This is a genomic window from Candidatus Zixiibacteriota bacterium (assembly GCA_034003725.1).
Classification (GTDB): domain Bacteria; phylum Zixibacteria; class MSB-5A5; order GN15; family FEB-12; genus WJMS01.
In genome coordinates this window covers 1-55,807 of the sequence record JAVEYB010000002.1, presented here as the reverse complement: position 1 = coordinate 55,807, position 55,807 = coordinate 1, and the positions used below count along the sequence as shown (strand labels likewise).

Below are 55,807 nucleotides of genomic sequence, written 5' to 3'. Positions count from 1 at the left end.
CACTTTGAAACAGGATGAAGCCTCGACCGGCGGGCACCAAGTTGCTTATCGAGACAGAGATTCGGCGCGGCGGGACAGGCGCTCGGCAGCAACAGTGTCAATGACTTCGAGCAGTCGACGGGCGCTGACCTCCCAGGAGAAACCGGCCGCCCGCATGAGTCCGCGTTGGCGGCAGTCCGAGCGAAGGAGCGGATCATTCAGCAGCCGGGTCATGCCCTGAGCGATGCTATCAGTGCTGGCCGGATCGCAATAGATGGCAGCGTCACCGCACACTTCGGGTAAGGAGGCCGCGTTTGAGACAAGGCACGGACATCCACAGGCCATAGCCTCCAAAGGCGGCAGTCCGAACCCCTCGTAGAGCGACGGATATACAAACAGTGAGGCGTTGCGGTATAGATCCACCAGTTGCTCCTCAGCAACATGACCAAGAAACGTCACGTCAGACATTTCGCGCCCACGGACGGAGGTGTGGGCGAACACACTCCCCCCTGTCCCGACTACTCTTAATGTCACACCACGCAGACCTGCCATCTCAAACGCATCAAGCAACCGTTGAAGATTCTTGTGAGGAGCGAGTGAGGAGACTGCCAGAATATAGGGTTTTTCGGGGGGGGCCGCGCGGTCCGGTCTGAACTGAGATCCTACGCCGCACGGAACCACAAAAACGGCATCGCTATCGCATCCGAATTCCGATACAAGTTCATCACGGGAAAAAGCGCTGTCGGTCACAATCGCCCGGCAGGTGCGGACCAGCCGCGGCAAGATAGTTCGATAGAGCAGACCGAATTTTCTGGAGTAGGACTCGGGGTGACGGAATACGGACAGGTCGTGGATCACGGCTATCTGGTTGTCGTATCGCACCGGCCCGGTATTACCCAGACTCAACAGGAGTTCACCGTCCGCGTATTTCTTCAGGAACCGGGGCAGCGCGACCTGTTCCCACACATGCCCGGTCGCGGTGCCAACCTTTTCAACGTTCAGTTCACCGGCTATACCTGAATGTAACACGTTCCGGGGAGACACGAAGCGTGTGTCCGGCCGAAGCGCCTTGATCAGACGGGACAGTTCCTGTCCGTACCGCTGGACCCCGGTCGTTGGCTGCGTGAGAAAGCGCGCATTGACGATCATCGCTACATCCTATGTTCGGGGCGGCCGTTGTGGCGCGCCGCTTATACGTCCGTGTTATCGGTCCCCTGCCGCCTCCCCTTTAGCATATCCCGGATAATCACCGCTAACCGCGTGTGACCGCACGGTATTCCGGTATAGCCGGGTAAAGTGTGTGACCGGTGGTGACGATACTATGTGGAGGACGACACGCGGCTTCGGGCTGCGACAAAATGGGAATTGTGTCGACATGAAGATTCTGATCTTTAATTCACTCTATACGCCATTTGAGGTCGGCGGAGCGGAGCGCTCCGTTCAACTGCTGGCCGAGGAACTGGTAAACCGCCGGCACTCGGTGACGGTCGCGTGCACCGGTCCGACCGACGACCGCGCTGTCGTCAACGGTGTCGACGTTCGTTATCTTCGGACTCCCAATCTCTATTGGATGCGAACGTCGTCGTCCCGCCCCTCGCTCATCAAGCCTCTCTGGCACGCCATCGACATGGACAACCGGTGGGCCGAGCCCGCCTTCAGGAAGCTGATTGCCGAGACCAGTCCCGATCTGATCCACACGAACAACCTTGCCGGGTTATCGGTGGCGGTATGGCGGGCGGCAGAACGAGCGGGGGTACCGATTGTCCACACCATTCGCGACCACTACCTGCTGTGTGTCAGGAGCACGATGTTTGCCGACGGTCGTCGATGCAACCGCCAGTGTGTGACCTGCCGGATCGCATCAAATGGGAAAAAGCGTCAGGCGCCGCGCGTGCGGGCTGCGGTCGGCATCAGTGACTATATTCTCGACATCCATCTCGGTCATGGTTTTTTCACAAATGCGCTGTTAACCCGTACGATCTTCAATCCCGTACCATCGGCAAGGGCGTCCGGCCCGGCGTTTGCGAAGGATCCCTCACGGGTGCACCTCGGATTCGTGGGAAGCCTCGCACCGCACAAAGGGATCGAGCTGCTGCTGTCCAGCCTTCGAAGACTGAATTCAGCGAAGGTTGACGCCCACATATTCGGCCGTGCACACACCGAGACTTACGGCGCATATCTTACGCGAACGTACGGATCAGACCGCGTGACCTTTCACGGCCAGCAGCCGCCCGAGAAAATATATCAGACTCTCGATGCGCTGGTCGTCCCGTCGCTGTGGAACGAACCGTTTGGGCGTATTGTCGCCGAAGCGAATGCGTGCGGGGTGCCGGTTGTGTCGTCGAACCGGGGCGGCCTGCCGGAGCTGGTGCGCGACGGCGAAAACGGCTTTGTTTTTGATGCGGATCGCCCGGATTCCCTTACCGAAACACTGGCCGGCCTCCTCGCGGACGACTCGTGGCGGCACACACTTCCCGAACAGGCGAGGCGGTTGTCCCGGCGATTCTCACCCGCACGCATCGCCGAGCAGTACGAACAGCTCTACGGGGAGGCCGTGCGATGAAACGAGCGGCGATGTGGATGTTGGGCGTGTGGTCGTTCATGGTTATCACCGAGGGAGCGCTGCGCTACTTGTTCGCGTCGGCCGGACTGCCCCTGATGATTTACGCCAAGGACGGACTGCTGTTGCTCGTGATAGCCTGGTACGCACTCAGGATTGCCATCCATTTTCGCATCAATACGACAGTAGGTCTGGTGGTCGCAGTCCTTGTGTACGGTGTGTTGGTCGCCTTGTGGCACCGCCTGCCTGCGGCGCAGGTTGTTTTCGGCGCCAAGATTTTCGTCACGTTTCTGGTCGGTTACACTGCGACTGCGACGCGCCTTATCGACAGCACGGCCCTCCGGACCGCGTTCCGATTGGGAGTACCGCTCGTCGTGCTGGGATTGGCAGTCGAGATGTTTTTCGATGCGCCGTGGGCAGGGTTCCAGTACGAGGCTTTCGGAGAGACTCTGGAAGGCTCACGGGCGTGGGGGATGTCCGGCTTGCCTCGGCTCGCCGGTTTTGGGCGCGTGAACTTCGAAACGGCCAATATTCTTTTCTGCCTTGCGGCGCTGTACATCGCGGAGCGCGCGGCGCGGTCCGACCGCGATGCACGAATCATCCGGTTTTTCGATGCCACCCTGTTGACGCTCGGTTTCGCCGGAATCGTTGCCACAACCGCGAAGACCGCACTGTTGGCCTTCCTCGCTCTCACAGTCATTCTCGCCGGCATCGGCGTGCAGCGCCGCTTTCGGGGGACTTCACGACATGCCGCCCGAGCGGCCCTGCAGTTCGCTTTAGCTGCATTCGGCTTCTTTGCGTGCGTTCCGCCGATTCTGGCCGCGGTCTCCCCTGCCGCCGTCACAAGCCTTCTTCGCACAAACAATCTTATTATCAACATACTCGCATCGTCGTATGTCGCGCGGATGGAGCGGATGTGGCCGGAAGCACTCGCTCTCCTCAACCTCGACCACACCGTGTTGACGGGTCGGGGAATCGGCGGAATCGGAACGGCTCAGCTTTATTTCGAGTCATCGAAGTACAATGCTGCCGACAACATGTACGTCTACCTGACGGTAGCGTTTGGCATCACGATTGCCGCTCTTGCGCTCGCCTGGCTCCTGTGGCAGGCGCTGCGACATCGTTCCGAGCACAGGGCGGTCGGTTATCTCATGGTAGTGGTGGTGATCGGTCTTGTGTGCGGCGCGACAACGAATGTTATCGAATCGGCTGCGCTCATGATGACATCGGGAATCGCCCTCGCACTCTGGAACAAATCGGGCAATCCGTCGCGCGCTGCCGTGTGCCGGGATTTCCGGTCGACTGAGAAGTTTTTTCCGGCGAGTCGCGATGAGGATTTGAAAACAGGCGGCTAAGTTCTTGTGGAGTCAGTGGATGCGGGCAACCTCGACCGGCCTCTAACCCGGCATCGCGGTTGCTTATTAATTGAGTGATTTACCTGAAGGAATACAATGGACGGCAAACTGCACGTGAGAAGATCATTGGGCGAATCATCCGAAACGATTGGCGAGCCAACCGATAATATCGACCTTCTGCTGCTCCTGCAGGACGTCATTCGGCGTCGGCGCACGATCGTCGTTTTCGTATGTTCTATCGTCGCGCTGGCAGCCCTCTGGCTTTTCACTACTCCGAATCGATACACGTCATACGCCACGATCCTCCCCTCGGGTCAGACCGAAGGACTGGCTTCGCTGCGGTCGTTGGTTGGGCTGGGCGGCGGCATCATGCCGACCGGTGATAATTCTTCCTTTTTGTTTCCCAACATCCTCAGTTCCCAGCTTGTGCGCGACGCCGTGCTGGATCGATCGTACGAGGTGCCGGAGTGCGACAGCGATCCCTCACTCACACTGGCAACCTATTTCGGCGAGACGAACCCTGACCGTCTGCGCGAGAAACTGGCGGGAATCACGGAAGTATCGACAGATTCCCGGACCGGCCAAATCAGGGTCTCGGTAGAAACGATATACCCCACGCTTTCTCAGCAGATAGTCACGGCCTATGTCGACAATCTCGAACGGTACAATCGCGAGAAACGGGCGTCGGCGGCGCGTGAGAATGCCACGTATCTGGCCGGGCAGCTCTCGAGTACGCAGGCACTGCTGCAGGCCGCCGAGGATTCCCTGCGCGACTTCCGGAACGTCAATCGTGACTGGGCGGTGACCAGCAATCCCGACATCATGTACGAATTGTCCCGGCTGCAGCGTTCGGTCAACGCGCATCTGGCTGCCTATCAGATCCTGCAGGAAAACTACCAGATGGCGCAGTTTGAAGCGATGAAGGATGTGCCGATTGTGCGCGTTCTCGATGAACCGTCGCTCCCCACCGAGAAATCCGGCCCGCGTCGACTGTTGAGCCTGGTCGCAATCGCGCTGCTCTCGACGGTGCTCTCCACGATCGGCGTGGTCGCCTTCGCGGGGGCATCGCGAAAAACCGACCACCACGTGGTGTATCGTGAACTTCGCGATACGGTCGCGGAGGCCTTCCCGCGCTCAGTGCGGACCGTCAACCGGGTTCGCAAACTCGTCGATTCGGGATTCAGGGTGTTGTCATGATCACCTTTCACTTCCTGATTCAGGCGCGACTCGGGTCCACCCGGTTCCCGGGCAAAGTGATGGAGCTCGTGGACAACGAAACCTCGCTGATCGAACAGGTGATCCGGCGTGTGAGGCAGTCCGGAACCGGACGCAAATCCGAGCTGACTGTCCTCACGACATCGGCTGCGAGCGACGATGCGCTCGTCGCGTTCCTTCGCGAGCGCACCATTGCGGTGGCGCGCGGCTACGAGCACAACGTGTACGAGCGCTTTCGATCTTTCGCCGAAGGGCTGCAGCCGGGACCGGACTATGTCGTCCGGGTGTGCGCGGACAATCCGTTTCTGGAGCCGTTGTTTATCGATTCCCTGGCGGAGTATATCCAGTCGCTGGCCCGGACGGCGGCGCCGGACTATGTGTCATACAGAAGTCCGGACGGCCGACCGGCAGTACTCACGCACTGGGGATTCTTCGTGGAGTTCATTCGCACGCAGGCGCTGCTCGACGCGGTGACACACATTCACACGGCCGCCCAGCGCGAGCACGTCACGCCCGTCTTCTACACCGGCTCCGAGTTTCAGTCAGCTTACCTCAGGATGCCGTCCGATCTGCCGCACGAGGAGCTCCGGTTCACGGTCGACACGCCCGAGGACCTCGCCACGGTGAAAACGCTGCTGAACAGACTGGGAGATCCCCATTTCACGTATAGAGACGTTTGCGATCTCGCGCTCGCCGATGCGGCTATCGTGGGCACGATGGCCACCGGAATCGCAACCAACGCAAAGAGGATACGCACGTGACCCCACAGACTTATATAATCGGTGAAATCGGCCAGAATCACAACGGGAGTATCGATCTGGCCAAGAAGCTGATCGATATGATCGCCATGCCGATTTACGACGGATTCACGCATTGCATGCTCCCCGGCATTAATGCCGTCAAGTTCACCAAGCGGGACTTGAGCGAAGAGTTGAGCCGGGACGAGGCCGCCCGCCCCTACGACAGCCCACATTCGTTCGGAGCGACATACGGCGAACACCGCGCGAAACTTGAATTCGACTACGAGCAGTACCCCGAACTGGAACGGTACGCCCGGGACAAGGGACTGGACTTCGTCGTCACCCTCTGCTCACCCCGCACCCTGCGACTTCTCGACCATGTACGAATAGACCGGATAAAGGTCGCCTCGCGCGATCTGACCAATATCCCGCTGCTCGAACGTATCGCCGAGACCCTGATACCGGTGATTCTGTCGACCGGCATGTCCGGTCCGGATGAGATCGACGAAGCGATCGGGATTATCAGCCGTCACCATTCAAACATCGCTCTGCTCCACTGCATATCGGAATACCCGGCGCAGTACCGGAATATCGACCTGCGGACGATCGAGACCCTCAGGCAACGGTACGGCGACCGCTGCGAAATCGGCTATTCGGATCACTCGATCGGGATAATGGTCCCGGTCCTCGCCGTGGGACTTGGCGCGACAATTATAGAAAAGCACGTCACCCTCAGCCGGGCAATGAAAGGCTCCGACCACGCGGGATCACTCGAGATGGACGGTGTGTGGCGCATGGTGCGCGATATCCGCAACGCCGAACTGGCGCTGGGCAGCGGTGAAATCCGGGTCCATGAAGCGGTTCGCGGCACCATGACCAAGCTCCGCCGGTCGCTGGCGATCAAGCGAGGGCTCGAGATTGGAGATGTGCTCAGTTCGGACGATTTGACCATGCTCTCCCCCGGCACCGGTCTCGGCTGGCATCAGCGTTCCGCCCTGATCGGCCGACGGGCCCGCTGTCGTATTCCCGAGCAGTCGCTGTTGACCGTCGACATGTTCGAGTAGTGGTCATGATCCGCGCCGTCTTATACGACCTCGGCGACATCTTCTTCGAGGCCCACCACTGGAGACAGTGGATGTATCATCGTCTCACCGAACTGGGACACGTTACCGGCAGCTTTGCAAACTTCTACTGGAGCTATGAACGCGCACTCCAGCCGGTCTACGAGGGGTCCGATACATACGATTCTGCCTTCCGCAGCTTTGTTTATTCGACCGGCATGAAGGACCCGGAGACATTTATCGAGGAGTCCTATCAGGAAAAGCGGCGCTTTGAAGCGATACGCGAGTTGTACCCGGGCGTACGCGAGACGTTACATCGCCTCAAGCGGGACGGGATTGCGAACGTGGTGGTCTCGGACAACGAGTTGACGGGCGAGCGGGTGCGCGCGGAAATTCTTTCCCGGTTCGACCTGAACCCCCTGATTGAGAGCGTCGTCACGTCGCATGATACCGGCTGCCGCAAACCGGATCCTGCGATCTATCGCATCGCGCTCGAAACCGTCGGCTGCCACGTGACCGAGGCTGTCTTTGTCGGTCACGACGCCGACGAAATAGAGGGCGCCAACCGACTGGGCATTTGCACGATCGAGTTTAACAACTATCTTGGAACTCGAACGGGAGCAGACTGGCGTGTGAACTCGTTTCCGCAAATTCGGGAAATCGTGCAATCCGGCGCGACGCTCGAATCGATTCACGGATAAGTGCAGGTCGCAGACATGCTGAAATCGTCCGCAGTGTATTTTGGCAGCAGTATCGTCAACAAGGCGATTCCGTTTTTGCTGCTGCCCGTTCTGACGCGCTACCTCTCGCCGGCCGAATACGGCACGGTCGCCATCTTCCAGGTTCTGCTGACCTTTCTAAACCCCGTGGTTGACCTGAATATCAGCCAGAACATTCTCCGCAAGTACTTTCATCTCTCGAGGGAAGATCTGGCGGCCTACATCGCCAACATCCTGCTGGTGCTGTTCGGCTCCTTTACGGTGGCGACCATACTGCTCGCGGCGGTGGTGCTTTTCACCGGTAACGTGTTCGGACTTCCGGCCGGATGGATAACGGTGTTGCCGCTGATCTCGCTGGTAAACATGGTCAATAAATGTAACCTCGTCCTGCTTATCCAGGAACGGCGTCCCCTCGCCTACGGCACGTACGAGATCGGCAGCACCATTCTCAATGTCACCGTTTCACTGACGCTTATCATTGCATACGGCATGGGATGGGAAGGCCGGGCCACGGGCATCCTGACGGCCTCTGTCATCATCGGTCTCATCAGTTTGGTCCATATGCGCCGCCGACGGCTGCTTTTGCCGTCGGTCTCTTCCGTTTCCATTCGCGAGATACTGAAAGTCTCACTTCCCCTGGTTCCTCACATGCTAGGTATCGTGGTGGTCGGCTTCACCGACCGCCTGTTTATCGACCGCATGCTCGGCAAGGAAGCGGTCGGCATTTATGCGGTCGGATACCAGTTCGGAATGATTACGATGCTGTTCGGCGACGCGTTCATGAAATCCTGGTCGCCGTGGTTCTTCAGGGCAATCAAAGACCCCTTGCGGATCGATCGGGGTCGAATCGTACGGTACACGTATGGGTTCGTAGCCGCGATGATAGCGGCGGCGCTGGCGATCACCGCGGCGTCGCACCTTGCGTTCGACATCATGGTCGATGCGGAATTCTCCTCGGGGCTGTCGGTTGTGCTGTGGATTGCGCTCGGATTCGCCGTGCGCGGCATTTACCAATGCATGCTGCTGTATCTGATCCACGAAGGCCGCACGTCCTTTCTGGCCATCAATACCGCGGTGGCGGCGGTAGCCAACATCGGGCTGACGTATCTTCTCATATCAATTAATGGCGCGGTCGGTGCTGCGCAGGCGTCGCTCATCGCCTACGGCATCATGTCTATCGGCACCTGGTGGTACGCCAATCGGATCTACAGCATGCCGTGGTTCTCCCCTCGGCCGGCATTGGATGAAGGCTGATACGATGACGTCCGTCAAAGACATCTGCGAACTGGTCTGGGACCTGGAATCCCGGTTCGACCTGCTCGACTGGGAGGTATGCGGCGTCAAGATATGGCAGTATCTGCGCATGCCGGTGTACTTTCGGATCGCACAGCAGACCGGGGTGCTGGACCAGCCGCACACGACAGCGGCGTCCACCCCGGACCGACTTCGCTCCCTGCCCCGCTGTCTGTACGCAGCGGTACGCAAAGACCCGTTACGCGGCCGGGAGCGCGTCGATGCGCTCGTGTTCGAACATGAACGATCCAAATCGGTTGACGGGCGGCGAATTGACATCTATACACACTACCTGCAGCAGGAACTGAGAAATCAGGGGGTTCGATTTCACACCCTCGAGCGCCCATATCTTGGCCGCCATGACAAGTCCGATTCTCCCGATCGATCCTATCTGGATCGCCTGATTCTCAACGCCTCCGTCCGGAAGAGGCTCATGCGCGTTAAGGTCGGCTCGGATGCGCGTGATCTAGTGCAATTGGTCGAGAATGAGATTCTGGCGCACGCCGGACGGCCGATCGAATTGCTTCCCGGATTCGAACGGGGAATACGTCATTTCAAGGCAACCTACCAGCAATACATCCGGTTGCTGGAGAAGCGACGCCCGTCGCGGATCTACCTCGTCGTGTCATACGGTCAGGGGGAACTAATCAAAGCCGCCAAAGACCTGGGCATTGAAACGGTCGAAATCCAGCACGGCGCGTTCAGCCGCTACCATCTCGGCTATAGTTTCCCCGACCGCAATGCGCCGCTCGACTATTTCCCGGACACCTTTTATGCCTGGAGCGACTTCTGGGCTACCATGATGCCTCTCCCGATCTCCAAAGAACGAATCGTCAACGCCGGCTTCCCGTTCATGGAGCAGAACCGTCGCAGGTACCGGCACGTTCAGAGGAACACGGGACAGGTTCTGGTCCTCTCTCAGGGTTCTATCGGGGAGAAGATCGCGGCCCTTGTATATCAGCACCGTCGATCGCTTGAAAAATATCGCATTGTCTACAAGCTGCACCCCGGCGAGTACGACCGCTGGCGCGAATACCCGTCTTTAGCCGCACTTGTGACACAGCCGAATGTCCGTCTGTGCCTTGACGAAGACCTCTACGCCCTGTTCGCACAGTCGGAGTATCAGATGGGGGTTTACTCAACCGCGATCTATGAGGGGATCGAATTCGGCTGCCGGACAGTGCTGCTCGACCTGCCGGGGATTGAGTACATGGACCACATCCGCAAACGTGACGACGTCTGCATGTTCCAGCAATTTGTACGCGAGTCGTCCGCCGCCCCGACCGTTGCTCCTTCCAAACTCGGCTGAATCGGCCTCATCATCGGGCAAAGTGACGATCGATCAGGTCACACAACACGTGTGCTATCGTGATATGCATTTCCTGGATGTGCGGAGTGTCGTTTGACGGCACAATCAGGTTCAGTTCCGCGAACACCCGCATCTGCCCGCCGTCGCGGCCGGACAACGCGATCGTCCGACATCCTGCCGCGCGCGCCGCTTCAAACGCTCCAATCACGTTCGCAGAGTTGCCCGATGTCGAAATCCCGATCAGTAGATCGTCCACCCGCGCCAACGCCTCCACCTGCCGGGCAAAGACGCTCTCAAAACCAAAGTCGTTGCCGATAGCAGTCAACGCCGACGTGTCGGTCGTCAGGGCGATCGCGGGCAGCGCCCGACGGTCGCGGAGGTACCGTCCGGACAACTCGGCGGCAATGTGCTGCGCATCAGCGGCCGAGCCGCCGTTGCCGCACAGGAGAATCGTGTGACCGGCCTCCAGGGTACTTATCATGAGCTCAGCAGCCGCCGCGATGTCGTCTACCATGTCATTCATCACGTGTTCGACCACGGCAACGTGTCGCTTGATATGTGCTCTGATCAGGTCCTGCATGCGTTACACACCCTCGTCATCAATTGTGAACGGTGAGTCCGGGTCATCTTCATGCCGGATCTCATCCACGGGTTCGGTTCGCCCCCTGCCGGCGTAGAGCCGGTCGGGGAAATTCATCACGATTCCGTCGACACTGCCGATGTTTTTGTAGGCGTGGACGACGCCGGGCGGAACGACCACGCAGAAGTACTGCCCCAACGGCAGGTCGATAGTTTCGTGAGCGCCATTCGGAATGCGGTTGTCCCACAGATACAACCTGAAAGACGAGTTTCCCGGAAAGAAGAATATATCGGACTGCTCGCGATGCTCGTGGGGCCCTCGCGCGACGCCGGGCCTGGTCGATGACACGTAACCCATAGCGGGATCGAGACCCGATGGAAGCTCGTCACGGCGAAACATTTCGATCAACCAGCCGCGCTGATCCGTGTACTTGCCCAGCGGTCGAATCATGACGCCGGGGATTCGGCTGCCGGGTGTGGTCACAACGTGTCTCTTTCCTGCTTCAGGAAGCTGTTTATACTCTCCGCGTACGGACGCATTACGTCATGCCCCGCCTCTCTTAGCGCAGCATTGTCGAGGGCCGAAAAGGCCGGGCGTGGCGCGCGTCGTCCGCTTTCGGCGCTCCGGCACGGCTCCACCGCCACGGGCAAAGCCAGCTCCTGAATCACCGCACGCGCCAGATCGTATCGCGAACAATGATCGTGTGCCGCCGCATGATATCGCCCCAACAGGTCGTGTGCAAGAATGACCCGCACCTGATGAGCCAGATCGTCAACCCATGTCGGGTTGCCGATCTGGTCACTGACCACCCGAAGTGGCTCGCTAGTCCGTTTGTTTATCCGCGAACGGGCTGCCTCGACGATAGATCGGACGAAGTTGCGTCCCGGCCGCCCGTACAGCCACGCCGTGCGAATCACCGTCCACGGGCACCCGGCGGCCGCAACCGCCTCTTCCCCGGTCAGCTCGCTTCGACCGTAGACATTGACCGGCGTGGCGACATCATCTTCTCGATACGGCCGAGCGCCGAGCCCGTCAAACACGTAGTCGGTTGAGAAGTAAACCATCCACGATTCCGTTCGTGCGCACACGGTGGCAACATTCCGCGCCCCGTTGGTATTGACGGCGACCGCCCGTTCCGGGTCCTTCTCGCAGGCATCGACATCGGTCCAGGCCGCACAATGCAGGACAGCGGCCGGCCGCAATGCCTCGATCTTGCGTTCGACCGAATGCCGGTCGCAAATGTCCAGCGACGCGTGGTTCGCGGCCGTGATGGCGTACGTCGCCTGCAATTCGCGAACGAGCGCCGAACCAAGTTGACCGCCCGCGCCGGTGATCAGGATTTTAGCTCCGGCCTTCATCGGCGTCCCGCACGACTCCTTCGAGATAGGCCCGATAGCTGGTCGGGGCAAGGCGTTCGATCAGCGACTGCATGCGGCGGCGGTCGATGAAACCGCAGCGAAACGCGATCTCCTCGAGACACGCGATCTTTTGTCCCTGCCGGCGTTCGATGGTCGCGATAAAATTCCCCGCCTCGAGAAGGCTTTCGAACGTTCCCGTGTCAAGCCAGGCGATACCGCGCCCCAACCGCTCCACCCGGAGCCGCCCCGCCTGCAGGTAGAGTCCGTTCAATTCGCTGATCTCGAGTTCTCCCCGCCGCGACGGTTTCAACGACCGCGCCAGCGAAACGACATCGGCGTCATAGATATATAAGCCGGTCACCGCGTACGGAGACTTCGACTCTGTCGGCTTCTCCACGATGGAAACGGGCAAACCGTCGTTGTCGAATGTCACGACGCCGTAACGCGACGGATCGTGAACCTTGTACGCAAAGATGAGCGCGCCACCGTCGAACGAAGCAACGGTCGAAGAGAGATGTTCGATGCCATAGAAGATGTTATCGCCGAGAACCAGGGCCACGGGGGCGTCCTGGCAGAAATCCTCGGCCACCAGGAAGGCCTGAGCGATTCCCTGCGGTCGCTCCTGGACGGCGTAACGAAGCGACAGTCCGAGATGGGAGCCGTCCCCGAACAAATGCTCGAAGCGCGGGGTATCTTCGGGCGTCGATATGATCATCATCTCCCGGATACCAAACTGCATCAGAGTCGCCATCGGGTAATAAATAAGCGGCTTGTCATAGACGGGCAGAAGCTGCTTGCACGCGACGCTGGTAGCCGGATAGAGCCGGGTACCGCTGCCTCCCGCCAGAATGATGCCTCGTGTGACCGCCCGAGTCATAGTGCCTGCTGTCTGTTGGAGTAATTGAGTTCGTAGTACTTCCGGTATTCTCCGGTCACACAGGCGTCGAGCCAGTCCGCATGTGTGAGATACCAGTCCACGGTCGCCGCAATCGCATCGTCGAATGAGACCGAGGGAGCCCATCCGAGCTCCTGTCTGATCTTCGCGCTATCCATCGCGTACCGCCGATCGTGCCCCGGGCGGTCGGCCACGGTGCGCATCAGTTTCTCCCGGGGTCCTCCGCCAAGCCGGCGATCGAGTTCCCGACACACCCGTTGAATGATCTCACGGTTGGTCACTTCGTTATCGGCGCCGATAAGATAGGTGCTGCCGGTGACCCCTTCGCGAAAGACCAAATCAAGTGCACGGCAGTGGTCGGCGACGTACAGCCAGTCCCGCACCTGTAATCCGTCGCCGTATACGGGAATGGTCTCCCCGGCCACGGCGTTCCGAATCGTGAGCGGAACAAGCTTCTCCGGAAATTGATACGGACCAAAGTTGTTCGAGCAGTTCGTAATGACACAGTCGAGACCGAAGGTTTGATGGTACGCCCGCACGAGATGATCCGCCGACGCCTTGGACGCGGCATAGGGCGAGCTGGGACGGTACGGGCTGTCTTCGCGGAATAGCCCGGTCGGGCCGAGCGATCCGAACACCTCGTCGGTCGAGACGTGGTGAAATCTGATCCGTCGACCGGACTGTCGAACCGCCTCGAGCAACGTGAGCGTTCCCGCGACGTTTGTCCGAATGAAGGGATGCGGCCCGAGAATGGAACGATCGACGTGCGTTTCCGCCGCAAGGTGGATTATGCCATCGAACTGAAATCGATCAAACGCAGCCTCGACCGCTCCAGAATCGGCAATGTCGAGCTTCACGAAGCGGTAGTTGGGGCGGTCTTCGATCGACTTCAGGTTGGCCAGATTCCCGGCATACGTCAGCGTGTCGAGATTGACAAACTGCCGGTCATGATGATGGTCCACCAGATAAGTGAGCAGGTTGGACCCGATAAAACCGGCCCCGCCCGTGACGGCAATAGTACTGGAGAAACGCGGCTTGCTCATGATGATCTCCCCCGGAATATAACGGCGAGTCTTTCTACCCTCAAGGCTATTAATGGTCGCGGTACGACCCGGTCGTTGGTTCGGGGGGAAAAAAAAGCCGGCGAAGGGACTCGAACCCCCGACAGGCTGATTACAAATCAGCTACTCTACCAACTGAGTTACGCCGGCTTTCAACGACTCGTCTATGTACCAGAAACAGCGGCCGATGTCAAGGCGGTTCCGCGGCGGCCGTCAGACTTTCCGCTTCCACTTGACGCCCTGCGGGGTATCTTCGAGCACGATTCCGCGGCTGACGAGATCGTCGCGAATCCTGTCGGCGGTCGCAAAATCTCTCGTGCGGCGGGCCTCGGTACGCTGGGCAATCAACCGCTCGATCTCTTCATCGAGACTCTCCGTCTTCAACTCGAAACCCAGAACGGTATCAAACGAGCGAATAAGCTCCAGAGCCGCCCGTACATCCTCGGTGGACAGCGTGCCGTCCGCGCGGAGTCGGTTCATGTCCCGGATGAAATCGAACACCACGCCGAGGGCACCGGAAATATTCAGATCGTCATCCAGTTCCGATTCAAAGCGCTCCCGGGCGGTGCGCAACACTTCCGGCGCCGACCCGTCCGATTGCCCGCCGGGGTGACTCTCGAGATTCCGGATGAAATCGTTGTATCGCTGCAGCGCCGCCGCCGCCGCATCGAGCCCCTGAAACGTGAAATTCAGTTGCTGGCGGTAGTGGGTCGCCACCAGGACATACCGCACCGCCGTGCCGGAGTAGCCCTTGTCCAGCAGATCGCGCAGGGTGAAGTAGTTGCCGAGCGACTTGGACATCTTCCGCCCCTCGACAATCAAATGCTCCGCATGCAGCCAGTAATTGACAAAAGGATGTCCCGTGCACCCTTCCGACTGGGCGATCTCATTCTCGTGGTGCGGGAAAATGTTATCGACGCCACCGGTATGAATGTCAAACCGGTCGCCCAAATACTTCATGGACATGGCCGAGCACTCCAGGTGCCACCCGGGTCGGCCCTTGCCGATCTCCGTCTCCCAGTATATGTCGCCGTCCTTCTCGTCCCACGCCTTCCACAGCGCGAAATCCGAGACCGACTCCTTCTCATACTCGTCCGTTGCAACCCGGGCGCCCGGCTTGAGCGTGGCCGTATCTATCTTGGCAAGTTTACCGTAGTCCGGGAAGCTGGAGATCTTGAAATAGTAGTTCCCGTCCACCTCATAAGCCATCCCGCGTGCCACCAGCGTCTTGATAATGGCCACCATTTCGCTGATATGGTCCGTGGCGCGCGGATAGATCTCGGCCCGCTCGATGCCCAGCGTGTCGAGGTCCTGGAAGAACGCCTCGGTGTACGGATCGGTGAACTCTCGCAGTTTCTTGCCCTGAGCCTGGGAGTCTCGAATGATCTTGTCATCGATATCCGTAATGTTCATCACCTGCGTGACCTGAAATCCCTTGTACTTCAGGTACCGCCGCAGCAGGTCCTCGAACATGAACGTTCGGAAGTTGCCGATATGGGCGAAATTGTACACGGTCGGTCCGCAGGTATACAGGCGCACCTTCCCTTGCGAGATCGGCGTGAAATCTTCCTTTTTCCCCGTCAGGGTGTTCTTGAACTGCAGCGACATCCGTCTTAATCCTCCGTGAGCCCCCTGACCGTTTTCGCATCCAGCTTCTTGATCAGCTCGCAGGCGAGCTTCACCGTATGATCATAATCGGGCCGGTACATCATCGAGTTATGACTGTGGATATAGCGTACCGGCGGTCCGATCACGATCGAGGGCACGCCGGTACGGCTCATATGCACCCGGGCGCCGTCGGTCGCTCCCCGTTCCATGTAGGTCAGGTGGTACGGAATCTTGCTCTTTTCCGCTATATCGATCGCCAGGTCGCGAAGCTTGAGATTCGGGATCATCCCGGCGTCGTACAGCAGCAGCGCCGGTCCCGCGCCCATCTTTTCCGCCTTCTTGAAACCGTCGGGCGGAATGTCCTGGCCGATGCCGGTATCGACAATGATCGCGACATCGGGATCACCGACATGCGCAATGGTCTGCGCGCCGCGACAGCCGACCTCCTCCTGCACCGTGCCGGCGCCGAGAATCGTGTTCGGGTGTTTGCCGCTCTTGAAGTGCTTGAGCACGTCGAGAACCACGGCGCAGGCCATGCGGTTGTCGAATGCCTTCGCCAGGTACATTTTCGAATTTCCCATAATAGTGAAGCCGCTGTCCGGAATAATCGGGTCGCCCAGCTTTATCCCGAGCTTCTTTTTGACGTCGAACTTCTCCTGCACGCCCACATCGATGAACATATCCTTGATCTCGAGCACTTTCTTGCGCTCTTCAATCGGCAGCAGATGCGGCGGCGTTGACCCGATCACACCCAGGACCGGACCTTTGGAGGTGATGATTCTCATGCGCTGGCCGAGGGCTACGTGCCCCCACCAGCCCCCGAGAGGAAGAAACTTGATATACCCCTCACTGGTGATTTCCTTGACCATGAACCCGATTTCGTCCATATGGCCGGCCACCAGTACGCGGGGAGTATCGGCGGTACCCTTCTTGATTCCAAGTATAGACCCAAGTCGATCATACTCGATTTTGGTCGCGGTCTTTTTCATCTCCCGGGCCATGATCGCCCGGACTTCCGACTCGTATCCCGAGACGCCGTTGGCTTCGGTGAGTTCTTTCAGCAACAATTCGGTAGCATCCACGATATGATCCTTTCTGTGAGCGCCGGATCCTCAACGGGCACAACCGGCCCGAACGTGAGTCTGCAAATATACACGACCGGTTGGTCGCCGTCTACATTATTTCGAAAGCAGCCCCGGAAGCTCCGACAACGCCTGAATCTCGGCCCAGGCCTCGGGCCGCCGCTCCGGGTACTCCCGCCCCGACTTGTGTTTGAGGATTGCGTGCATCCCGATTCGGCTCGGTCCGATGACATCTTCTTCGTAGCGATCACCGATATAGACGCATTCCGAAGGAGCGAATCCGGCCTGGTTGGCGGCGTGATAGAAAATGTCCGCATGCGGCTTACGCAGTCCGAAACTCGACGAATAGACCCTGAAGTCAAAAAACTCCGCCAGCCCGAAACGCTCCAGTTCGGCCTCGTGCGTCCGATCGGGAAAGATCGTATTGGAGATCAGCCCGATCACCGGATACCGGGGGCGGAGTTCCTGCAACACGGTGCGGGTATCGTCATACACGAACAACTCCCCGGCCACCGGTGCGTAGTAGGCGTCGAAGAAACCCTCCACGAGGTCGTCGTCAAACGGCAGCTCAAGACGCTCCAGAAGTATTCGGACAGCTTTGGTAACCGTCCACTCCACCAGGTCACGGGCCACCTGCGTGCGGAAACGGTCCCGGATTTCCGCATAGTGCGCGTAAAACTCATCGTACGCAGGCACGGCAAGGTTCTCCCGCTGGAGATACTCGTGCCCAGCGGCGACAGCCTTCCTGGCCAGCTCATCCCAGGAATAGGCCTCATATTCGATCAGCGTACAGCCGAGATCGAAAATCAGCGCGCGTACATGCAATGGTGTCATTTCAGTTTGAATTCCCGAATAGCTGATTCAACGATACGTCTCACAAGCTCCTCGAATGACATTCCCACCGCCCTGGCGGCCATCGGCGACAGCGACAGCTCCGTCATCCCGGGGAGCGTATTCAGTTCGAGGCAGAAGAAGCGATCTCCGGAATCGAGCATGAAGTCGACTCTTGCGAGCCCGGCCGCACCGATGACTTCATAGAGCCGGACGGCCGCCGCCTGCATGCCGGCGGCCGTTTGTTGGTCGATCGGAGCCGGGGCCAGATACTCCGTCTTTCCTTTGGTGTATTTCGCCTCATAGTCATAGAGACCGGATCGCGGCCGTATCTCCACAACAGGCAGCGCTTCACCGTCGAGCACGGCTACCGTCATTTCGCGACCGGCCACATAGGCTTCGACAAGAATGCTCGCCGACTCCACGCGGCATCGCTCGATCGCCTCCGGCAGTTCACCGCTGCTCATGACCTTGCTCAAACCGACCGTCGAACCACTGTCATTCGGCTTGACTATCATCGGCAGTCCCGGCGATTCCAGAAGCGAGTCGATTACCTCCGGAGTGACGGGATGTCGATTCACTTTGAGGTGTCGGAATTCGGGAGTCGGTATCCCCGACGAAATCATGAGGCGCTTGGTAAGCGCCTTGTCCATGGCAACTGCCGACGCGGCCATACCGGAGCCGGTATACGGAAGACCGGCCAGATCGAGCAGATTCTGGATTGTCCCGTTCTCCCCCGCGCCGCCATGAAGCCCGAGAAACACCACGTCAAACGATCGCCGACGGTCACTTAGAACCAGTTGCCGGAATTCCTGTGCCGCAACGGGCAATTGATCGTGTTTGGTCGCGCGAACGGCCGTATCGCGAGGGATCAGGCCGTGATCGCCTTCGATCAACGCCATGCCGAGAGCCGGATCGACCGCTTCGACCGTGTGTCCGAGCGCGCGAAGGGCCCGGAGGATGGCCGCGCCGGAATCGAGGGACACCTGACGCTCGCTCGAGTTGCCGCCCGCCAATAAGAGGACGTTCATCCTGTTGTTTCTTTCCTGCCTTTGAGTTTTTTGTACCGACGGAAAATATAGATTCCGACCAGCAAGATCAAGGCGGGCCACACAATCCAATTGTATGCCCTCACGTATCGTTCGATCAGATGCACGTTGTTGACCATCGTGATCGCAACATAGACCAGTAAGGACGTAAACAGCAGGTAGGAGATCAGCGAGAACACCAGTGTCCGCGCCATCGAATAACGCCCGATTCCCGCCGACAGCGCCAGCGCGGTCCGCAGCCCGACCACAAACCGCGAGAACACGAGTATCCAGGCGCCGTGTCGCCGCAGCCGGTCACTCATCCGGTACACATCATCCGCGGAAAAATAACGATAGTTCTTCCGAATGAAGTACTCACGACCGTGTTTTCGTCCGAGATAGTACAGCAACATCACGGACGCCATTCCGCCGGTGTTGACCAGCACCATCAGCCAATTGAGATCGAGCCGCCCGAACGCGACCAGCGCGCCACCCACGAATATGAATGTGTCCCCGGGGAACGGCGGTATGATGTTTTCGATAAAACTCGCGGCGAAAATTGCCATGTACACCCAGACCGGACCGTAGGCAAACAGGTAGTCGATGTACTTCTGTATCTGGTCGAACGACTCAGTCATGGGCGGCAATCAGGCACACGGCCGACGCGGCAATCCCTTCCTCACGCCCGACAAACCCGAGCTGCTCGGTGGTGGTGGCTTTGATGCCGACCCGCGATGAGTCTATCCCCAGCAGATCGGCAATCCGCTCCCGCATCGCCGGCACGTACGGGTTGAGTTTGGGCTTCTCGGCCATAATGATCGTGTCGACATTTATGATCAATTTGAACCCGGCATCGATGATCATCTCGAGTACGCGCACCAGCAGTGCGGCCGAGTCGGCGTCTTTGTATGCCGGATCACCCGGCGGGAAGTGCCGGCCGATGTCTTCGAGTCCCGCCGCGCCAAGCAGCGCGTCGGCCACCGCGTGCAGCAATACATCGGCGTCGCTGTGACCCGCAAGTCCCCGCTCGTACGGTATTTCGACACCGCCGATCATCAGCCGACGGTCCGGGGCGAAGGCATGGACATCGAAGCCATGCCCGATACGCAACCTATGCATGCGCCTCCCGTCGCAAAAATGCTTCGACCGCCACCAGGTCCTCGGGCGTCGTGACCTTGGTGTTCGGTCCGCTTGATTCCACGATCTGCACCGCATGACCGCATCGTTCCGCGAGCATCGCATCGTCCGATGCGCTTTCGTCCGATGGCGTCTGGTGGGCCGCGCGAATAAGATCGAGACGAAAGACCTGCGGTGTTTGCGCCAGCCACAGGTTGTCTCGATCGATCGTTCCCACTACTATTCCGTCGCGGACTGTCTTCACCGTGTCGGTAACCGGGGCGGCCAGCATCGCACACGTCCCGCTTTTCGCCTTCGCGACCACGCGATCGATATCTTCCGGCAGTACCAGCGGCCGGGCGCCGTCGTGAATAGCCACCCAGCCGATCCCCCCCGGCAATGCCGCCAGACCGTTCGCCACCGACGCCTGACGCGTTTCTCCTCCAAACACGATCTTGCGTACCTTGAGGAAGTGAAACGGATCGATAACGGTTCCGGCCGTGGCGCCGGCGTACTGCTCGCTGACGACGACAATGATGCCGTCTATCGATTCGGCCTGTTCAAAACGACTGATGGTCCACGACAGCAGCGGCCGGCCGCACACCTCCACAAACTGCTTGGGGCGAGTTCCGCCATAACGGACTGCCCGGCCGGCAGCGACAATCAGCGCGTACGTATTCATCGGCACCCAATATATCCGGGCTTCAACTCGCCGCAAACCGTTTTATACGATCAGCATGGCGTCGCCATAACTGTAAAACCGGTAACTCTGGGCGACCGCCTCCCGGTAAACAGAAAGTATGCGCTCCCGCCCCGCAAACGCCGACACCAGGACCAGCAACGATGATCGCGGCAAATGAAAATTCGTAATCATGCGATCCACGAGCCGGAAGGTGTGTCCGGGGCGAATGTACAGATCAACCATCCCCGAAAACGGCTGCACCCGTCCGCCTGATACACCGGCCGACTCGAGGGTCCGGACCGAGGTCGTCCCGACCGCAACAATGCGGCCCCCGGATTTCCTCGTTTCCGTTAACGCCTGGGCCGCCTCCGGTGTCAGTTCGGCCCATTCGGGATCAACCGAATGCCGGGTGATATCATCCGCGGTGATGGGCTTAAACGTTCCCGGTCCGACGTGAAGGGTCAACCGGACGATCTTCACTCCTTTCTGCTCCGCGGCGGTGAGCAGCGAGGGTGTGAAGTGAAACCCCGCGGTAGGGGCGGCCACCGCGCCCGTTCGGCTTTTGTCGGCAAAAATAGTCTGGTAGCGCGCGAGGTCGGCCGGTTGGTCCGGTCGGGCAATGTAATGCGGAAGCGGAACATGCCCGAACCGGCTGATCAGCCGCTCCCGCGCCTGCGCCGACTCGAAACCGATTTCCCACTGACCGTCGCCAAGCGAACGCTCGAGCACTACCCACAACCTGTCATCGAACGGGATAACTTCTTGTTCTTTCAGTCGTCGGCTGGGTGAAACCAGTGCAATCCAGCGCTCGCTGGAATGATCAGTCCTGCGGACAAGGAAGATCTCCACCTTTCCGCCGGAAGCTCTGCGGCCGATCAAACGCGCCTTGAACACGCGGGTGTTGTTCACGACCAGCGCATCTCCCGCGTCGAGACCGTAGAGCACGTCCCGGAATTTGCCGTGCCGGATTTGGCCGCTGGATCGGTCGAAAGTCAACAGGCGTGACTGGTCGCGACGTCTTTCGGGGAACTGGGCGATCAACTCCCGAGGCAGATCATAGTCGAACAGGGAAACGTCCACGGCCTACTTACTCCGCCCAAACAGATTCAGCAGGATCGTAAGAATGACCGAAATGATCAGCATGGTCGTCAGTGGAAAATAGAACGTGGTGTTGTTCTTCTTCACGAAAAAATCTCCGGGCAGTTTCCCCAGAAAAGGAATCCGGTCGTGAAAGACGAAGATCAGTCCCATAATGACAGCCACGGAACCGACCACAACCAGCGCGCGTCCGATTGCCGACCATTCCGACATAGCGTTATCGATACCGCCCCGGCCTGATTCGCCGGATATAGCGGTACATCAGCTTCTTTTGATAGTACGTTAGCGGCGTGGTCACCTCGAATCCCCGAGCATACTGGTCAAACGCGTGGACGGCAACCCGGGCGTCGTGTACGGTCAGTATCGTGCCGTTCATCTCGTACAGCTCATCGCGATACTTGATGGTTTCTTCGCTGAGCGCCTGCGAAATCTGCTCGGGACGCTCGATTCTGTAGCGATTGATCGTCATGAATCGGTTCTCTCATCGCGCCCGGGACTTCTCGAACACCAGCCCCTTCTCGCGACGGTGCATCACAGGAGGGACTGTTGGGGGCTGCTGCCGCCGAGTTTCAGACCCAGGTGCCGGGCGGCCTCCGTTGACGCCATCCGGCCCTGCCTGGTCCGCTGCAGGAATCCAATTTTCAGCAGGTACGGTTCGACCATATCGACCAGCGTATCGACTTCCTCGTTGAGTGTCGCGCCGAGCGCCTCGATACCGACCGGCCCGCCCTTATAGTATTCTATAACAATGCGAAGCAGCTTTCGATCCAGTTCGTCAAGCCCGGCAGCGTCGACCCCTTCCACGTCCAGCGCCTGCCGCGCGATCTCCGCGTGAATGACGCCGTCCCCTTTCACGGTCGCATAGTCACGAACCCGTCGCAGCAACCGGTTGGCCACCCGCGGCGTCCCGCGCGACCGTGACGCGATCACCGCAGCCGACTCGGCGTCGGCCTCTATCTCAAGCAGTCTGGCCGACCGCGTGACAATGGTCGCCAACTCCTCCGGCGGATAGAAGTCAAGGTGGTAGTACAGCCCGAACCGGTCCCTGAGCGGCGCCGATAACATCCCGGCCCGGGTCGTGGCACCCACGAGCGTGAAACGCTTCAGGGGAATATTGATCACCTTTGCAAACGCCCCCTTATCGACCACGAAATCGACCTTGAAATCCTCCATCGCCGGATAGATGAATTCCTCGATCACTGCCGACAGCCGGTGCATCTCATCGATGAACAGGATATCGCCGTCGTTTAAGTTGGTCAGAATACCCATGAGATCGCCCGTTCGCTGGAGCGCCGGTCCCGATGTCGAGATCAGCTTCGTGCCCATTTCGTTGGCGATAATGTGCGCCAGCGTGGTTTTCCCCAGTCCCGGCGGGCCATACAGCAGAATATGCTCCACCGGTTCCCTGCGCACCTTTGCGGCTTCGAGTAATACATGAAGTTTCTCTTTTAACTCAATCTGCCCCACATAGTCCGCGAGCGTTGTCGGGCGAAGCGAGAACTGGACGAGGTCCTCGTCGGGAGTGACCTGCGCACCCGATATTATCCGCTCTCGAGCCATCAGACGCCTGCTTTCCGATGCCGTTCAGTTTGAAAAATCAACGTGATCAACTCCTCCACGGTGCGAACTTCCTGATGCTCTTTGACCGCCGCGTCGACCATCTGCCGGGCCTCATTGGCCGAGTATTGAAGCTGCGTAAGGACCGCAATTGCCTCGTCGACCAGCGGGCTTTTTTCCCGCTGAACAACCGCCAGCGGTTCCTCCGTCCGGGACAGGGCGAACTTAACCGTTTTGCCGTGAAGTTCGGCGATAATCTTCTCCGCCTGCCGGGCTCCCACGCCGGGCAGCCGGACCAGCGTGGCCGTATCTTTGACCTCGATCGCCTCGGCGATCTGGCGAATCGGAAACACGAGCGACTTTAGCGCCCGCTTAACACCCAGACCGGGCACCTGTGTGAACAGCGAGAAGAACTCGCGGTCAACAGGATCTAGGAACCCTACCAGACGGGGAAAATGCGACGCCTTTTTGTCGCCGGCTTCGATATAGTAAATCGTCTCGAACGTGATCGGCTGGTTGAGACGGCCGTTGCTGCGGAGCCTCTCCGCCAGGCCCGACGGAACCATCACTTCGTAGCACACACCGTTCGTCTCCACCAACGCGGTCTGGTCGGTTACCTGGACGAGCTTCCCGGTCAGGCGACTGATCATACCGCCACCCCCTCGTCGACCTCGAGAACCCGGCAGTGACACAGCGCCACGGCCAATGCGTCGGCCGCGTCCGGCGGCTGTGGGACCGTCGACAGATTCAGGGTGGATGCCACCATCCGCTGCATCTGCAGTTTGGTGGCCCGGCCGTTGCCGGTCAGTGACTTCTTGATTTTCGTCGCGGCGTACGAATATACGGGTACGCCTGCCTGGGCCGCGGCAAGAAAAATGACCCCACGGGCATGCCCCATGATGATGGCCGTCCGGGGATGATTGTAATGAGCGTACAATTCCTCTACCGCTACCCCCTCGGGTGAAAACTGCGCGAGCACGGACGAAATATCGCGCGCGATTTCACCCAATCGCTCCGACAGCGACAACTTCGCGGTAGACCGCACGACTCCGGCCTCTATAACTCGATACTGCCCCGCCCCGAAGTCAATCAGGCCGTAACCGGTCGTGTCCAGACCGGGGTCAATTCCCAGAATCACCATACTCCTTCATACCCGGAAATCGCCCTTATTTCAACAAGAAAATGGTCCCGGAGAGCTTGATGTGACTCATGAAGCCAAGTCTGCGCGTACCGCCAACCTGGACGAAATGCATCTTTTGGGCCGTACGCTCGTATTGGGATGGAAATGATTTCGCCAACCAGGCTGTTCAACAAAGACTTCGTGCTGCTCTGGCAGGGCCAGCTGGTCAGCCAGGTCGGGTCGATGGTATATTCAGTCGCCCTGATGTTCTGGTTGAAAGGGGCCACGGGATCGGCCACGCTGGTCGGCCTGGTCATGATGGCGTCAGCCATTCCGGGCGTTTTGCTCGGACCGTTGGCCGGCGCCTACGCCGACCGCCACTCCCGACGCAACATCATTGTCGTGACCGACCTTGTCCGCGGCCTGGTGATCTGCGCACTCGCAGGCTACGTATTCTGGCGGCCCGATGATACCTCGGTCATCATCACACTTCTCTTTGTCGCTGCGGCAGTCAACGCCGGCCTCGGTGCTTTTTTCAACCCTGCCGTAGGAGCCGCCATACCGGACATAGTCCCTGCCGGCCGCGTGGCGTCGGCGAACTCGCTAAACCAGCTCTCCATGCAGGTGGCGCAGTTTGTCGGGCAGGGTACCGGCGGCGTGCTGTTTCGCGTCGTCGGCGCACCGGCGCTGTTTCTTCTCAACGGCCTGAGCTACATTCTCTCCGCCATCAGCGAAATGTTCATGACCATACCGCAGGAAATCCCGGAGCGGCAAAAGGGACGCGCGGCTGTCGTACAGTCGTTTGTCACTGACCTGCGCGAAGGGTTCGCGTATGTATGGAGGACGGTCGGCCTGCGCAGGCTCTTCATGGCGGCCGCCTTCCTCAATTTCTTCTTCGTCCCGGTCGGCATTCTGATGCCGTTTTTCGTCGAGGATCACTTGCGATCCACACCCGACTGGTACGGATTCATCATGGCCGGAATGGGCGTCGGCGCTATGGTCGGCTACCTTGCCGCCGGCGCGTTCAGCATGTCCGGCCGCCTGCGAAGCGTCCTGATGATAACGGCGCTCTCCGGTTTGTCGGTCATGCTGTTTGTGATCGCGCCGATGAACGATCCGTTTCCGGTGATGGCGGCTCTCTTTGTCTCCGGCCTGTGTGCAGGTTTCTTCAATATCGGCGTCATGACAATACTCCAGTTGAGCACGCCGTCGCGTATACGGGGACGAGTGTTCGGACTGCTCGGCACGCTGGCAATGGGACTGTCGCCGATTGCAATGGGACTCGCGGGCGTAGTGGCCGATATGGTGGACCAGAACATCCCGCTGCTGTTTGCCTCGATCGGCGCCATCACGATGTGCCTGACCATCGCGATGGCAACCAGCAGGGCGTTTCGCGAATATCTCGCGTTCGAACCGCCTGCGTCGAACGAACCGACAGTCTCAGATCAGGTGCAGCAGGTCAGCGACTGAATCGATAACCATGTCGGGTGTGACCGGTGAACGGTCAACCAAATCCTGACGGAATTTTCCGGTTCGTACCAGCACCCCCTTCATGCCTGCCTGCTGTGCGCCGCCGATATCATTCGTCAAATCATCGCCGATCATGACTACCTGCGATGCATCGAGGCCAAGATCGTCCAGCGCCAGCTTGAAGAACTTCTGCGACGGCTTGCCGATTACGATTGCCGTCGTGTCGGTAACGTACTCGAGACCTGCGACAAATGCGCCGATATCCATGCGCAGCCCGGTTTCCGTCTGCCAGTACTTGCCTTTGTGGAGCGCCACCAGTTTCGCCCCGTCGATGATCATCTCGAAACACCGCTGCATCAGTCGGTAATCCCAGACCTTGCCGACATCGCCCACCACCAGATGCGTGGGATGATCCTCTGACTGCCGAAAACCCGCAAAGTCCCCTCGCGGATCATCGGTCAGCAGAAAGTGACACAGCGGATCACCTTCCTGTTCGAGAAACAGGTGCGCGGCCCGGATTACCCCGAAAACTTCCGATTGCTCGACCGGCAGGCCGAGATCCAGCAGTTTTCGATGCAGGGCCGCCTGCGACATCGTGGTCGTGTTGGTGGTGAACCGACACGGCAAACGACGTGAGCGGACGTGGCTGATGACCCGGTCCGCGCCGTCGATCATCCGATTGCCGACATACAGGACGCCGTCCAGATCAAACAGCAACGCCCGGGCATTTCCGAAAATGTCGGGACTATCAGGCATAGGCAGGAAAAAGAACTGCCGTCGGACTCGATCGTTCGACGGCAGGCACTCTTGTCATGATCTTCGGGCCCCGGCCGGCCTATTCTCCGGCCAGTCTCTCGAGCAGGGCCTCGTCGATATCGAAATTGGCGTACACTTTCTGAACATCGTCATTCTCTTCCAGGGCGTCCATAAGCTTCAGCATGGAACTGGCGTCGGATTCCTTGTCCAGTCTGATCGTGTTCTGCGGGAGCATGGTGACTTCCGACGATGCGATTGCGATTCCTTTCGCCTCGATCGCCGTGACGACATCCTCGAGTGATCCGGGGTCGGTCAATATCTCAAACGTGTCTCCGTCGCGGCCAAAATCATCGGCGCCCGCCTCCAGCGCCGCCTCCATGAGCGTCTCCTCGTCGGCCTTGTCGGCTTCGACCTGAATGACGCCTCGCTTGTGGAACATCCACGCCACCGAACCGTTTTCCCCAAGGTTGCCTCCATACCTGGAAAACAGGTGGCGCACCTCCGATACGATCCGGTTTCGGTTGTCGGTCATTACTTCAAGGAACACCGCCGTCCCACCGGGGCCGTATCCCTCGTATGTCAACGACTCATACGATACGCCCGGCAACTGTCCTGTGCCTTTGAGTATCGAGCGCTTGATGTTGTCGGCGGGCATATTGACCGCCTTGGCCGCGTTGATCGCCGTGCGAAGGCGGGCGTTCATATCCGGATCTCCGCCCCCTTCCCGCGCCGCAACCGCTATTTCTTTCGTGTAACGAGTGAACAGCCGTCCCCGCTCCTGGTCGGCTTTGCCCTTTTTGCGTTTGATTGTCGACCATTTCGAATGACCGGACATCTATTCTCCTCCAGAATCCATTAACATTGAGTCTAAGGGTGGATAACCGCGCGTACCGATGTCAATGTAATCAATAGCGCCTTCGTTGGCAAGTGCGCCCGCAACAACCAATTCGATTCCTCAAGATTTGCACTTTTGACCCCGGAGTATATATTGCCGACATGTCGAATGTCTTTAGAAAAATCATCAACCGTGAAATTCCCGCCCGGATTTTCATGGAAAACGACGACGTAATCGTCTTTGCCGATCATCGGCCGAAAGATCGCGTCCACCTGTTGATCGTGCCGAAAGCCGAGTACGCAACCTTCCACGAAACGCCTCCGGAAGTGCTGTCCCTGCTGAACCGCACGGCCAAACAGGTCGCCGAAACCCTCGGGATTACCGACCACTATCGATTGATGGTGAATAACGGATACGGACAGGAAGTCTTCCACATCCATTACCACTTCCTCTCCAACCGGGGAAGCGAACGGTTGACGTGGCTGTCCGAGTAAGTCGTAATATCTTACTTCAGGACATTCTCGTAACGCCTTGAGCGGCCATGCTTTTCCGCCTCGCGACGAGCTCGCACGCCGCACAGGCAGGTGGCCCAGAAGAAGCCCGCCCAGCTCCCCAACCCGATCGCCCGGATGAGCGTCCCACGGTCCGCGTGTGCGATCGTCCAGAATCCGAAACCGCCGCACCAAATCTGGAGCGCGAGTACCACAGCTAACAGGGAGCCCAAAAACGCAAACATCCAGAACCGGCGCTTTCGATGACTTGGAATGGGGTGGTAATCGGAAAGCCGGGGTGGTACAATTCTCCCGGTCACCGCATACCATACGATCATCCCTCCCCCGACCAGAGTGCTCGCGTGTTGCAGAATCGTGGTTACCTGGACGCTGCTGCCGCCGACGGTGATATACGATAGAAAGAGAGGAATGCGGCTGGCGATCGCACCATGGGCGTGAGTCCATGAATCCCAGAAGAAATGGCTGAGCGCGCCCACAAGGACCGACATCCCCAGTACCAGCCAGTCCCGCGCCGATCGAATGTGAAAGGGAGAAGCAGCCAGCCCTGAGAAAAAGCGATCCAGAGGATCTGGCAGCGCCCCGAAAAACGGACGCTTGAAGAACCTATGAAACACGAACGCGAAAACCATCCCGGCGGGAACGCAAAACACGAACAGCCCCATCCAGCTGTGGCTGAACGATCGTTCGGTCGTGCCCATCATCAGAAAATACAGCAGGTCAGGCGACATGGCGCCGGCCATAAGGCCCGAAAGCGACCACCACCTCGGCCATATCTGCTTGAGCGGCAAAATGATCGCCGGATGTGACGTCGTAAACGGCATTGTTGATTATAGTCGGCGTCCCGACCGAAGTTCCTGAGTCGTCACCACAAATGACTGGCGTTCCCTGTCTTTTGCCGATATATTTGAAAGCTTGACAACTTCTCTCGATTGGTTATGTTGTCACTAGGTAAGTAACTACAGGACGCAGGATTGCGTTAACATATAGCACCGCGAAAGGGGTGAACTGATTGACCGGAGTTCGTGTTCGCGACGACGAATCGTTTGAAAAAGCGTTGCGTCGTTTCAACAAGTTCTGCGAAAAGGCGGGGATTCTTTCCGACTACAAGAAACACCAGCATTTCGAGAAGCCGTCTGAGACGCGCAAGCGGAAGCTCGCGGCAGCCAAGCGCAAAGCGCGCAAGGCCCGTTACCTCGATCGCTATTAGTCGCATATGCCTATTCTTGAGCAGATAGACCAGGACTTGATCAAGGCCCTGAAGGCCGGTGAAAAGCTGAAAGCTACCGTCCTTCGGGGCCTTAAGTCTGATATCAAATACGCCCAGATCGAAAAGAAAACGGCGTTGTCCGATACCGACGTTATCGACGTCCTCTCCTCCGCCGCCAAGAAACGCCGAGAATCCATCGAACAGTATCAGGCCGCCGGCCGCCAGGACCTGGTGACCAAAGAGACGTCCGAACTCGACGTTATTCAGGGCTACCTGCCCGTCCAGCTGTCTGAAGCTGAAGTCCGTCAGATCATCAGCGATGCGGTGGCCGAAACCGGCGCCGATTCTCCTGCCAAAATGGGACTGGTAATGAAAGCCGTCATGCCCAAAGTCAAGGGCCGGGCCGACGGCAAACTGGTCAACCGCCTGGTGCAGGAAATTCTTGCCAAATAATTAAAAACTCTCCTATCCTCAACCTGAATGACCAACCCACTACAGGGAGTTCGGGTATGAACTGGATTGACGGCGTTTTGGTCGCCCTGCTGCTGGCTATGGTAGTAGTCGGCTCGAAAAAAGGCCTCATCAGAGAGTTGATGGCGTTTGTGCTCTTTTTCGTTGCGCTGATCATCTCCATTCGGTATATCGACCGCCTCGCGATCTGGATGCACGAGCAGATGGGGGGATCAACTCTGGTATCGGCGTTCCTCTCCTTTGTGATCCTGCTGGCCGGATCCTATGTGATCTTCAAACTGCTGGGAATGCTTTTCTACAAGTTCGCGTCGGTCAAAACCGACAAGCGTCGCGATCAAATGGGCGGAGCCCTGGTCGGCTTTCTGCGCGGCTGGGTCGGCGTCAGCTTCCTGACCCTGCTCACGTTCCTTCTGCCCCTGCCGGACTGGTTCTACACCAGCTTCGAGAATTCGTTCTTCGGCCCGACTATCGCCAAGACGATTCCCCTGATGTACGATTCGACCGAGAAACTGCACAAGGGCAGCGGCAATTTCATGGAGCAGATGGAATCGACACTTCTGCAGCCGAACGCCACCGCACCCTCCGGCAAAAACAACCAGAACGTCGACGAGGATCGGCAGCAGGTATACCGGGTGATCTATCAGATCGATCGCTTCTTCAACACGGAATCGCCGTCCTAAATTGATTTTGATTTCAAAGCCGTAACCGTATATTAAACCGGCCTTCGGCCGGTTTTTTTATATGCTTCGGATGCGACAGATGATTGATCCGCATACACTTGAGACACTCGAATTCGACAAGGTGCTCTCCCGCATCGCCGGGCAGTGCATTACGCCGTACGGTCACGGTGAAGTCGCGAAATTCCTCCCCACCACGGACCGCGACGCGATCGAATTGCGTCATCGCGAAATCGGTGAAATGCTCGATATCGTCACGGTCGGCGCCGCGTTCCCCCTGGCCCGCATGGAGGATGCCCGGGAGGTTCTTGCGAAAACGGCGGTCGAGGGCATCTTCCTCGACCCCGATGAAATCCGCACCGTGCTGGAACTCATCGAGGTCTCGGCTGACATATTCGACTATGACCGCGACGGGCGCGACAGCTTTCCGCTGATCGCCGAATACATCTCCCGCATGCGGGCCTTTCCGGAGCTGCGTAAGGACATCAACCGGACGATCGACGAGCGCGGTGAAATCAAGGATTCGGCCTCTCCCCAGCTCCGCCGCATTCGCATAGAAATGGGAGACAGCAAGCGGCGGCTGCTGGCGCGACTGGAATCGATTCTCGCCGGGCAACAGAAGCAATCCGGATGGCAGACCGACGTTATCACCCAGCGCAACGGCCGGTACGTCATCCCGATACTCGCCGGCCAGTACAAAGCCGACAGCGGCATTCTCCACGACCGATCGCAGAGCGGGGCCACCTTCTACATCGAGCCGAACGAGACGGTCGAGATGAACAACCGCCTCAACATGCTCATGCAGGAAGAACGACTGGAGATCGACCGAATCCTCCGCGCCCTCACCGCCGAAATCGCGTCGCACCGCCCGGCGCTCGAAGAGAACATCCGGGTCATCGGACGGCTGGATTCCTACCACGCGGCGGCCCGGTTCGGACGGGCGGTCGGGGCTGCGCGACCGCGCATCGATTCCGAGGCCGGCTTCTCGCTGGTCAATGCCCGCCACCCGCTGCTGGTTGCACAGAGCGGAATCCGGGAGAATGTGATTCCGCTCACACTCGATCTCGGCGAAACCCGGCAGGCCGTTCTCGTGACCGGACCCAACACCGGCGGCAAGACGATTGCGCTCAAGACTATCGGGCTGCTGGTCCTCATGTCCCAGTCGGGCCTGCCTATATCTGCCGATCCCACCAGCCGCATGGGTATATTCGAACAGATCTACGCGGATATCGGAGACGAGCAGTCGATTGAACTGTCACTGTCGACTTTCTCGTCGCACATCCGAAACATCATCAGCGCGGTCAAAGGGCTGTCCGACCGCACGCTTGTCCTGTTCGACGAAATCGGCGCGGGGACCGATCCCAAGGAAGGCGCGGCACTGGCCGAGGCTATCATCCTGCATGTGATCTCCCACGGAGCCAGACTTGTTGCAACCACACATTACTCGCAACTGAAGACGCTGCCGCTCCAGCACCCGGAAATCGAGAATGCCTCCCTTGAGTTCAACCGGGAAACACTGGCCCCGACCTTCCGCCTGCAGGTAGGCATCCCCGGATCGTCGTATGCCGTGGAAATCGCCAGTCGTCTCGGCATGCCGGAATCGGTGTGTGCACACGCCGCGAAACTTATCGGCAGCGGCGAACGGTCACTGGGCGAATTGATTGCCTCGCTCGAAGCGGAACTGAAAAAAGTCAAAGAGGATCAATCGGAATTGTCCGAGCGACTTGCAAAGGCCAAAGAACTCGAGTCATACTTTCGCGCACAGTCGGAGCGCCTGACCAGAGATGTCGATGACGAGAAGCGAAAAGCGCTCGCCGAGGTGGACCGCCTCCTGGAACAAAGTCGCCGTGACACCGAACAACTGGTCGCCGATATCCGAAAGTCGCAGGCGGACAAGGAAACCGTCAAACAAGCGCATCGACGACTCCGCGACCTGAAACAGGAGGCGGCGCGACAGACGGACAACCTTCGTGCGGACAAGACGGCGCCGACCGAGCCGGCGACCTTCGCGGAGGGTGACCTGGTGCGCATCATGTCGCTCGGCCAGACGGGTGAGATCGAACAGGTGCAGGGCGACCGCGCCCGGGTCCGCCTCGGCCAGTTCACTACTACCGTTGAGCTGCGCAGCCTCGAGCGGCTGGCGCCTTCGGGAAGTGCGTCCACTAGAAAACACGCCGCCGCCGCATCGGCATTCCAGGTGAATGAGTCGGTTTCGCCGGAGATTCACCTCCGGGGCATGACCGTGGAGGAAGCCACCGATGCGCTCGAGAAATATCTCGACCGCGCGCGACTGGCCGGGTTGGGGCAGGTATATGTCGTCCACGGCAAGGGCAGCGGCGCCCTGCGCCGTTCGCTGACCGCTTTCCTCAAGGGGCACGCCGATGTCGAGTCGTTGCGTCTCGGCAACTGGAACGAGGGCGGCGCGGGCGTCACGATCGTGAAACTGAGACAATGATCCCACAGGATACCATAGAGCGGATTCGCGACTCGGTCGATATCGCCGATGTGATCGGCGAGTACGTCCGGCTGAAAAAACGCGGCAAGAACTTTCTGGGCCTGTGCCCCTTCCACACGGAAAAAACCCCGTCGTTCACCGTCTCCCCCGACAAACAGATGTATTACTGCTTCGGGTGCGGCAAAGGGGGCAACGCCATCACCTTTCTCATGGAACATGAGAAGATGACGTTTGTCGAGGCCGTGCGGCTGCTCGCACAGCGTGCAAACATCGTCATCAAGGAGACAGGCTCGGATTATCGTCGGGAGCAACTGGAGCGGTTAAACTATGCCCACGTGGTCGCGCTGGAGTATTTCCGGAAGCTCTTATTCGACCGGCGATTCGCCAAGGTTCTCGATGGTTACCTGCGGGGACGGCGCCAGATTTCCGACGAGTCGATCGAGATGTTCCAGTTGGGACTGGCCGGCGAAGACTGGGACGGACTGATACGATTCGCATCATCGAAGGACCTCTCCCCGGCCGATCTCGAACAAGCCGGCCTCGCCGTTCACTCCGACAAAAAGGACTCGTACTTCGATCGATTCCGCGCGCGTCTGATGATCCCCATCTTCAATCTCAGCCAGAAGCCGATCGCCTTTGGCGGACGCACGTTGAAAAAAGGCGAAACGGCCAAGTACGTAAACTCCCCTGAGACACCGTTGTACTCGAAGAGTTTCGTCCTCTACGGCCTGAACTTCGCAAAAGACGCGATTCGGTCGTCCGCGGAGGTCTTCATCGTCGAGGGATACTTCGACCTCATCTCCCTCTGGCAGGCGGGCATTCATAACGTCGTTGCCTCGAGCGGAACCGCCTTCACGGCCCAGCAGGCACGACTGCTGGCGCGGTTCGCCGAAAAGGTCTACCTGTTCTTTGATGCCGACTCGGCCGGCCAGCAGGCGGCGCTGCGGTCGGTCGATGCGCTCTACGATGCGGGACTCGAAGTGAAGGTGATGGTTGGACCGGAAGGCGAAGACCCGGACACGCTCGCGCGCGCGGGCGGCTATGCGCGCGTTTATGAACTGCATGACGCGGCGCTGGACTACATCGCGTACCGATTGCGAAATGTCGACGTCGCCTCGGCGGGCCTGATCGCCAAAGAGAAACTCATCAAGGAACTCGCGGCCGTCGGCGCGCAAATCGGGGACTCGACCCGACGGGCGTTGTTTTACGACGAAGCCGCCACGGCGCTCCGGGTCGACAAAACGCTCCTGGCCGCCGGCGTGTCCTCGCCCATGCCCTCCGCCCAACGAGTCGCCGAAAAACGCCGCAAGCTGAACAAGATCGAACTGGACTTTCTCTCGCTGCTGTTTAACAACCCGGGCTCGATCGACTACGTTTTCGAACGGGTCTCCCCCGACGACTTCGACTCGAAGCAGCTGTCGCGGCTGTATACCGCCATGATTACGCAGTATCAGTCCTCCGGCGAACTCGACGCCGCCCGCCTACTGGAAACTTTTCAGGACGATGAGATGAAATCGCTGGTAGGAGAGATCTCGTTCATCGAGTGGCCGCCGGAGTCCGTCTCCGAACAGACGCGCGCACACACGTCCCGAATCATCGAGGAACGTCGCAAAAAAATCCGGTTGCGGCTGCAGCGTGAACTCGCGGAAGCCGAAGCCACCGGCGACACCGACCGCGCCAATCAGTTGCTCGAGGAACTCAAGGGGTACGGTCTATAATGCTCACGCGCCTGAAAATACGGAATGTGGCGCTGGTCGATTCGGTCGACCTTGCCTTCGGTCCCGGCCTGACCGTCCTCACGGGGGAAACCGGCGCCGGCAAGTCTGTCATCGTGACCGCGCTCGCGCTGGTGCTCGGCGACCGGGCCGACCGCGAGTACGTGAGGCACGGCGCGGCGGCTGCGATCGTGGAAGCCGACTTCGATATCTCCCCGCTCGGTCCGCGTTATGCGAAGGACAACGCCGATTACATCGCCGACAGTACTCTGTCGGTGTTCCGTGAGATCACCGCGGACGGCAAGTCCAGAGTCAAAATCCGAGGTGAAGCGGCGACCCTTGCGCGCCTGAACGAATTGACGCGCCCGATCGCCGAAATCCTGGGTCAGCACGCCAATCAAATGCTCATGAACGAAGACAACCACCTGCTCTTCCTCGACTATTTCGGATCGCTCGACAGCGCCCGGGAATCGGTCCGGGTCAGGTTTTCGCATTGGGAACAAGTCGCCGCCGAACTGCGCCGCGTGCAAAATCAGCGGGAGCAGCTGGCGCGGGAGCGCGAACTTTTGCTGTTCCAGCGGGACGAAATTGAAAAGGCCGACGTGCGCCCCGGCGAAGAAGAAAAGCTGATCGCCGAAAAGCGAAAACTGGATTCGTCGCGCGAACTCATGAGCGCCGCCAATCAGATTCAGCAGTTGCTCGACGGTGACGAGGTGTCTGCCCTCAGTCTGCTGCGCGAGGCGCGCAAATGTCTCGATGACATGGCGGAGATCGACAAGTCGCTGAGCGCGAACGCCGGCTTGCTCGCCGAGATCGACTTCCAGATCGAAGACCTTCGTCGAACCATCGAACAGTACGGTGCGTCGATCGAGGATGACCCGGCCCGCCTCGAGGAAATCAACGCCCGACTCGACGAGCTCTATCGGCTCAAAAAGAAATACGGCGGCTCGGAAGAATCGATAGTGCAGACACTCGCCTCGATCCACTTCCAGCTCAACGACCGCCCGGATATCGATGACCTGGTCCAGACCTTATCCCGTGAAAACGAAGCACGCCGTGCCGCCTATGCCCGTGAGGCGGTGGCGCTTTCGGAAGCGCGCCGTTCGGCTGCCGTTTACCTGGGCAAGCTCGTGAAAAAGGAATTGGCGGAACTGGCAATCGATAACGGGGGATTTGAATTTGAATTCCAGTACGAAAACCATCCGGACGGCATCGTTTTCAAGGACCGGACCGTGAGGCCGCTCCCCCACGGTCTGGAGACAGGACGATTTTTGTTCTCCGCCAATCCGGGCGAGCCGCTGCGATCGCTCGTGCGGACGGCGTCCGGCGGCGAAATCTCGCGCGTCCTTCTGGCGCTCAAAGCCGCCGAGAAAAAGAACCACAAAGCGCTCCATCCGCTGCTCGTGTTCGACGAAGTTGATGCCGGCATCGGAGGACAGACGGCGCTTGAAGTCGGCCGAAAGATCAAAAAACTCTCAGAAAACAGACAGGTATTCGTCATCACGCACCTTCACCAGATCGCGCGGCTCGCGGATCATCACTTCGCCGTACGGAAATCATCGGACAAAGACAGGCGCGCGGTTATCCGTGTCACCGAACTTGATCCTAAAGGCGTCGAGAGGGAACTCGAACGCATGGTGGCACTGCCGGAATAAAAAGGCGATCGGGGCCCTGATGGCCCCCGAGGCGTACACGCTGGCGGCCGTCATTCAATCGTTCGTCTCCGGCGAGTCCGCTGAGTATGTGGTATCGGCCGCCGCGCGGGCATATGCGACCTACCAAAAATGCAGCCCCGGCGCGGCCCGTGGCCTCTTCTATTCGGCGCCGTGAATCGATCCGGTCCCCGTCACTGAGAGACGATCCTCTCGATCAGAGCGCTGTCGTCCGGCATCAGTTCCGACTCCACTAAACGCGGCACGAGAATGCGCCAGGACTCGTCCATAGCGAAAGCCTCTTTGAATATCGGCAGCGCCCGGTCAATCTCGTCGATCGAAACCAGCGTCACGGCATGCCAGAACATGATCTCGGCGTTGCCCGGCACCATTTCCGCAGCCTTTCGGTAGGCCTCCTCTGCTTCGTCCAGCATATCCTCCGCCATCAATTCATCGCCGAGATTCATGAGGTTGTAAGCACGGTTGATCTTCAGCAGCCGGCGAAGTTCCTGCAGGGGTTCCGGGCTGTCATCCACCCGGATATCGACCAGCCGATCATCCCACGGACGACCGCTGGGGTGGGCCGCAACCACGATCATCGCCGCTGACTGCTTGCCGCGAATATCTCCCCCGGCCGCCTGTGCGGCGTCGAGCGCCGCCAGCATACGGCTGGCAAGATCGCCGGTCGCCTTCTCAAACGCATCGCCCATGGCGTCCCAGACGGTCGAGTCGCGCATCAAATTCGCCTGACACGAATACCCCGGCCCCCATCGATGTCCCGCTTCGGCAATACACCGGCTTCCGGTATGTGTGGCCGACTGACCGAACGCGTTCATTACAGCGACCTGCCGGACGTCGGCCGACGGATCCGACGCTAACAGACCGTCAAGCGCCTCCTGCGGCGTCTTCCCTACCCTAATCATCTCGAGTGCCAACGGACCATACGAAATCTCCGACAATGACTGCGTCGCAACCGCCCCAAGTCCCGGCTCGGCCCAGATGACGTCAGCCACCTTGAACCAGTGCGACTGCACCGCCGCTCCGAGCTGACCGGTGGCGCTGTCATAGGCGACGATGGAGTAGGTGTGAACCGGATGAATAGGCGTACCACGCTCTTGCCGATCCGATGCCGACACCGAAACGACGAAAGCGAGAATAATCGCGAGGGTAATTCGAATTCTCATGGCTGACTCCCTGCTGTGCAATCAGAGTTTGCCCGCAAGGTATGCCCGTCCGGTCACCGGGCGCAAGCACGGAGGGTGAGCCTGTTCCGGTGCCGCTTGCGGGCATCCCGCCCCGCCGAGGCGGGCGTCGGGCCCGGCCTGAACTAACCGTGCATCACTTCGAGACCGCCCCCTTTTATCTTGCCAAGTGCCCCCTTACACGTTACCTCTTAACCGGTTAACCCAGCGTCAGAAACCTCCCGACGGGATCGAATAAAACGAAATCAGGCGGGTATGTCTAGTCAACTAAACCGGGGAATGGAAATGAACGACGATTCCGCGCTGGTCATCGATGTCGGGTCGGGCGACAAAAAGGCGCTCGGCATTCTGGTCGAGAGATATAAGAAACTCGCGTTTCAGACCGCCCTGGGGCTGGTTGGCAACCGCGACGATGCTTACGACATTTCGCAGGAAGCGTTTCTTCGCGTCTACCGCTCGGCCAAGACCTATGACCGTTCGCAGCCGTTTCTCCCCTGGTTTTATACTATAGTCGCCAACCTTTCCCGGACCTGGCTCCGGCGACGTTCGCGCCGCGACCATCGGGTGGTTGATATCGACGACAGCAGTTTCCTGATGGTTTCGGAAGAAACGCCGGAATCAGAACTGGTCGCCCGGGAGCAGGTGCAGCTGCTCAGAAAGGCGCTCATGCAGTTATCGTTCGAGGACAGGGAGATTATCACCCTGCAGCATTTTCGGGCGATGTCGTACGACGAGATTGCCCGGCTACTGGAGATTCCCAAAGGAACGGTTATGTCGCGATTGTACTACGCGCGCAAGCGGCTGGCCAAACGCATGCGGGAGGCGGACCGATGAATGACGACCTTCGCAAACTCGTAGCGGGGTATGTCGATGGCGAGCTGACTGAGGACCAGAAAAAGGCCTTCGAGCAGGCGCTGACGACCAACCCCGAATTGCGCGCCGAACTCGACGAATTCCGGAACCTGCAGACCGTAACCGGTATGATGCGATACGCCGACCTGCCCCCCGAAGTATGGGAAACCTACTGGCAGTCGCTGTATCGCAAACTGGAACGCGGGATCGGCTGGATTGTCCTGTCGATCAGCGTGATCGTGCTGTTGTGTTTTGGCGCGTTTGAAGCGTTCAGCCACCTGTGGCTGAGCACGGACAACCCCCTCTGGCTCAAAGCCGGCGTCTCGGGCGTCGCAGTCGGGCTCGTGATTTTGCTTGTATCCTACGGCCGCGAGCGGCTTTTTGCCTACAAACGTGACCGATATCGGGAGGTCGAACTGTGATCATCGTTACGTCGGAATACATCCAGCATAAACGGATAGTCAAGACGCTGGGGCTCGTCAGGGGCAATACCATCCGCGCTCGCCACATCGGACGTGATCTCGCGGCGGCCTTCCGAAACGTCGTCGGCGGTGAAATCAAGGACTACACCAAGCTCATGGCCGAAGCGCGGGAGCAGGCGATGGACCGGATGATCGAACACGCCCGCTCGATGGGCGCAAATGCAATCGTGATGACTCGCTTCTCGACTGCCGAAATCGCCCAGCACGCCGCCGAAATTCTCGTCTACGGCACCGCGGTAGTCGTGGAGGATGATGCCTCGTAGGGCGGGCCGTCTTCGAACCCGCCATCTCACTGTGCGTGGTGTACGTCCTCGTGCACCACGCGACCAATCGACAGACTGGGTCGCCCACAGCTTGCTGTGGGTTCTTTTCACAAACGGGGATTCATGCCTTCAATGTCCCACAGTCTGTAGGACGGGTCCGTCTTCGAACCCGCCACGAATCTGCACGTCTGAAGACATACGTGCCCTACGGACTGGGTCGCCCACAGCTTGCTGTGGGTTCTTTTCACAAACGGGGATTCATGCCGTCAATGTCCCACACTTTGTAGGACGGGTCCGTCTTCGAACCCGCCATGAATCTGCACGTCTGAAGACAGACATGCCCTACGATCTTCCGTCACATCGGATGACCCGGTGCCCGAGGACGTACACCACGCCCGACACGCAATCAAAAAGCCGGGCTCGCTTGCGCACGCCCGGCTTCTCATGGAGGCGGTTCCTTCACTCCAATGAACCGACCACTGCCTCCACTTCCTCCAGCACTTCAAAGGACTTCACGACCTCTTTCATCTTCGTGTGATCCGGATACAACGGCCGGTCGATATCGAGGAAATCGACATGGCGGCGGACCACCTCGTGGGCTTTGGTCGTGCCCGCCCCGAACTTGTAGTCGCGGAAATCGAGCGCCTGCGCGGCCGCCATCATCTCGATCCCGAGCACACCATACGCGTTGTCGAGAATCTGCGCGTTTTTGATCGCCCCGTTCATCCCCATCGAGACGAAATCTTCCTGGTCGGCCGCAGCCGGGATCGACTGAACCGAGGCCGGGTTCGATAGGATGCGCTGCTCGACAATCAGCGAGTCGGCGGTGTACTGGCTCAGCATCAGCCCGGAGAACATACCCGCGCCTTTGGTCAAAAACGGCGGCAGGCCGACACTCAGCGCCGGGTTGTTGAGCCGGTTCATGCGCCGCTCGGACATCACCGACACCATCGTCACACAGTATCCCGCCATGTCCATCGGGACCGCCACCGGCGTTCCCTGGAAATTGGCCCCGGAGAGCTGCAAATTCTCGTCGGGGAAGAAAATCGGATTGTCCCCTACCCCGTTCAGTTCGATCTCGACCTGCGAGCGCGCATAGGCGAGTGCATCGTGCGCGGCGCCGACCACCTGCGGCGTCGATCGCATCGAGTACGCGTCCTGCACCTTGCATTTGATCCGCTGCTCGGCCAGATCACCCCCGGCGACCACCTTGCGGATAGCTTCGGCCGAGCGAATCGCGCCTTTGAACCCGCGCACTTCGTGCAGCTTCGCGCTGTAGGGCTTCATGTTGGCTTTCAGCGCCTCCAGCGACATGGCGGCGGCGATCTCGGCCTGCTTCAGCCAGCGGTTGGCGTCGTACAAAAACAACGCGCCCATTGCGGTCAGTACGTTGGAGCCGTTGATGACAGCAAGGCCGTCGCGCGCCTTCAGACCCGGAATCGGTATCCCGGCACGCTCCAGTGCGACCCGGCCTTCCAGCAACTCGCCCTTGTAGTAGGCCTTCCCCTCGCCCATCATCAGCAACGCTATCTGCGCCATCGGGGCCAGATCACCACACGCTCCAACCGAACCTTTCTGACAGGCGTACGGCGTAACGCCTTTGTTGAGCATCTCCACCAGCGTCTGCGTAACCGCCAGCCGCACCCCGGAGTTGCCGTGCGCGTGGACATTGATCCGCGCGGCCAGCGCTCCCCGAACGTACTCGAGCGGCATCGGATCGCCGATCCCCGCCGCATGGTTGTATATCAGAAACTTCTGGAACTCTTTCACCTGATTGTCATCGAGAACGACCTCGGAGAACTCCCCGATACCGGTGTTGACGCCATACATGATTTCATGGGCGTCGATCTTCTTCTCGAGCATCGCCCGGCACTTGTTTATTCGCTCAACCGCATCGCGGCTCAATTCCACCTGCTCGCCGTGCCGCGCTATCCTGACGAGCTTCTCGATCGAGAGACCGGAACCATCGAGTACGATCGCCATATCAGACTCCTGTATCGACAAACTGAGTGTTGTATTTCAAACGGGAACGTGTCCGGACCACCGGACGGATACACGAATGGACGACCGCTACTCGTCCTGCAGCCCTGAGGCCGAGAGGGAGTTGTAGATCGACGAGGAGCAGTTGGCCGGGAGGCCGCTCCGGGCGGATACGGTTTTCTGCGTGACGGTGCACTGCATGTCAGTACCTCCGCGTACAAGATAGCCTGCCGAAAGCTATTGTCAATTGGAACCCGAAACCGCATGTTTATGTCATGGAACCCGGGTTTGATCTCCTCTCCCCCCTGAACCGGATTCGCTTTGTCGCGTTCGACACCGAGACTACCGGCCTGTGGGCGGCCAGCAACCGGATAGTGGAAGTCGGGGCCCTGGCATTTGACCTGGAGGGACGGGATATCGCCATGTTCACCGAACTGGTTAACCCGGGCCGACCGATCCCCGGTGAGGTCGTGAGCATTCACCGCATCACCGACTCGATGGTATCCGATGCCGACCCGGTCGGGCCGGTGCTTGCGCGTTTCTTCGACTTCTGCGGCCCGGACTCGGTCCTGATCGCCCACAACGCCCCCTTTGATATTTCGTTTATCGCGTGGGAGATTCGACGTAACAACCTGCCCTTGCCGGAAAATCCGATTGTCGACACGCGCGATCTCGCCCGCTATCTCGAGCCCGATCTGCCGTCGTACTCTCTCCTGTCGCTCGCGCTCAAACTTGAACTGGCCGACTCTCAGGTTCACCGGGCGCTTGGCGATGCCGATCTGGTCTCTCTGATTTTCCTGAAGTTGATCGGGATGACCCGTGAGTTTACGACAATATCAGAGTTGTTCGAGACGATTGGTGTCTATAAATTCGCCGATGGCGCCCAGGTCGTAACGGAGCTTCCCCCGGAATTTGACTCCCTCGCAGCCGCCATCCGCGATGCCGCCACCATCGAAATCCGCTACGCCAAACCGGGCCAACCCATTCAGACGAGGCCGATCAGGCCGATTCACATCCACCGCCTCGGACAAAACCTCTACCTTAACGCCCAGTGCCTGCTGGCCCACGATGAGCGCACGTTCCGGCTGGACCGCATTCTCTCGTGGCGGCCGTTGAAGTCCTGATCTCAACGCACACGGCGGGCACTTCCCGGCCGTAACGGCGTTGTATAACAGAGAACGGAAATCCATTTTTACCACATTCCCGACATGCCCTGTCAATCCGAGCAGCGTGCGCGCCTTCCCGCGCGCAGGAGGAGGATACGATGATCCGTGTACAGTTTTTCCGAGGCCTCTGCTTCCTTTTCGTCGCGGGGCTGATCGCGACAACCGGCCATGCCCAAAACCCCGATACCCTGACCCTCTCCCTGCAAACGGTCGTTTCGGGGCTTTCGAACCCGATCTACATCACCAGCGCCCCTAACGACAGCGTACGGCTGTTCGTCTTGGAGCGCGAAGGCTACGTGCGGATTATCGAAGGTGACTCGGTGCTGTCGCAGCCCATGCTCGATATCAGCGATCGTGTCGTTACCGGCGGGGAGCGCGGCCTCCTCGGCATGGCCTTCCACCCCGATTTCCCCGACACCCAGGCATTTTTCCTGAACTACGTCAACCGCATCAACGACACCGACTGGACGTTTATCTCGAGATTCCCCATCACCGGCAACCCCGATATCGCCGACCCCTCGGCAGAGCAGGTTATTCTCAAGATCCGTCAGCCGCAGACCAACCACAACGGCGGCACGATCCTCTTCGGCCCCGACAAGTATCTGTATATCGGCATGGGCGACGGCGGCGGCACGGGTGATCCGCTGGAGATGGCGCAGAGCCCGTTTGCGCTTCTGGGCAAGCTGTTGAGGATTGACGTCCGCAACGGCGCACCTTACACCGTCCCGGTCGGTAACCCCTGGGTCGGAACGGTAGACACCCTCCCCGAAATATTCGCATTCGGCCTGCGCAACCCCTACCGCTGGAGCTTCGACCGCGTCACCGCCGACCTGTGGATCGCCGATGTCGGCCAGTTTGTCTACGAGGAAGTGAACGTCACACGGTGGAGCGACCTCGGCGGGCAGAACTACGGCTGGGATATCACCGAAGGTTTCCACTGCTATGAACCGGCGAGCAACTGCGACTCCGCCGGTCTGGACCACCCCATCTTCGAATACAATCACAACAACGGGCGCTGCTCCATCACGGGCGGCCATGTCTACCGGGGATGCGCAATACCCGATCTGACCGGCTGGTATATCTACGGAGACTATTGCACGGGTCAGATCTGGCGCCTGAAAGTCGACTCCGCCGGCAATGTCGACTCGGAATTCGGATCGCCCATGTTTGACGTCGGCAACTTCGATCTGGCGACCTTCGGCGAAGACTACTACGGCGAACTGTATATCGCCGAACTGAACACCGGCCGGGTCCGCAAAATCGTCCACGACGGCGCGGTCGAAGATTACTGCGCGGGACCGCCCGATCCCTGCTGTATCGGCACGACCGGCAACGTCAACGCCGACTCCGAAGAGGCGATCGACTTGTCAGACCTGATCTGGCTCGTCAACTACCTCTTCCTCGGCGGACCGTCGCCGGACTGCCCCGCCGAAGCAAACACCAACGGAGATTCCGGCGGCAGTATCGATCTGTCCGACCTGATCCACCTGGTCAACTACTTGTTCCTCGGCGGATCGGCGCCCGCGGACTGCGCGTGATGTCCTTTTTCTGTTTCGGCGGAGAGCGCTATAACGTACTTTGACCAGAAAATCGCGAACGTTCAGTCAGGAGAACACGATGCTGACACCCGACAGCACTACCCTCGTCTACGTTGATATTCAGGGCAAGCTGGCCACCCTCATGTACGAGAAGGAACGACTGTTCGCCAACCTCGTCCGCATGGCACGCGGCGCACAGGCGCTGAGCATACCGATCATCTGGAACGAGCAGCTCCCCGACAAACTCGGCGAAACCATCCCCGAACTGAAAGCCGCCCTTACCGGCACGTCACCGCTGGTGAAAAAATCGTTTTCGACCTGCGGCAACCCTGATTTCGTTCGTGAACTCGACCGGCTCGGCCGAAAGGACATCCTGCTGACCGGTATAGAGACGCATATTTGCGTTTACCAGAGCGCGATGGATCTGCTCGATGCCGGTTACCGGGTGCATCTTGTTGTCGATGCCGTTTCATCGCGGCTCGAGCACAATTACCAGTTCGGCGTCCAGCGAATCAAGGACGCGGGCGCCGTATTGACGTCGGTGGAAATGTGCCTGATGGAATTACAAAAAGTCGCGGAGGGAGATACGTTCCGTCAGCTGATCCGGATCATCAAATGATCGGCGCCGCTCAGGACTCGGACATGCTGCGAAAATGTGAGCGGACCAGCGCCGAATCCAGCATGTGAAAACCGACCAGGATCGCGCCCGCAAACGCAAACAGTGCAGAGCCCGACCCGAGACTGCCGATCACGGCGCCGCACGCCTGCGCCGACTCCGTGCACACCGAGGCAACATCAGCCGCGGAGGGAAGTTCGGGCAACATCTGCACCAGCCATGCTGCGACCGGCGACAGATCGAGCATCGATCCCAGAATCAGAACCGCCGCGGTTCCACACGCCGCAAGCGCGGCGGCAGTAAGCCGCGTAAACCAGCGCCGTTGGCGACGCGCCATTTCAATCTGCTCGAGCACCGCATGCTCGAAACTCGGCGGCACGCTGTATACCTGTCTGGTGCCAAGCTGCCCGTACAACTCCCGGTACTGCCCGACCAGCGCCCTGTTTTCCTCGCTCAGCGCGATCAACCACTCCACCGCCTGCCGTTCCTCCGCCGACAGGTTCCCGTCGAGGTAGTCGAATATCCGTTCATCGGTGAGTCTTTCTACCGACATAGATCCTCCTCGGCGTACGCGGCGGTCAGCCGGTCTTTCAGCATCTTACGCGCCCGAAACAGATAGCTTTTTACGGTGCCTTCGGGTAATTGCATCACGTCGGCAATCTCCCGGTAGGTCATTTCTTCGAGGTGATACAGCGCCAGAATCGTACCGTACAAAACCGGCAGGCGGTCTATCTCGGTCCGCACCCGCCGGGCGCTGTCCGATACCGCCACCGACTCGTCCACCGTCCGCCCGCTGGCCGGTCTGTCTTCCAGCCGGTCGTGCTCGGCGGTGATGTCGTCAAACAAGTCGACTCGGCGCTTTTCAAGGTGATTTAAGGCGGTGTTGTACGCTATCCGGGCAAGCCAGGTCGACAACTTCGCCTCGAAATTGAATCCATTCAGATTGCGATAGGCTTTAACAAAGACATCCTGGCAGATGTCCTGACGGTCAGCCTCATTGGGGACCATCCGGCCGACCACATGCACCACAAGCGACTGATACCGGGTCATAAAGTCGCGGAATGCGTCGCGATTGCCCGTTAGGATATCCTGAACCAGCGCCTGTTCTGTCATGCGTGCCTCAACATGGTACATCAGACAGGTTCAGGCCTGCAAAAGTTTCATTTTTCTGTCTGGTCTGCAACAACTTCCCGAGTGGCCTGTCAGATGGGTAGCAACAGTCTGAAAACCAGAAAAGGAGTCCATATGATGCAGGACGTGCTCATAACCGGAATAATCTTCTTCGCGTTCAGCTACATCATAAAGATTCTGGCTGATGCCAGAACGCGTAACCGGCTGATCGAGAAGGGGTTGGTCGACAAGAACGTGCAGCACCTCTTCACCCCGAACCGGGAGCTGCAGGCGCTGAGCTCGCTCAAATGGGGTATGGTCCTCGTCGGAATCGGTCTGGCGGCCCTGCTAAGCCAGCTTTTCCCTTACGATGTCACTGCCGAAGTCGCCGTTGGCCTCACGTTCGTCTTTGCGGGCCTCGCGTTCCTGATTTACTACCCGCTGGCTACGTCCCGCCTCCGGAGACTTGAAGCCGAAAACCGGGCCGCGCAGGCGGGCGGTTCCGACAGTATGTAAAGATGTTGCCTCGACAAGAGGCAGTTCACGCACACCTGCCCGGTCCGGCCGCACATGGCTGGACCGGGTTTTATTTTACCAATTCGTTAAGTATTTTACTTGACGATACCCGCGCAAATGATGATACATAACCATATGGTTTACCCAAGCATCGAATCCGCATGCCGTACGTTTGACGCACTCTCCGATCCAACACGACTCGCAATCGTCACCCGACTACTCGATGGCCCCCTGACTGTATCACAAATAGCCGAACCCTTTCACATGACTCTCCCCGGCATCTCCAAACACCTGGGAATCCTGGAACGCGCCGGTCTGGTGCGACGTCGACGGGTAGGACGGAGTTTTGTCTGCCGATTGGAGGCCGATCCGCTGATTGATGCCGCGGAATGGCTTGAGCCGTTTCGGGCGTATTGGCAGCAACGGCTTGAATCACTGGTCCGATACTTGAACTGCGAAGACGTACCGTCCGAACAGGAAGAAGCCCTTCGATGATCGAAGGGCTTCCGGTGATTTGGTGGAGCCAAGGGGGGTCGAACCCCTGACCTCTTGACTGCCAGTCAAGCGCTCTCCCAACTGAGCTATGGCCCCGATAAAATCAGACTTGTAGTATATCGGCAGCGCTCACCGCTGTCAATACTTTTATGTCGGCGGCACGGGCGACTGACCGTTGGTAGGTGTCGCGACCGATCCCCCGTGCGAAGTCTCCGTCCTCAGCAGACACAAGCCGAGCCCAATCACGGTCAGCGCCGCCGAGACATACACCACCGGTTTGTAGCTGGCTGCAAACACGGCGTGGGGATTGTCGAGGTAGGCGAACCGATGCTGGAAATACGTAAACAGGGTCGTCGACAGCGCGACCCCGACCGACATGCCGATATTCCGATTTGTCGCCAGGATGCCCGATGCAATAGCCCGCTGCCGATCGGTTACAGCCCCCATCATCGCCGAGGAGTTCGGCGTGCTGAATAACCCGGTGCCGACACTGACCACCACCAGCGTCAGGACGACATACGACAGCGCAGTGTCCTCCCCGAACCCCGAAAACATCAGTAGTCCCGCCCCGAGACCCGCCATTCCCACGCTCGTTATCAAACGGTACCCGATCCGGTCCGAAATCCTCCCGGCCCACGACGACAGTATGAACATGCCGACCGGCATGATGACCAGAAACATCCCGACCTGCGACGGCTCCAGCCCCTTGACCCGTTCCAGATAGAACGGCACGAGAAGCAGCACACCGGACAACGCCATGAAGTGTACGGTCGCTGCCAGCATCGACGCGGTGAAAGTCCGATTTCGAAAAATATCCAGTCCAATCAAAGCGGTTCGTGGATCACGCTCGTAATGATAGAACGCGCTCAGGGCCAGTATCGACACGAGGGCGGTTCCCCATATCCGCACGTCTCCCCACGGGTAGTCGTTGGCAAAGGTCAGCGCGAGGACGAACGTGACGAGTCCGACCGCGATAGACAGCGCTCCGACCAGATGAATACGTCGCTCGGTCCGCGGAGGGGTGTAGTGCCGAAAGTACCGACGGACGAAAAACAGCCCGATGATACCGATCGGCAGATTGATGATGAAAATCGAATGCCAGCTGAAGAATTTCAGCAGCAAACCGCCGAGCGGGGGGCCAACCATAAATCCGGCGGCAACCATCATAACCATCGTCCCGATCCACTTTCCCCGTTCCGATGGCGGAAACACGGTCGCGACCATGCCGGGTCCGATAGACGCGAACATCGCCGTCCCGATCGCCTGTACCGCCCGACTGACGATCAGCCAGTGGATGGTCGGCGAAAATGAACACATGATCGATCCGATCAGAAAAAAGACAAAGCCGAACGTATAGGAGAAACGGTAGCCGCGTATCTCTGTCCACGCGCCAAACAACAACAGAAGGGAAATCAGGGTCAGTGCATACGCGAGGACGACCCAGGCGACTGTGTCGATCGACGTGTCGAGCTGCGTGGCAAGCGTTGGCAGCGTCACGTTGACGATTGATCCGTCAAGGGTCGCCATGAAGGTACCCAGGGCGCCGACCGTGAAAAGCTTGTAACGATGTTCCTGGAGGGGCGGGGCGGTCATCCGGGCTGTCCGTATAAGTCGTTGATCCAAAAAACGATTGACAAACCAACCATGAAGGGTAACCTTTGCCACAGGGTCCGTCAACCCGTTTTTTTGTACGTTAAACACACAACTCGTACGTTCGTCTCTTATGGTGGAAGATCTCGGGGGTCAGAAAAAATCTGTCCCCGAACTGTTACAGGAATTTCTGGACGGCTCCGATCGGGCCTTTACCGAGCTGATCAGGCGGTACCGGCGGAAAATCTACTCGCTGGCGTACCAGATGCTCGGTAATCATCTCGACGCCGATGAGGTCGTCCAGGAGTCATTTGTCCGGGTGTACAAGCGGCGAGAGGACCTGAACCACGTAACGAATTTCACGTCGTTTCTGATTCGGATCGCCACCAATTACTCGATCGACCTGTTGCGCAAGCGCCGGATCTATGGCGAGGTCAGCAACGACCCGTCCTCGCTCCCGGGCGAGATCCAGACCGACCTGTCCCGGCACGTGCGCACCCCCGGCGACCTGTTCAGAGACAAAGCCTTGATGGAGGAAATACAGCGCGCGCTCGATCTCCTGCCGCCCAAGCAGAAGATTACAGCAATCCTGCATGATGTCGAAGGATATACTAAGGCGGAGATCGCGAGCATCCTCGAGTGTCCCGAAGCGACCGTGCGCTCCAACCTTCATATTGCGAGAACGAAATTAAAGAAGATCCTGAAGAAGCGACTTACCAAGTAAGGAGTAAGAATGACACACCGCCACAAGATGTCGCTCCTCGGGGATTTTGTCGATAACGAGCTGCCGGAGACCGAACTGGCCGAGGTCAAAAAACTCCTCGCCGGCTCGGAGGACCTCCGCTCCGAGCACGACCTGCTGGTTCGTCTTAAGCAGGCGTTACGACAAAAACGCGCTCCCGATCCCGGCGAGGCCTATTTCGACGAGCTGACCCGGCTCATCGAGGCCCGCACCGTGGATGCCGGAACCCTGCCGGTCAAAACAGCCGTCGAGCCGCCCGATCCATCCCACCAGCGGCGCATGTTCGTTCGGTCGCTGGTCTCGGCTGCCGCCTCCCTGTTCCTGTTTTTCGCGGCCCTGACCCTCGGCTCCCGTCACACCGAAGTGTACGCACCCGGTGACGACGATCAGTCCGGGGTCTTTCTGGCCGGCGCGGCAGCCGATCATCTCGAACGGCACGTCATGGATCTGGCCACGATGGAAGAGCGGTCAAGCCTCAGGAAGGGGATCTTCCTGCTGAGCCCGCCCGGATCGATCGGCCGCCTCTCCGGACTCGCCGACCTGACCGGCCGCTAAGGAGCAACCCAAACCTCACGGAGCAGCACGTTGAAACGAGTAGCTATCGTAGTGTCCGTCCTGGGAGCGGTCCTCGCCCTCTCCTGGTACGCCGGGTGCACGCAGCAGAAAAAAAGCGTCTTGCTGCGCCTCAAATTCGAGCCCGGTCAGACGCACGTTTTCGAGATCAATCGCAAACACCACTGGATGAAATTCAACGGTGACTCAATGTCGGCCGAGGGAACGTACGCCATCGACATCACCGCCGAAGAGCAGGTCCGCCGCGTGCTTGCCGAAGGCACGGCGGAAATCATCCAGACCATCAACCGCCGCGTCTACGAACCACGCATGGGCGACCCGAATGTGATCGACACCATGGTCTCAACCAGCACGCTTACCCTGTACATGCACCCCGACGGACGCCTCGCTGATCTGGATTTCGGACAGTCCGGCGTCAAAGACACGGCGTACACCCGACAGTTCTACGAACAGGCCTCCACCGTCTTCCCGAAAGGCCCCGTCGAACAGGGCAAAACATGGAGCCACTCCACCCATGTCATGCTGAATGACGAAAAAGTCGAAGCCGCCACGACGTACGAACTGAAGTCCTTCGCCCGCGAAAAAGGGTTTGAGTGCGCCGTGATCGCCTACGACGGAAATCTCCTTCTGCCGATCCCCCCCATGGATGGCGACAGCACCCTCAGACAGGGCGTCGACCGAATCGACGTCAGCGGCATGATGTATTTCGCGTATGTCGAAGGCGTCGCCGTATCCATCCGGGAACGGTGGCTGATCGACAGCGACCGCAAAATGGTCGAAGGCGGCAAGTGGAAGCAGTACCGAAGCAAGGTCGAGGTGGACGCCGAACAGCAGCTGGTCCAAAGCGTCCCGAAGTAGATCATTCACAAATTTCGCACGCACCCGCCCCGACTCGTCGGGGCGGGCTTTTTTTCTTTGCCGCAGTGACCGGCGGCCCTACCTTCTCCCTATGAACGTAACTCGCGTGATCATGATCGTCATCGACGGCTGCGGGGTCGGAGAACTTCCCGACGCCGACCGCTACGGCGACGAAGGCGCATCCACCATTCCCCACGTCGCCGTCGCCGCCGGCGGATTGCACCTTCCGCACCTCGCGCGGCTCGGACTCGGCAATATCGTCGATATCGAGGGCGTCCCCCCCGCCCCTCAACCGGCCGGCAGCTTCGGCAGGATGGCCGAGCGCTCACCCGGCAAGGATTCCACCACCGGCCACTGGGAGATAGCCGGCATCACGCTCCAGTCGCCCTTCCCGGTCTTCCCCGGTGGCTTCCCGGACGACCTCATACGGCGTTTCACGGAAGAAACCGGCGTCGGCGTCCTCGGGAACAAGCCTGCCAGCGGCACCACCATCATCGAAGAACTCGGCGAGGAACACCTCGCCACCGGCAAACTGATCGTCTACACATCGGCCGATTCAGTCTTCCAGATAGCCGCCCACGAGGAACTCTATCCGCCCGACCGGCTGTACGAAATCTGCCGTATCGCTCGCCGCCTGTGCACCGGCAAATATGCGGTCGGCCGTGTGATCGCCCGTCCCTTTGTCGGCGATCCGGGCTCGTTCAGACGCACCGCCGGACGGAAGGACTTCTCCCGGCTGCCCGATACAAACACCATCCTCGATTTACTGGTACAAAACGGCCACCGCGTACTGGCCGTCGGCAAGATCTACGATTTGTACGGCGGCCGGGGCATCACCCACACCATCAAGACCGCCGACAACGACGAAGTTATGTCGGTAATGTACCTCGCAACCCGCGACGACACCGATCACCGCCTGATCTTCGGCAACTGTGTCGATTTCGATATGCACTGGGGCCACCGCAACGATGAAACCGGCTTCGCGCGCGCCCTGGAGCGCTTTGATGCCCGGCTGGGCGAGTTGATGACCGTGCTCCGCGACGATGACTTGCTGATCATCACCGCCGACCACGGATGTGATCCCACCCAGAAGCAGTCAACCGACCACACGCGCGAATACGTCCCGCTGCTCGTGTACGGGAAATCCGTCAAAGGCGGCGTTAATCTGGGCACCCGGACGAGTTTTGTCGACGTCGCGGCTACCCTGGCGCACGTATTCGGTATTTCCGAACGATTCGGGGGCACACCCTTTGAACCATTCCAGTGAGTCGACAATGCGCCCGTCGGATCTGGCGGGCCTGTTTGACCACACCAACCTCCGTTCCGATACCACGGAACTGCAGATTCGCACCCTGTGCGCCGAGGCCCGAACCTACCGCTTCGCGGCCGTATGTGTCAATCCCGTCTGGGTGACCCTCGCGTGTGATCTTCTCGCCGATACCGACATCAGCGTCGCCGCCACCGCCGGGTTCCCCCTTGGCGCGACCAAAACGGAAATCAAGGTCGCTGAATGCCTCGCATCGGTCGACGACGGCGCCAACGAAATCGACCTGGTCGCCAATATCGGCTGGCTCGCCTCGGACCGTTTCGTCGAAGCCGAATCCGAAATTCGCAAAGTGCGGCGCAACCTGCCGTCGAACGTAATCCTCAAAGTAATCATCGAGTGCAACTTGCTCGACCCCGGCCGCTGGCCCGACGCCGCCAAAGCGGTGGCAAACGCCGGTGCGGAATTTGTCAAAACGGGAACCGGCTTCGCCGGTCCGGTGACCGACGAACAGGTGCGCCTGCTCCACGCAGCAGTCGGCGACCGCATAAAACTGAAAGCCGCCGGCGGCATTCGTACTCTGTCTCAGGCGCGTCTGTTGATCGACTCCGGCGCGTCCCGACTCGGATGCTCTTCCACCGTAAGTATCATTCAAGAGGCCTCCCGTCCGCCCGAACCATGACCGGCATCATATTGCAATTCGACGCTCAAACCGTATATTATCCCCGTGACAGAAAAACCAGCACACATCCGGGCCGGGCGACCGTTTATCGGCATGCACTTCAAGTGCTGTAACGTCTACACCCGCCTCTATCTGAACAAGGCCGGAACGGCCTTCGTGGGATACTGCCCGCGGTGCGGCCGGAAAAAAGCGGAAGTGAAGGTCTCCCCCGCCGGGTCCACCTCGCGCTTCTTCGGCGCCGAGTGACGCTATGGCAGGTCCTGTGATGGCGCTCCTGAAATCAAAAATCGTTGTCGTGCCGATGGGCGAGGCGGATTTTATGATGGTCAACAAACTGGCCTCGAGTCTCGGCCCCGTCTTCAACCGCTCTGTCGACATCCTCAAAGGCATGAAAATGCCCGACGAGGGCTACAACGTCATCCGAAACCAGTTCTACGCACAGGTCTTGCTGTCCAAGATTGAGCGAACCAAAGCCAACAGCCGCGAGAAAGTGATTGCGGTCTGCGAAGAGGACCTCTACCTACCGGAAGAGAACTACGTAATCAGCTCTGTCGACCGCCTTTCCGGAACGGCGGTCGTCTCGCTCTACCATATGCGGCAGGAGTTCTATGGCCTCCCGGAAGACGATTCCAAAGTGTATCCGAGACTGTACAAAGAGGCCGTCCATCGGCTGTCGGCCTTGTTTGGCCTGACTGAATGTCGCAACCCCAAATGCGTGAACTACTTCAGCCAGATCATGCTCGATATCGACAGCAAAGGCGAAAAACTATGCGATATCTGCCGGCGTCAACTGACCGGGCTCGTTTGAGCGTCCACCCCAGCCTTCACCAAGAGTTGACCGCATGAATCTCGAGCAAATCATCGATTTCCTTCGTGCCGATCCGTCCGTCGGCGGCAACATCGCCCACTGGCAGACCTTTCCGCCGCGTGATGCACGCTACGCGGACTATCCCGACTCGTTGGACAAACGCCTGGTCAATGCCTTCAGCCGACGCGGCATCCGGCAGCTCTACACGCACCAGCGACAGGCAATCGATGCCGCCGTTGGCGGCGAGGATGTGGTGGTTGTCACTCCAACCGCCTCCGGCAAGACCCTGTGCTACAATCTGCCGGTGCTCCATGAGGTTCTGCAAAATCCCAGCGCCCGCGCCCTCTACTTGTTTCCGACCAAGGCCCTCTCACAGGATCAGCTCGCGGAACTGCACGAAACGGTTGAAGAACTCGATGTCGATATCAAGACGTACACATTCGACGGTGACACGCCACAGACCGCGCGACGGTTGATACGGTCGGCGGGGCAGATTGTCGTCACTAATCCGGATATGCTGCACGCCGGTATTCTTCCGCATCACACCAAGTGGATCAAGCTGTTCGAGAATCTCCGCTACGTGGTGATCGATGAAATTCACCAGTACCGGGGCGTCTTTGGTTCTCATCTGGCGAACGTCGTCACCCGCCTGCTCCGCATCTGCCGCTTCTACGGGTCGAACCCGAAATTCATCTGCTGCTCCGCGACCATCGCGAATCCCGATGATCTGGCGTCGCGTATCATCGGCCGCCAGCTCACGCTGGTCAACGACAACGGCGCGCCGGCCGGCGAAAAACACTTCCTGCTGTACAATCCGCCGGTCGTGAACCGCCAACTCGGCATCCGCAAATCGGCCGTCAACGAGGCCGCACAGCTGGCGGCCCTGTTTCTGCGGGAGAAAATACAGACCATCGTTTTTGCGCACTTCCGACTGCAGGTGGAAATCATTCTCACCTACCTCCAGCGCGAACTCAAGGGTTCATTCGGCCAGGGCATATCGATCGAAGGATACCGGGGCGGGTATCTGCCCAACGAGCGGCGACGAATCGAGCGCGGATTGCGCAACGGTTCCATTACCGGCGTCGTATCCACCAACGCCCTCGAACTGGGGATTGATATCGGCTCCCTCGATGTTTCTATCATTGTCGGCTATCCCGGATCGATCGCCTCGCTGCTGCAGCAGGCCGGGCGCGCGGGCCGACGATCCAGTACGTCGCTGACCATCATGATCGCGAATTCCACCGCCATCAACCAGTTCCTGTGCGCCGAACCGAAGTACATTTTTGATCGCACGCCCGAAGCCGGCGTCATCGACCCGCTGAATTTGATCATCCGCACCAACCATCTCAAGTGCGCGTCGTTCGAACTGCCCTTCACCACCGAGGAGTTCTCCCACGACCCCTCCACCGGCAAAATCCTCGACTACCTCGCCAACCAGAATGTGTTGCGACGTGCCGGCGACCGCTACCACTGGTCCTCCGACATTTATCCGGCGGAGCAGGTGTCCCTGCGGTCGGCGTCGCCGGACAACTTCGTCATCCTGAACGAGTCGCGCGGGTTTGAAGTAATTGGCGAAGTCGACTATTTTTCGGCGCCGATCTTCCTGCACCCCGAAGCCATCTACCTGCACGGTGCCGACCAGTACCAGGTCACCACCCTCGACTGGGACGGCAAAAAGGCGTACGTCAAGGAAGTTGATGTCGACTACTATACCGACGCCGAAACGAAAACCGACCTGAAGGTACTGGGGACATCGGAGGAGACTGAGAACATCGACGGCGCTCGGATGCACCACGGCGAAGTCTCCGTTACCTGCGTCACCGTGCTGTTCAAGAAGATCAAGTTTCACACCCACGAAAATGTCGGCTCCGGCCAGCTTAAAATGCCGGAGCTGGAAATGCACACGACCGCATTCTGGTACTCTTTCCCCGGTGATATCGCGATCAAACTGGGGCTGACCGGCGATGAATTCGGCGGCGCGCTTCGCGGTCTCGCCAACATCCTCGGCAAGATCGCCCCGCTGTGGGTGATGTGTGACTCCCGCGACCTGCGCTCGATCTCACAGGTGAGAGCGCCCTTTACCGAGAGACCCACCGTCTACATCTACGAAAACGTCCCCGGCGGCGTCGGGATGTCGGCAAAGCTGTACCACGAAGCTGACCGGTTGTTTGAGGCCTGTCGTGATCAGGTCGACAAGTGCGCCTGCGGGTCGGGCTGTCCTGTCTGCGTGGGGCCGTCCATGGAGGTCGGTACGCGCGGCAAGGAAGGCGTGCAGAAACTGCTGGAATACATGCTCGCAGTCGCACGGGTGTGAGCTGAATCGACGCTGCTTCTTAGGGCGGGTCCGTCTTCGAACCTGAGTAGGTTGGTTCCGTCTTCGAAACCGCCAAGTGAGCCGTAGGTCAGCTCCGTTTGCACGTCCACCAACTCGTCAAACTAAACGAATCTCTCCCGCAAACGGCGCTGACACCACCACCCCTTCATCCCGTTTCGTCCAGTGCCTACCCGCCGTGGTGAACGTCGGGGTTCGGTCAAATCGCACCGTCTCCCCACCCATTTTGTTCTCCACCTGTGTCCTACCCGTAGGTCAGCTCCGTTTGCACATCCACCAACTCGTCAAACTAAACAAACCTCTCCCGCAAACGGTGCTGACACCACCACCCCTTGATCCCGTTTCGTCCGGTGCCTACCCGCCGAGACGAACGTAGGGGTTCGGACAAACCACGCCATCTCCCCACGCTTTTTGTTCTCCACCTGTGTCCTACCCGTAGGTCAGCTCCGTTTGCACATCCACCAACTCGTCAAACTAAACAAACCTCTCCCGCAAACGGTGCTGACACCACCACCCCTTCATTCCGTTTCGTCCGGTGCCTACCCGCCGCGGCGAACGTCGGGGTTCGGACAAACCACGCCATCTCCCCACGCTTTTTGTTCTCCACCTGTGTCCTACCCGTAGGTCAGCTCCGTTTGCACATCCACCAACTCGTCAAACTAAACAAACCTCTCCCGCAAACGGTGCTGACACCACCACCCCTTCATTCCGTTTCGTCCGGTGCCCACCCGCCGTGGCGAA

60 protein-coding genes and 2 tRNA genes are annotated in these 55,807 nt (G+C 59.2%); 33 read left to right on the top strand and 29 right to left on the bottom strand.

The window, feature by feature from the left end; all coding sequences use genetic code 11:
* Positions 1-45: 45 nt before the first annotated feature.
* The gene (locus tag RBT76_03335; GenBank protein MDX9856803.1) at positions 46-1,128 is read right to left on the bottom strand and encodes a glycosyltransferase family 1 protein; all 1,083 of its coding nucleotides are present in this window, start codon (positions 1,126-1,128) and stop codon (positions 46-48) included.
* A 226-nt stretch (positions 1,129-1,354) separates the two neighbouring features.
* Here RBT76_03335 and RBT76_03330 point away from each other — a divergent pair, with 226 nt between their 5' ends.
* The 8 genes from RBT76_03330 (at position 1,355) to RBT76_03295 (ending at position 10,231) form a co-directional block, all read left to right on the top strand.
* Positions 1,355-2,542 carry a glycosyltransferase family 4 protein gene (locus RBT76_03330; GenBank protein ID MDX9856802.1) on the top strand — a complete coding sequence of 396 codons (1,188 nt, stop codon included), beginning with the start codon at positions 1,355-1,357 and terminating at the stop codon, positions 2,540-2,542.
* Positions 2,539-3,894 carry a hypothetical protein gene (locus tag RBT76_03325; GenBank protein MDX9856801.1) on the top strand — a complete coding sequence of 452 codons (1,356 nt, stop codon included), beginning with the start codon at positions 2,539-2,541 and terminating at the stop codon, positions 3,892-3,894. Before RBT76_03330 ends, RBT76_03325 begins: the two co-directional genes overlap by 4 nt.
* 96 nt (positions 3,895-3,990) lie before the next feature.
* Positions 3,991-5,091 carry a Wzz/FepE/Etk N-terminal domain-containing protein gene (locus RBT76_03320; protein MDX9856800.1) on the top strand — a complete coding sequence of 367 codons (1,101 nt, stop codon included), beginning with the start codon at positions 3,991-3,993 and terminating at the stop codon, positions 5,089-5,091.
* Entirely contained in the window at positions 5,088-5,870 is a 783-nt protein-coding gene (locus RBT76_03315; GenBank protein ID MDX9856799.1) for a hypothetical protein, read from the top strand. Before RBT76_03320 ends, RBT76_03315 begins: the two co-directional genes overlap by 4 nt.
* On the top strand, positions 5,867-6,913 hold the full coding sequence (locus tag RBT76_03310) for an N-acetylneuraminate synthase family protein (GenBank protein MDX9856798.1): 1,047 nt from the start codon (positions 5,867-5,869) through the stop codon (positions 6,911-6,913). Before RBT76_03315 ends, RBT76_03310 begins: the two co-directional genes overlap by 4 nt.
* 5 nt (positions 6,914-6,918) lie before the next feature.
* Positions 6,919-7,611, top strand: a complete 693-nt coding sequence (locus RBT76_03305) for an HAD-IA family hydrolase (GenBank protein ID MDX9856797.1) — start codon at positions 6,919-6,921, stop codon at positions 7,609-7,611.
* Positions 7,612-7,626: 15 nt separating this feature from the next.
* A complete protein-coding gene (locus RBT76_03300; protein ID MDX9856796.1) occupies positions 7,627-8,883 on the top strand; it encodes an oligosaccharide flippase family protein in 1,257 nt (418 codons plus the stop codon).
* Positions 8,884-8,887: 4 nt separating this feature from the next.
* The gene (locus tag RBT76_03295) at positions 8,888-10,231 is read left to right on the top strand and encodes a hypothetical protein (protein ID MDX9856795.1); all 1,344 of its coding nucleotides are present in this window, start codon (positions 8,888-8,890) and stop codon (positions 10,229-10,231) included.
* Positions 10,232-10,241: 10 nt separating this feature from the next.
* Here RBT76_03295 and gmhA read toward each other — a convergent pair whose 3' ends face one another.
* From gmhA to ruvC, 19 genes are all read right to left on the bottom strand, one after another.
* Positions 10,242-10,811, bottom strand: a complete 570-nt coding sequence (gene gmhA / locus RBT76_03290) for a D-sedoheptulose 7-phosphate isomerase (GenBank protein MDX9856794.1) — start codon at positions 10,809-10,811, stop codon at positions 10,242-10,244.
* A 3-nt stretch (positions 10,812-10,814) separates the two neighbouring features.
* Complete coding sequence (locus RBT76_03285) at positions 10,815-11,261, bottom strand: dTDP-4-dehydrorhamnose 3,5-epimerase (GenBank protein ID MDX9856793.1); 447 nt, start codon at positions 11,259-11,261, stop codon at positions 10,815-10,817.
* 29 nt (positions 11,262-11,290) lie between these two features.
* Positions 11,291-12,169, bottom strand: coding sequence for a dTDP-4-dehydrorhamnose reductase (gene rfbD, locus RBT76_03280; GenBank protein MDX9856792.1), 879 nt, complete (start codon positions 12,167-12,169; stop codon positions 11,291-11,293).
* A complete protein-coding gene (rfbA, locus tag RBT76_03275; protein ID MDX9856791.1) occupies positions 12,153-13,046 on the bottom strand; it encodes a glucose-1-phosphate thymidylyltransferase RfbA in 894 nt (297 codons plus the stop codon). Before rfbA ends, rfbD begins: the two co-directional genes overlap by 17 nt.
* The gene (gene rfbB, locus RBT76_03270; protein ID MDX9856790.1) at positions 13,043-14,107 is read right to left on the bottom strand and encodes a dTDP-glucose 4,6-dehydratase; all 1,065 of its coding nucleotides are present in this window, start codon (positions 14,105-14,107) and stop codon (positions 13,043-13,045) included. The genes rfbA and rfbB overlap by 4 nt, the downstream gene beginning before the upstream one ends.
* Positions 14,108-14,202: 95 nt before the next feature.
* A tRNA-Thr gene (locus RBT76_03265) sits at positions 14,203-14,275 on the bottom strand.
* Positions 14,276-14,338: 63 nt separating this feature from the next.
* Complete coding sequence (cysS, locus tag RBT76_03260) at positions 14,339-15,733, bottom strand: cysteine--tRNA ligase (GenBank protein MDX9856789.1); 1,395 nt, start codon at positions 15,731-15,733, stop codon at positions 14,339-14,341.
* Between the two features lie 5 nt (positions 15,734-15,738).
* On the bottom strand, positions 15,739-16,815 hold the full coding sequence (locus RBT76_03255; GenBank protein ID MDX9856788.1) for a M42 family metallopeptidase: 1,077 nt from the start codon (positions 16,813-16,815) through the stop codon (positions 15,739-15,741).
* 96 nt (positions 16,816-16,911) lie between these two features.
* Positions 16,912-17,649 (bottom strand): HAD family hydrolase, encoded by a 738-nt coding sequence (locus tag RBT76_03250; protein MDX9856787.1) that lies wholly within the window; start codon positions 17,647-17,649, stop codon positions 16,912-16,914.
* Positions 17,646-18,677 carry a D-alanine--D-alanine ligase gene (locus tag RBT76_03245; protein ID MDX9856786.1) on the bottom strand — a complete coding sequence of 344 codons (1,032 nt, stop codon included), beginning with the start codon at positions 18,675-18,677 and terminating at the stop codon, positions 17,646-17,648. The genes RBT76_03250 and RBT76_03245 overlap by 4 nt, the downstream gene beginning before the upstream one ends.
* A complete protein-coding gene (locus RBT76_03240) occupies positions 18,674-19,312 on the bottom strand; it encodes a DedA family protein (protein MDX9856785.1) in 639 nt (212 codons plus the stop codon). Before RBT76_03240 ends, RBT76_03245 begins: the two co-directional genes overlap by 4 nt.
* Positions 19,305-19,793, bottom strand: a complete 489-nt coding sequence (gene ispF, locus RBT76_03235) for a 2-C-methyl-D-erythritol 2,4-cyclodiphosphate synthase (GenBank protein ID MDX9856784.1) — start codon at positions 19,791-19,793, stop codon at positions 19,305-19,307. The genes RBT76_03240 and ispF overlap by 8 nt, the downstream gene beginning before the upstream one ends.
* A complete protein-coding gene (gene ispD, locus RBT76_03230) occupies positions 19,786-20,472 on the bottom strand; it encodes a 2-C-methyl-D-erythritol 4-phosphate cytidylyltransferase (GenBank protein MDX9856783.1) in 687 nt (228 codons plus the stop codon). Before ispD ends, ispF begins: the two co-directional genes overlap by 8 nt.
* Positions 20,473-20,514: 42 nt before the next feature.
* A complete protein-coding gene (gene queA / locus RBT76_03225; GenBank protein ID MDX9856782.1) occupies positions 20,515-21,552 on the bottom strand; it encodes a tRNA preQ1(34) S-adenosylmethionine ribosyltransferase-isomerase QueA in 1,038 nt (345 codons plus the stop codon).
* A 3-nt stretch (positions 21,553-21,555) separates the two neighbouring features.
* Positions 21,556-21,783: a DUF2905 domain-containing protein gene (locus RBT76_03220; GenBank protein ID MDX9856781.1), complete on the bottom strand. Its 228-nt coding sequence runs from the start codon at positions 21,781-21,783 to the stop codon at positions 21,556-21,558.
* A gap of 4 nt (positions 21,784-21,787) precedes the next feature.
* Positions 21,788-22,039 (bottom strand): hypothetical protein, encoded by a 252-nt coding sequence (locus tag RBT76_03215; GenBank protein MDX9856780.1) that lies wholly within the window; start codon positions 22,037-22,039, stop codon positions 21,788-21,790.
* Between the two features lie 62 nt (positions 22,040-22,101).
* Entirely contained in the window at positions 22,102-23,130 is a 1,029-nt protein-coding gene (gene ruvB / locus RBT76_03210) for a Holliday junction branch migration DNA helicase RuvB (GenBank protein MDX9856779.1), read from the bottom strand.
* Positions 23,130-23,777 carry a Holliday junction branch migration protein RuvA gene (ruvA, locus tag RBT76_03205; protein ID MDX9856778.1) on the bottom strand — a complete coding sequence of 216 codons (648 nt, stop codon included), beginning with the start codon at positions 23,775-23,777 and terminating at the stop codon, positions 23,130-23,132. The genes ruvB and ruvA overlap by 1 nt, the downstream gene beginning before the upstream one ends.
* Positions 23,774-24,268, bottom strand: coding sequence for a crossover junction endodeoxyribonuclease RuvC (gene ruvC / locus RBT76_03200; protein MDX9856777.1), 495 nt, complete (start codon positions 24,266-24,268; stop codon positions 23,774-23,776). Before ruvC ends, ruvA begins: the two co-directional genes overlap by 4 nt.
* 144 nt (positions 24,269-24,412) lie before the next feature.
* Here ruvC and RBT76_03195 point away from each other — a divergent pair, with 144 nt between their 5' ends.
* Entirely contained in the window at positions 24,413-25,717 is a 1,305-nt protein-coding gene (locus RBT76_03195) for an MFS transporter (GenBank protein ID MDX9856776.1), read from the top strand.
* On the opposite strand, the gene RBT76_03190 is transcribed toward RBT76_03195, so the two are convergent.
* A complete protein-coding gene (locus RBT76_03190) occupies positions 25,688-26,473 on the bottom strand; it encodes a TIGR01458 family HAD-type hydrolase (protein MDX9856775.1) in 786 nt (261 codons plus the stop codon). The two genes, RBT76_03195 and RBT76_03190, sit on opposite strands and share 30 nt — an antisense overlap.
* Positions 26,474-26,552: 79 nt before the next feature.
* Complete coding sequence (locus RBT76_03185; GenBank protein MDX9856774.1) at positions 26,553-27,308, bottom strand: YebC/PmpR family DNA-binding transcriptional regulator; 756 nt, start codon at positions 27,306-27,308, stop codon at positions 26,553-26,555.
* Between the two features lie 161 nt (positions 27,309-27,469).
* On the opposite strand from RBT76_03185, the gene RBT76_03180 reads away from it, so the two are divergent.
* Positions 27,470-27,802, top strand: coding sequence for an HIT domain-containing protein (locus RBT76_03180; protein MDX9856773.1), 333 nt, complete (start codon positions 27,470-27,472; stop codon positions 27,800-27,802).
* An 11-nt stretch (positions 27,803-27,813) separates the two neighbouring features.
* Here RBT76_03180 and RBT76_03175 read toward each other — a convergent pair whose 3' ends face one another.
* Entirely contained in the window at positions 27,814-28,641 is an 828-nt protein-coding gene (locus RBT76_03175) for a DUF4184 family protein (protein MDX9856772.1), read from the bottom strand.
* Between the two features lie 188 nt (positions 28,642-28,829).
* On the opposite strand from RBT76_03175, the gene rpsU reads away from it, so the two are divergent.
* From rpsU to RBT76_03140, 7 genes are all read left to right on the top strand, one after another.
* A complete protein-coding gene (gene rpsU, locus RBT76_03170) occupies positions 28,830-29,027 on the top strand; it encodes a 30S ribosomal protein S21 (GenBank protein ID MDX9856771.1) in 198 nt (65 codons plus the stop codon).
* A gap of 6 nt (positions 29,028-29,033) precedes the next feature.
* Positions 29,034-29,480 carry a GatB/YqeY domain-containing protein gene (locus RBT76_03165; GenBank protein ID MDX9856770.1) on the top strand — a complete coding sequence of 149 codons (447 nt, stop codon included), beginning with the start codon at positions 29,034-29,036 and terminating at the stop codon, positions 29,478-29,480.
* A gap of 56 nt (positions 29,481-29,536) precedes the next feature.
* A complete protein-coding gene (locus RBT76_03160) occupies positions 29,537-30,178 on the top strand; it encodes a CvpA family protein (protein MDX9856769.1) in 642 nt (213 codons plus the stop codon).
* A gap of 79 nt (positions 30,179-30,257) precedes the next feature.
* Positions 30,258-32,630, top strand: coding sequence for an endonuclease MutS2 (locus tag RBT76_03155; protein MDX9856768.1), 2,373 nt, complete (start codon positions 30,258-30,260; stop codon positions 32,628-32,630).
* On the top strand, positions 32,627-34,348 hold the full coding sequence (dnaG, locus tag RBT76_03150) for a DNA primase (protein MDX9856767.1): 1,722 nt from the start codon (positions 32,627-32,629) through the stop codon (positions 34,346-34,348). The genes RBT76_03155 and dnaG overlap by 4 nt, the downstream gene beginning before the upstream one ends.
* Positions 34,348-36,000: a DNA repair protein RecN gene (gene recN, locus RBT76_03145; GenBank protein MDX9856766.1), complete on the top strand. Its 1,653-nt coding sequence runs from the start codon at positions 34,348-34,350 to the stop codon at positions 35,998-36,000. Before dnaG ends, recN begins: the two co-directional genes overlap by 1 nt.
* 19 nt (positions 36,001-36,019) lie before the next feature.
* Positions 36,020-36,175 carry a hypothetical protein gene (locus RBT76_03140; GenBank protein MDX9856765.1) on the top strand — a complete coding sequence of 52 codons (156 nt, stop codon included), beginning with the start codon at positions 36,020-36,022 and terminating at the stop codon, positions 36,173-36,175.
* 16 nt (positions 36,176-36,191) lie between these two features.
* On the opposite strand, the gene RBT76_03135 is transcribed toward RBT76_03140, so the two are convergent.
* Entirely contained in the window at positions 36,192-37,181 is a 990-nt protein-coding gene (locus RBT76_03135; GenBank protein ID MDX9856764.1) for a DUF1028 domain-containing protein, read from the bottom strand.
* A 303-nt stretch (positions 37,182-37,484) separates the two neighbouring features.
* On the opposite strand from RBT76_03135, the gene RBT76_03130 reads away from it, so the two are divergent.
* Genes RBT76_03130 through RBT76_03120 form a run of 3 tightly spaced genes read left to right on the top strand, consistent with a single transcriptional unit; the run spans position 37,485 to position 38,796 of the window.
* Entirely contained in the window at positions 37,485-38,033 is a 549-nt protein-coding gene (locus RBT76_03130) for an RNA polymerase sigma factor (GenBank protein MDX9856763.1), read from the top strand.
* A complete protein-coding gene (locus RBT76_03125) occupies positions 38,030-38,473 on the top strand; it encodes a hypothetical protein (protein MDX9856762.1) in 444 nt (147 codons plus the stop codon). The genes RBT76_03130 and RBT76_03125 overlap by 4 nt, the downstream gene beginning before the upstream one ends.
* A complete protein-coding gene (locus RBT76_03120; GenBank protein MDX9856761.1) occupies positions 38,470-38,796 on the top strand; it encodes a YbjQ family protein in 327 nt (108 codons plus the stop codon). Before RBT76_03125 ends, RBT76_03120 begins: the two co-directional genes overlap by 4 nt.
* 459 nt (positions 38,797-39,255) lie before the next feature.
* On the opposite strand, the gene RBT76_03115 is transcribed toward RBT76_03120, so the two are convergent.
* Positions 39,256-40,779 carry an aromatic amino acid ammonia-lyase gene (locus RBT76_03115; protein ID MDX9856760.1) on the bottom strand — a complete coding sequence of 508 codons (1,524 nt, stop codon included), beginning with the start codon at positions 40,777-40,779 and terminating at the stop codon, positions 39,256-39,258.
* A gap of 272 nt (positions 40,780-41,051) precedes the next feature.
* Between RBT76_03115 and RBT76_03110 the strand changes: the two genes are divergently transcribed.
* From RBT76_03110 to RBT76_03100, 3 genes are all read left to right on the top strand, one after another.
* Positions 41,052-41,900 (top strand): exonuclease domain-containing protein, encoded by an 849-nt coding sequence (locus RBT76_03110; protein ID MDX9856759.1) that lies wholly within the window; start codon positions 41,052-41,054, stop codon positions 41,898-41,900.
* Positions 41,901-42,040: 140 nt separating this feature from the next.
* Entirely contained in the window at positions 42,041-43,480 is a 1,440-nt protein-coding gene (locus RBT76_03105; GenBank protein ID MDX9856758.1) for a PQQ-dependent sugar dehydrogenase, read from the top strand.
* 79 nt (positions 43,481-43,559) lie between these two features.
* Positions 43,560-44,099 carry a hydrolase gene (locus RBT76_03100; protein MDX9856757.1) on the top strand — a complete coding sequence of 180 codons (540 nt, stop codon included), beginning with the start codon at positions 43,560-43,562 and terminating at the stop codon, positions 44,097-44,099.
* Between the two features lie 10 nt (positions 44,100-44,109).
* Here RBT76_03100 and RBT76_03095 read toward each other — a convergent pair whose 3' ends face one another.
* Positions 44,110-44,649, bottom strand: a complete 540-nt coding sequence (locus RBT76_03095; protein ID MDX9856756.1) for a hypothetical protein — start codon at positions 44,647-44,649, stop codon at positions 44,110-44,112.
* On the bottom strand, positions 44,640-45,209 hold the full coding sequence (locus RBT76_03090) for a sigma-70 family RNA polymerase sigma factor (GenBank protein MDX9856755.1): 570 nt from the start codon (positions 45,207-45,209) through the stop codon (positions 44,640-44,642). The genes RBT76_03095 and RBT76_03090 overlap by 10 nt, the downstream gene beginning before the upstream one ends.
* 132 nt (positions 45,210-45,341) lie before the next feature.
* On the opposite strand from RBT76_03090, the gene RBT76_03085 reads away from it, so the two are divergent.
* Both RBT76_03085 and RBT76_03080 read left to right on the top strand, forming a co-directional pair.
* The gene (locus RBT76_03085) at positions 45,342-45,722 is read left to right on the top strand and encodes a hypothetical protein (protein MDX9856754.1); all 381 of its coding nucleotides are present in this window, start codon (positions 45,342-45,344) and stop codon (positions 45,720-45,722) included.
* A 135-nt stretch (positions 45,723-45,857) separates the two neighbouring features.
* Entirely contained in the window at positions 45,858-46,217 is a 360-nt protein-coding gene (locus RBT76_03080) for a metalloregulator ArsR/SmtB family transcription factor (protein MDX9856753.1), read from the top strand.
* Positions 46,218-46,237: 20 nt separating this feature from the next.
* Here the strand turns inward: RBT76_03080 and RBT76_03075 are convergent.
* Positions 46,238-46,313 (bottom strand) — tRNA-Ala (locus RBT76_03075).
* Positions 46,314-46,364: 51 nt separating this feature from the next.
* Complete coding sequence (locus RBT76_03070; protein MDX9856752.1) at positions 46,365-47,810, bottom strand: MFS transporter; 1,446 nt, start codon at positions 47,808-47,810, stop codon at positions 46,365-46,367.
* 130 nt (positions 47,811-47,940) lie between these two features.
* Here RBT76_03070 and RBT76_03065 point away from each other — a divergent pair, with 130 nt between their 5' ends.
* The 8 genes from RBT76_03065 (at position 47,941) to RBT76_03030 (ending at position 55,048) form a co-directional block, all read left to right on the top strand.
* Positions 47,941-48,531 (top strand): RNA polymerase sigma factor, encoded by a 591-nt coding sequence (locus RBT76_03065; protein ID MDX9856751.1) that lies wholly within the window; start codon positions 47,941-47,943, stop codon positions 48,529-48,531.
* Positions 48,532-48,540: 9 nt separating this feature from the next.
* Positions 48,541-49,104 (top strand): hypothetical protein, encoded by a 564-nt coding sequence (locus tag RBT76_03060; GenBank protein MDX9856750.1) that lies wholly within the window; start codon positions 48,541-48,543, stop codon positions 49,102-49,104.
* A 30-nt stretch (positions 49,105-49,134) separates the two neighbouring features.
* The gene (locus RBT76_03055; GenBank protein MDX9856749.1) at positions 49,135-49,980 is read left to right on the top strand and encodes a hypothetical protein; all 846 of its coding nucleotides are present in this window, start codon (positions 49,135-49,137) and stop codon (positions 49,978-49,980) included.
* 91 nt (positions 49,981-50,071) lie between these two features.
* Positions 50,072-51,247, top strand: coding sequence for a phosphopentomutase (locus RBT76_03050; GenBank protein ID MDX9856748.1), 1,176 nt, complete (start codon positions 50,072-50,074; stop codon positions 51,245-51,247).
* Positions 51,248-51,254: 7 nt separating this feature from the next.
* On the top strand, positions 51,255-51,926 hold the full coding sequence (gene deoC, locus RBT76_03045) for a deoxyribose-phosphate aldolase (protein ID MDX9856747.1): 672 nt from the start codon (positions 51,255-51,257) through the stop codon (positions 51,924-51,926).
* 45 nt (positions 51,927-51,971) lie between these two features.
* Positions 51,972-52,172 (top strand): hypothetical protein, encoded by a 201-nt coding sequence (locus tag RBT76_03040; protein ID MDX9856746.1) that lies wholly within the window; start codon positions 51,972-51,974, stop codon positions 52,170-52,172.
* A 4-nt stretch (positions 52,173-52,176) separates the two neighbouring features.
* Positions 52,177-52,734 carry a hypothetical protein gene (locus RBT76_03035; GenBank protein ID MDX9856745.1) on the top strand — a complete coding sequence of 186 codons (558 nt, stop codon included), beginning with the start codon at positions 52,177-52,179 and terminating at the stop codon, positions 52,732-52,734.
* A gap of 34 nt (positions 52,735-52,768) precedes the next feature.
* Positions 52,769-55,048 (top strand): DEAD/DEAH box helicase, encoded by a 2,280-nt coding sequence (locus RBT76_03030; protein MDX9856744.1) that lies wholly within the window; start codon positions 52,769-52,771, stop codon positions 55,046-55,048.
* The last annotated feature ends 759 nt before the right edge of the window (positions 55,049-55,807 follow it).

What these genes read in the sequence shown, in the direction of transcription:
- RBT76_03335 (MDX9856803.1), bottom strand. Translation starts at nt 1,128, where the DNA reads ATGATCGTCAATGCGCGCTTTCTCACGCAGCCAACGACCGGGGTCCAG.
- RBT76_03330 (MDX9856802.1), top strand. Translation starts at nt 1,355, where the DNA reads ATGAAGATTCTGATCTTTAATTCACTCTATACGCCATTTGAGGTCGGC.
- RBT76_03325 (MDX9856801.1), top strand. Translation starts at nt 2,539, where the DNA reads ATGAAACGAGCGGCGATGTGGATGTTGGGCGTGTGGTCGTTCATGGTT.
- RBT76_03320 (MDX9856800.1), top strand. Translation starts at nt 3,991, where the DNA reads ATGGACGGCAAACTGCACGTGAGAAGATCATTGGGCGAATCATCCGAA.
- RBT76_03315 (MDX9856799.1), top strand. Translation starts at nt 5,088, where the DNA reads ATGATCACCTTTCACTTCCTGATTCAGGCGCGACTCGGGTCCACCCGG.
- RBT76_03305 (MDX9856797.1), top strand. Translation starts at nt 6,919, where the DNA reads ATGATCCGCGCCGTCTTATACGACCTCGGCGACATCTTCTTCGAGGCC.
- RBT76_03300 (MDX9856796.1), top strand. Translation starts at nt 7,627, where the DNA reads ATGCTGAAATCGTCCGCAGTGTATTTTGGCAGCAGTATCGTCAACAAG.
- RBT76_03295 (MDX9856795.1), top strand. Translation starts at nt 8,888, where the DNA reads ATGACGTCCGTCAAAGACATCTGCGAACTGGTCTGGGACCTGGAATCC.
- gmhA (MDX9856794.1), bottom strand. Translation starts at nt 10,811, where the DNA reads ATGCAGGACCTGATCAGAGCACATATCAAGCGACACGTTGCCGTGGTC.
- RBT76_03285 (MDX9856793.1), bottom strand. Translation starts at nt 11,261, where the DNA reads ATGATTCGACCGCTGGGCAAGTACACGGATCAGCGCGGCTGGTTGATC.
- rfbD (MDX9856792.1), bottom strand. Translation starts at nt 12,169, where the DNA reads ATGAAGGCCGGAGCTAAAATCCTGATCACCGGCGCGGGCGGTCAACTT.
- rfbA (MDX9856791.1), bottom strand. Translation starts at nt 13,046, where the DNA reads ATGACTCGGGCGGTCACACGAGGCATCATTCTGGCGGGAGGCAGCGGT.
- rfbB (MDX9856790.1), bottom strand. Translation starts at nt 14,107, where the DNA reads ATGAGCAAGCCGCGTTTCTCCAGTACTATTGCCGTCACGGGCGGGGCC.
- cysS (MDX9856789.1), bottom strand. Translation starts at nt 15,733, where the DNA reads ATGTCGCTGCAGTTCAAGAACACCCTGACGGGGAAAAAGGAAGATTTC.
- RBT76_03250 (MDX9856787.1), bottom strand. Translation starts at nt 17,649, where the DNA reads ATGACACCATTGCATGTACGCGCGCTGATTTTCGATCTCGGCTGTACG.
- RBT76_03245 (MDX9856786.1), bottom strand. Translation starts at nt 18,677, where the DNA reads ATGAACGTCCTCTTATTGGCGGGCGGCAACTCGAGCGAGCGTCAGGTG.
- RBT76_03240 (MDX9856785.1), bottom strand. Translation starts at nt 19,312, where the DNA reads ATGACTGAGTCGTTCGACCAGATACAGAAGTACATCGACTACCTGTTT.
- ispF (MDX9856784.1), bottom strand. Translation starts at nt 19,793, where the DNA reads ATGCATAGGTTGCGTATCGGGCATGGCTTCGATGTCCATGCCTTCGCC.
- ispD (MDX9856783.1), bottom strand. Translation starts at nt 20,472, where the DNA reads ATGAATACGTACGCGCTGATTGTCGCTGCCGGCCGGGCAGTCCGTTAT.
- RBT76_03220 (MDX9856781.1), bottom strand. Translation starts at nt 21,783, where the DNA reads ATGTCGGAATGGTCGGCAATCGGACGCGCGCTGGTTGTGGTCGGTTCC.
- RBT76_03215 (MDX9856780.1), bottom strand. Translation starts at nt 22,039, where the DNA reads ATGACGATCAATCGCTACAGAATCGAGCGTCCCGAGCAGATTTCGCAG.
- ruvB (MDX9856779.1), bottom strand. Translation starts at nt 23,130, where the DNA reads ATGGCTCGAGAGCGGATAATATCGGGTGCGCAGGTCACTCCCGACGAG.
- ruvA (MDX9856778.1), bottom strand. Translation starts at nt 23,777, where the DNA reads ATGATCAGTCGCCTGACCGGGAAGCTCGTCCAGGTAACCGACCAGACC.
- ruvC (MDX9856777.1), bottom strand. Translation starts at nt 24,268, where the DNA reads ATGGTGATTCTGGGAATTGACCCCGGTCTGGACACGACCGGTTACGGC.
- RBT76_03195 (MDX9856776.1), top strand. Translation starts at nt 24,413, where the DNA reads ATGATTTCGCCAACCAGGCTGTTCAACAAAGACTTCGTGCTGCTCTGG.
- RBT76_03190 (MDX9856775.1), bottom strand. Translation starts at nt 26,473, where the DNA reads ATGCCTGATAGTCCCGACATTTTCGGAAATGCCCGGGCGTTGCTGTTT.
- RBT76_03185 (MDX9856774.1), bottom strand. Translation starts at nt 27,308, where the DNA reads ATGTCCGGTCATTCGAAATGGTCGACAATCAAACGCAAAAAGGGCAAA.
- RBT76_03180 (MDX9856773.1), top strand. Translation starts at nt 27,470, where the DNA reads ATGTCGAATGTCTTTAGAAAAATCATCAACCGTGAAATTCCCGCCCGG.
- RBT76_03175 (MDX9856772.1), bottom strand. Translation starts at nt 28,641, where the DNA reads ATGCCGTTTACGACGTCACATCCGGCGATCATTTTGCCGCTCAAGCAG.
- RBT76_03165 (MDX9856770.1), top strand. Translation starts at nt 29,034, where the DNA reads ATGCCTATTCTTGAGCAGATAGACCAGGACTTGATCAAGGCCCTGAAG.
- RBT76_03160 (MDX9856769.1), top strand. Translation starts at nt 29,537, where the DNA reads ATGAACTGGATTGACGGCGTTTTGGTCGCCCTGCTGCTGGCTATGGTA.
- RBT76_03155 (MDX9856768.1), top strand. Translation starts at nt 30,258, where the DNA reads ATGATTGATCCGCATACACTTGAGACACTCGAATTCGACAAGGTGCTC.
- dnaG (MDX9856767.1), top strand. Translation starts at nt 32,627, where the DNA reads ATGATCCCACAGGATACCATAGAGCGGATTCGCGACTCGGTCGATATC.
- recN (MDX9856766.1), top strand. Translation starts at nt 34,348, where the DNA reads ATGCTCACGCGCCTGAAAATACGGAATGTGGCGCTGGTCGATTCGGTC.
- RBT76_03140 (MDX9856765.1), top strand. Translation starts at nt 36,020, where the DNA reads ATGGCCCCCGAGGCGTACACGCTGGCGGCCGTCATTCAATCGTTCGTC.
- RBT76_03135 (MDX9856764.1), bottom strand. Translation starts at nt 37,181, where the DNA reads ATGAGAATTCGAATTACCCTCGCGATTATTCTCGCTTTCGTCGTTTCG.
- RBT76_03130 (MDX9856763.1), top strand. Translation starts at nt 37,485, where the DNA reads ATGAACGACGATTCCGCGCTGGTCATCGATGTCGGGTCGGGCGACAAA.
- RBT76_03125 (MDX9856762.1), top strand. Translation starts at nt 38,030, where the DNA reads ATGAATGACGACCTTCGCAAACTCGTAGCGGGGTATGTCGATGGCGAG.
- RBT76_03115 (MDX9856760.1), bottom strand. Translation starts at nt 40,779, where the DNA reads ATGGCGATCGTACTCGATGGTTCCGGTCTCTCGATCGAGAAGCTCGTC.
- RBT76_03110 (MDX9856759.1), top strand. Translation starts at nt 41,052, where the DNA reads ATGGAACCCGGGTTTGATCTCCTCTCCCCCCTGAACCGGATTCGCTTT.
- RBT76_03105 (MDX9856758.1), top strand. Translation starts at nt 42,041, where the DNA reads ATGATCCGTGTACAGTTTTTCCGAGGCCTCTGCTTCCTTTTCGTCGCG.
- RBT76_03100 (MDX9856757.1), top strand. Translation starts at nt 43,560, where the DNA reads ATGCTGACACCCGACAGCACTACCCTCGTCTACGTTGATATTCAGGGC.
- RBT76_03095 (MDX9856756.1), bottom strand. Translation starts at nt 44,649, where the DNA reads ATGTCGGTAGAAAGACTCACCGATGAACGGATATTCGACTACCTCGAC.
- RBT76_03090 (MDX9856755.1), bottom strand. Translation starts at nt 45,209, where the DNA reads ATGACAGAACAGGCGCTGGTTCAGGATATCCTAACGGGCAATCGCGAC.
- RBT76_03085 (MDX9856754.1), top strand. Translation starts at nt 45,342, where the DNA reads ATGATGCAGGACGTGCTCATAACCGGAATAATCTTCTTCGCGTTCAGC.
- RBT76_03080 (MDX9856753.1), top strand. Translation starts at nt 45,858, where the DNA reads ATGGTTTACCCAAGCATCGAATCCGCATGCCGTACGTTTGACGCACTC.
- RBT76_03070 (MDX9856752.1), bottom strand. Translation starts at nt 47,810, where the DNA reads ATGACCGCCCCGCCCCTCCAGGAACATCGTTACAAGCTTTTCACGGTC.
- RBT76_03065 (MDX9856751.1), top strand. Translation starts at nt 47,941, where the DNA reads ATGGTGGAAGATCTCGGGGGTCAGAAAAAATCTGTCCCCGAACTGTTA.
- RBT76_03060 (MDX9856750.1), top strand. Translation starts at nt 48,541, where the DNA reads ATGACACACCGCCACAAGATGTCGCTCCTCGGGGATTTTGTCGATAAC.
- RBT76_03050 (MDX9856748.1), top strand. Translation starts at nt 50,072, where the DNA reads ATGAACGTAACTCGCGTGATCATGATCGTCATCGACGGCTGCGGGGTC.
- deoC (MDX9856747.1), top strand. Translation starts at nt 51,255, where the DNA reads ATGCGCCCGTCGGATCTGGCGGGCCTGTTTGACCACACCAACCTCCGT.
- RBT76_03035 (MDX9856745.1), top strand. Translation starts at nt 52,177, where the DNA reads ATGGCAGGTCCTGTGATGGCGCTCCTGAAATCAAAAATCGTTGTCGTG.
- RBT76_03030 (MDX9856744.1), top strand. Translation starts at nt 52,769, where the DNA reads ATGAATCTCGAGCAAATCATCGATTTCCTTCGTGCCGATCCGTCCGTC.